Origin of the sequence: Streptomyces sp. NPDC094143 (assembly GCF_040303825.1) — a bacterium.
Classification (GTDB): Bacteria; Actinomycetota; Actinomycetes; order Streptomycetales; family Streptomycetaceae; genus Streptomyces.
This window is the reverse complement of sequence record NZ_JBEOTZ010000012.1, coordinates 115,400-171,589: the sequence shown is the minus strand read 5'-3', so window position 1 is coordinate 171,589 and position 56,190 is coordinate 115,400. Positions and strand designations below refer to the sequence as shown.

The following is a 56,190-nucleotide window of genomic DNA, read 5'->3' as shown; positions in this document are numbered from 1 at the left end:
GGAGAAGGGCGGCCAGAAGGACGGCGCCAAGGCGGGCGGCGACAACGGCAAGCAGGACGGTGACAAGCGGGGCGGGAACGCCGGGGTGAAGGGCACCGACTCGCAGACCGGCATCGAGATCGTCACCAACTCCCTCACCTTCGACCCGGGTCCGGCCGGCGACCGGGACCGGGCGGTCGCCGAGCAGTGGCTGGACAGCAGCAACGAGCAGCTCGCCACGCCCTTCCAGTACATGTTCTCCGACCACGCGCCGACCTCCCGCCCGGGCGCCGACGACCCCTTCGGGCAGCTGATGTTCGACCAGGGCAGGTCGAGCCGGATGACGTACACGGGCGACGTGAACGCGGCCGAGTACGGCTTCGAGTTGAATCTCGGGCTGAGTCTGGGCATGACGATCAGCACGGAGAAGAAGTCGGAGACCCTGACCGGCGCCGAGTTCCTGGGCGCGCCCCGCGGGGACGGTCGCTCCTATCTTCCCTACAGCTACTGTGCGAACTGACGAAACGGGAGCCCGAACCGATGAACACCCGCCGTGCCTGCCTGGCCGCCGCCCTGCTGACGACCGCCGTGGCCCTGACCGGTTGCGGGAGCTCCGGCTCCGGCGCGGGCTCCGTGCCCGAGGGCTGGGGGACGCTGAAGACCAAGGGCGTGGACGTGTCGTACCCGAAGGGGTACGAGGAGCAGAGCGCCGCCGAGCGCGGCCGGCACAACGCCGCGGCCGCGGTGCGCACCGAGGGCGGCCGGAAGGTCTCCGTCATCACCGTGCAGCTCGGCTTCACCGAGGCGAACTCGGCGGAGCAGGCCGCGATCGCGGCCGAGGCCGGCATCCAGCTGGGCGCGAAGGTCGAGGGCCAGAGGGACGTGGAGCTGGCCGGCACCGACGAGGCGAAGCGGATCGACTTCTCCTTCCAGGCCACCGGCGAGGACGGCGGCCCGGCCAAGGGCACCCCGGTGAAAGGGGTGATCCTGACCGGCCTCGACTCGTCGGACACGACGTTCGCCATCCGCATCGACGCCCAGCGGGACACCCTGCCGGACGGGGACCTGGACCGGATCATCGACTCGGTCGAGGTGCACTAGCCGTGGAGGTGCCGGGCGCCGGATTCGTCGTGCTCGCCCTGCTGGTGGCGTTGTTCGGGGCGCTGGTGTGGCGGTACGCGAGACGGCTGGTGACTGTCGCGCGGGTGCTGCGGCGCGGGGTACGGACCGGGGGCGAGTGCGTCCGGGTGGAGACCGAGCCCTACGGCCGTTCCGACGCCCGGCGGCACTTCTTCGCCTTCCGTACGGCCGACGGCACGCGGGTCGAGTTCGAGGACCTGGCCGGCTCGTCGACGGCGAAGGGCACGCCGGTCACCGTCACCTACGACCCGCGCGACCCGAAGGGCACGGCGACGGTGGCGGGCCGGGGCAGCTGGTCCCCGGTGCTCCAGTCGCTGGCCCTGGTGGCGGGCTGCGGCATGGCCGCGCTGGGCTTCGCCGTTGTGCTGTACTTCGAGATCTCCGGGGAGAAGTGATGACGCTCGTCCGCTCCTGGGCCGTCGGCATCGTGGTGCTCGTCGTCTGCGAGTACGTCCAGATGACGCTGGTGTACGGGCCGCTGGTCGGCCCGGAGGGCGTCGGCTCGTTCGGTGCCGCGCTCGCGCTGGTGCACCTGCCGAACCTGGTGTGCGTGGTGCTCGCGACCTGGGCGGCGGCGCGGGCGCACCCCGAGCCGTGGCGGGAGATGCCGGTGCGTCACCTGGCGGCGGCCTGCGCGGTTCCGGCGGCGGCGCAGGTGCTGCTGCTGACGCTGCGGCCGGACGTGCTGGACCTGGCGGGCCCGGCGTTCTGGATGTCGACGGGCGTGCTGCTGGCGGGGTGCGCCGCGGGGCTGCTGCTGGACCGGTTGGTCTGGACCTCTTGACAGCGGCTTTGGTCTGGACCACCTTCTTGTCATGTCCAGACACAGACGATCCCTGCGGCTGTGGTCGGGCGCCCTCACGGCTGCCCTGGCCCTCTCTGTCACGACCGTCGGCCAGGCGTCCGCCGCCGACGTCAACAACGTCCGCAACGCCGGTTTCGAGTCGGGCCTGAGCGACTGGACCTGCTCGACGGGCAGCGGCACAGCGGTCTCCTCCCCGGTGCGCAGCGGCTCGTCCGCCCTGCAGGCGACCCCCGCCGGTCAGGACAACGCCCGATGTACCCAGACCGTGCGGGTGAAGCCCAACTCCACGTACAGCCTGGGCGCCTGGGTGCGCGGCGGCTACGCCTACCTCGGCGTGACGGGCACGGGCACGACGGACGTGTCCACCTGGACCCCGGACTCGTCGTCCTGGAAGCAGCTGTCGACGAGCTTCACCACGGGCGCGTCGACGACCTCGGTGACGGTGTACACGCACGGCTGGTACGGGCAGGCCGCGTACTACGCCGACGACGTGTCGGTGTTCGGCCCCGACGGGGGCGGTGGCACCGACCCGGGCCCCACGATCCCGGCCGCGCCGAGCGGCCTGCGCGTCTCCGGCACGACGTCCTCTTCGGTGTCGCTCGCCTGGAACACCGTCTCCGGCGCCACGGGTTACACCGTCTACCGCGACGGCACCAAGGTCACGGCGGTCTCCGGCACCTCGGCCACGGTGACCGGCCTCGCGGCCTCGACGTCGTACTCCTTCCAGGTCACGGCGACCAACGCGGCCGGTGAGTCGCCCAAGTCGGCGACGGTCACCGGGACCACGAACAACACCACCGGCCCCGGCCCCGCCCTGCCCAAGCACGCGGTGACCGGCTACTGGCAGAACTTCAACAACGGCGCGGCGGTCCAGCGGATCTCGGACGTGCCCGCCCACTACGACATCATCGCGGTGTCCTTCGCCGACGCCACGAGCACACCCGGCGCGGTGTCGTTCACCCTGGACTCGGCCGGTCTGAACGGCTACACCGTCGACCAGTTCAAGGCCGATGTGAAGGCCAAGCAGGCGGCCGGCAAGAAGGTCATCATCTCGGTCGGCGGCGAGCGCGGCACGGTCAGCGTGAACGACGCCGCCTCGGCGACGAACTTCGCCGACAGCGTCTGGTCCGTGATGCAGGAGTACGGATTCGACGGCGTCGACATCGACCTGGAGAACGGCCTCAACGCCACGTACATGACGCAGGCGCTGCGCGCCCTGTCCGCGAAGGCGGGCCCGTCGCTGATCATCACGATGGCGCCGCAGACCATCGACATGCAGTCGACGTCGAACTCCTACTTCCAGACGGCGCTGAACATCAAGGACATCCTCACCGTCGTCAACATGCAGTACTACAACAGCGGTTCCATGCTCGGCTGCGACGGCAAGGTCTACAGCCAGGGCACGGTCGACTTCCTGACGGCCCTGGCCTGCATCCAGCTGGAGAACGGCCTCGCCCCGTCCCAGGTCGGGCTCGGCGTGCCCGCCTCCACCCGGGCGGCGGGCGGCGGCTACGTTTCGCCGACCGTGGTCAACAACGCCCTGGACTGCCTGACCCGGGCCACCAACTGCGGCAGCTTCAAGCCGCCGCGGACCTACCCGGCCCTGCGGGGTGCGATGACCTGGTCGACCAACTGGGACGCCACCTCCGGCAACGCGTGGTCCAACGTCGTCGGACCGCACGTCGACGCACTGCCGTAACCGGCGTCCCGTCCGCTCGGCCTCCTAGAAGAACTCCCCCCACGGCTGGTCCCAGATCTGCTTGACGCACAGGACCAGGAACAGCAGCCCCGCGACGGCGAGCATCGCGTTGCTCACCGGGCCGTTGCGCCACTCGCGGGGCGTGCGGGGGGAGTTCAGGAGCCAGATCAGGGTGCCGGCGAGGAAGGGCAGGAAGGCCGCGCCGAGCACGCCGTAGATGATGATCAGACGGAAGGGCTGGCCCTCGAAGAGCAGGATCATGGGCGGGAAGGTCAGCCAGAGCAGGTAGGCGCGGAACGGCCAGGAGCGTTCGCGCTCGCCCGAGGCGACCTCCTCGCCCTTGGCCTGGCCGCGGCCCGACAGCCGGGCCACGAAGTCGGCGAACATCAGGCTCACGCCGTGCCACACCCCGATCAGCGAGGTGAAGGACGTGGCGAAGAAGCCGATCAGGAAGAACTTCGCCGTCGCCGCGCCGTACTCCTCCTCCAGGATGTCGCCCAGCTGGATCAGGCCCTTGTCGCCGCTGGCGATGGCGACGTTCGCCGAGTGCAGCAGCTCGGCGCCGACGAACAGCATGGCGATCACGAAGATGCCGGTGGTGGCGTAGGCGACCCGGTTGTCCAGGCGCATGACCTTCATCCAGCCGGTGTCGGTCCAGCCCTTGGCGTTGACCCAGTAGCCGTACGCCGCCAGCGTGATCGTGCCGCCCACGCCGCCGATCAGGCCCAGCGTGTTGAGGATCGAGTCCTTCTCGTCCGGCAGCACCGGCAGGAGCCCGGCGAAGGCGTCCGCGAGGTTCGGCGTCACCCTGATCGCCAGGTACACCGTCACCACGAACATGACGCCCACCAGGATCGTCATGACCTTCTCGAAGACCGCGTACTTGTTGAACCAGACGAAGACCAGCCCGACCAGTCCGCAGGCGATGCCCCACCACTTCAGGTCCATCACGTCGGGGAAGAGGGCCTGCAGCGGCAGCGCGCTCGACGACATCGCCGCGGCGCCGTAGACGAAGCCCCACACCACGACGTAGACCGCGAAGAACCAGGTCGTCCAGCGGCCGAGGCTCGCCCAGCCGTCGAACAGGGTGCGCCCGGTGGACAGGTGCCAGCGCCCCGCCGCCTCGGCCAGGGAGATCTTCACCAGACAGCCGATGATCGCGGCCCACAGCAGCGTGTACCCGAAGTTGCTGCCGGCGATGAGCGTGGCGACCAGGTCCCCGGCCCCCACCCCGGTCGCCGCGACGACGATGCCCGGCCCGATGTACTTCCAACTGGATTTGCGCATGGGAGGTTGCCGGTGAGCCTGGTCCGTGGTGTTTCCCGTGGTGTCCGCCATGCAGATCAAGAAACCGCAAGCAGCCCGGACGGACAAGAGGGCGCGGGAGTAACCATCCCAGGGGCGCGGGGAACTGCGCGCCCGGCCTGCGCACACCCGCAGACGGGAACGGCCCCCCGGCGGCTCCGGCGAACCCCGGGGACGGCCGAACCCAGCGGTAGCGTCACGGCTGTCGCCGACCGCAGCCGTCCGCCCCGCACGTGCCGAGCTCGAACCACACGGTCTTGCCCGACCCTTCCCGGTGGCAGCCCCAGCGCTGGGCGAGCGCGTCCACCAGGAACATCCCGCGGCCGTTCTCCCCGGTGCCCGCCGCCAGCACCCGGGGCACCCGCCGCTCCCCGTCGGCGACCTCGCAGCGCAGCACGCCGTGCGCGGCGAAGAGCGTGAGCCGGAAACCGCTGCGGGCGTGCAGCAGCGCGTTGGTGGCCAGTTCACCGACCAGCAGTTCGGCCACGTCCGCCACCTCGCCGCGCTCGGCGATCCCCCAGCCCTCCAGCTGCCTGCGCACCTGCGCGCGGGCCTCACGGACGGCGGAGGGGCGGGGCCCGTACTCGACACTCAGGTGGCCGGCTCCCAGGGGTGGTTGCGGGAACGGGCCGTAGGGGGCGTCGGGGTCCGGGAGGTGGCACCCGGAGAGTTGCAGCATGCCTCCAGGGTGATCCCCGGGGAGCCTTCGGCGCAGGGGGAGGACTACCCGTTCCCCTACCTGCTTGTGCAGGTGGGGCGTTACGCGTATTGCAGGCGGACCGTCGCGCCATCGCTGTCGTCGCGGAGGTCGACGTAGGCGCACACCTGCCGCGCGTACCACAGGCCGGGGCCGGGTTCCGGGCCGTCGGGCGGCGGCGGGACGAAGCCGGCGAGCGGGTCGGCCACGGGGCGGGCCGAACGCAGCTCGCAGACGCAGGCGGGCGCCTCGCCCCACAGCAGGGCGGTGCCGTCGAGGGGGGCCAGGGCCGCCGCGGCCCCGGCGACGGCGGTGGCGAACAGCTCGGCGTCCGCGGCGGGCAGTCCCCGGTGCTCCGCCCAGCTCCGCACGGCCACCGCGTGCGGCTCGGCGAGGGGCTCGGCGCCCTTTGGGGGCAGCGGCAGCGGTACCGCGTCGAGTTCGGCCACGAGCCGGAACGGGTCCTCGTACACCTCCGTGCCGGGGTGGGCGCGGCGGGCCGCGGCGACGACGGCGGGCCCGGCGGTGCGGGTGTCGTAGGCGCACAGGGCGGTGGTGGCCAGGGGGCCGAAGAGGGGATTGGCGAGGGCCTCGTAGCGGATCCACTCGGTGGTCTCGCGTGTGGAGCGTCCGGCGCGGCCGCCCCACACGGGTTCCATCAGCAGGTGGATCCGGCCGCCCGGACCGGCGTGGGCGGTGAGGTGGGCGGCGGCCCGGGCGACGGCGTTGGCGGCGGAGCCGGTGTACCACTCGGTGTGCGGCACGCAGGTGATCTGCTCGGCGTCGCCGCCGAGGGCGTCGCGCAGCAGGTCCAGGTGGTGCGGGGCGGCGATCGCCACGGGTGGGGGTTCGCCGGGGGCGGCGAGGCCTTCGCCGAGGAAGGGCAGGGCGGCGGCCACGAAGGCGTCGTCGGAGTCGAAGACGGCCATGCGGTGGTCGAACGGGGTGGCTTGTCCGGTGGTCACGTGATCCCCTCGGGTGGGTGTGGGACGGGGTGCGGGCGGTCAGCGCTGTGCCGTCACCCAGGCGGCGATCTGGCTGCGGTTGCTGAAGCCGAGTTTGCTGAGGATGCGTTCCACATGGCCTTCGGCGGTGCGTCGGGCGATGACCAGGCGGTCGGCGATCTGCTGGTTGGCCAGCCCCTCGGCGACGAGCCGGGCGACCTCGGTCTCGCGGCGGGTGAGACGGACCGCGGTGTCCTCGTGCGGCGGCGGGGCGGCGGACTCGGCGGTGGCGGGCTCCTGGAGCGCGTGGCCGACCAGCTCCGCGAGGGCCAGGGCGCCGCCGCGCCGGTGGGCCCGTTCGAACGCCTCGCGGCCCAGGGCCCGGCCGGCCCGCTCCTCGCAGTCCCGGCGTGCGGAGGTGAGGGTGCGGGCGCCCCAGCGGCCCGCGTCGATGTCGGCCCAGACGCGGTCGGCGCCGCCCAGCAGCACGGCCGCGTGCTCGTGTGTGCCGCGCTCGACGGCGATCAGGGCGAGCAGGTCGAGGGTGAGGGCGATGCCGATGACGTCGTGGACGGCGAATTTGAGCCGCAGTGCCTCGCGGGCGTGCCGCTCCGCCCGGGTCGGGTCGCCGCGCACGGTGTGCGCGAGGGCGAGCATGCGCAGCACGTACGACCGCACCCACTGCTCGCCGTGCCGCTCGCACAGCCCGAGGGCCCGCTCGCACACCTCGACCGCCCGCTCGGCCTCGCCCAGGAAGCTCAGCGCGCAGGCGAGTTCGACCTGGTCGAGGCCGACGAGGCTGAGGTGCTGGCCGGGCACGGGCCCGCGGGCGACGGTGGTCTCGAAGTGCCTCAGCGCGCCGGGCAGGTCGTCGCCGAACAGCCGGAGGACGCCGATGACGTACTCGGCGTGGGCGGCCTCGGCGCTGTCGCCCAGGGCGCGGGCGAGGGCGAGGGCGTCCGTGGCGTACCGGCTGCCCCGGGGGAGGTCCTGGGTGGCGGCGACCAGCAGCCCGGCGACCCAGAGACCGCGGGCCCGCTCCCTGGTCGGCTCCGGGTTGGCGGCCAGGGCCCGGTCGAGCCAGTACAGGCCCTCGCGGGGGGCACCGCAGGCGTGCCAGTGGAACCAGAGGGTGCCGGCCAGGTGCAGTCCGGCGCGTGCCTCGCCGGGGGTGGTGAGGCTGAAGTCGAGGGCGGGGCGCAGGTTGTCGCGGTCGGCGCTCAGGCGGGCCACGATCTCCCGCTGTCCGGGCCCGAACCAGTCGCGTTCGCACGCCTCGGCCCGTCCGAGCATCCAGTCCCGCAGGCGCCGCCGGGCGGCGGTCTCCTCCCCGGCGGTCCGCCGCAGTTGCTCCAGCCCGTACTGGCGCAGGGTGTCGAGCAGCCGGTAGCGCACGCCGTGGGGGCCGGGCTCCCGGCACAGCACGGACTTGTCCACGAGTCCGGCGACGGCTTCCAGTACGTCGTCGGTGCGCAGGACGACGGGCGGGGGCGCGGGCAGGGTCACGGTCGCGGTGAGCGCTTCGGCGGGCCGGGGACCGGATCCGTCCGTGAGTTGGGCGGGTCCGGTGCCCCGGGCCCGCTGCCGCAGGGCGCCGGCGGCGAGGTGTCCGCCGCCGGCCGGCCACGCGGGGGCGTCCCGCGGGGTGTCGTCGGCGCACACCGCCTCCGCCGTCTCCAGGTCGAAGCTGCCCGCCAGCACCGACAGCCGGGCCCAGACCAGCTGTTCGGGGCCGGTGCACAGGCCGTGGCTCCAGGCGACCGCCGCGCGCAGGGTCTGGTGGCGGGGCAGGGCCGCGGGGCTGCCGGTGGTGAGGAACCGGTAGCGGTCGTCGAGCCGGTCCAGGAGCTGGTCGGCGTCGAGGACGCGCATGCGGACGGCGGCCAGTTCGATGGCGAGGGGGAGGCCGTCCAGGCGCCGGCACAGGCGGGCGACGGACGCCACGTTGGCGGGGGTGAGGCGGAAGCCGGGGGCCACGGCGGCCGCGCGGTCGGCGAAGAGGGTCAGGGCCGGATAGCCCTCGGCGGCGGACAGGTCCCCGTCCGGGTCGGGCACCGGCAGGGGGCGCACCTCCAGCAGGTGCTCCTCGGTGAGGCCGAGCCGGTGCCGGCTGGTGGCGAGGACCCGGACGCCCTCGGTGCCGTGCAGCAGGGCGGCGGCGAGCCGGGCGCACGCTGCGGCGAGGTGCTCGCAGTTGTCGACGACGAGCAGCAGCCGCCGGTCGCGGACCTGCTCGACGAGGGCGTCGAGCGGCGGCTGGGCGGAGTGGGCGTGCAGGCCCAGCGCGTCGGCGGCGGCCAGCGGGACGAGCGCCGGATCGTGCAGCCCGGACAGGTGGACGAAGCGCACGCCGTCCGGGAAGGCCCGCCGGACCCGGGCCGCGATGCGCGCGGCGAGCCGGGTCTTGCCGACGCCGCCCGGCCCGGTCAGCGTCACCAGCCGTGCGCGGGCCAGCAGCTCGCGTCCTTCGGTCAGTTCGCCACGCCGGTCGACGAAGCTGGTCGTCTCGACCGGCAGCCGGTGGTCCCGTCGTGGCGCTGATCCGCCCATGATCAGCCAGTCCTCTGGGGTGTGGTGCGAGATCCGGACAGCCCGGCTCCCCTTGCGCAAGCCCTCACCCTCTCCCGGCTCCGTGAATATGTGCACGTGCGGGCCACACCTCCGGGTGGACTTCGGCCGCTCCCTCTCGATCGCCGCGCCGCACGCGTACACTGCGCGGCCGCTTTCAGTCTTGACCTGCTCATGCCATTGGCAGAACGATGTGCGCCACCCGCACCACGTACGTCGCACGGAACAACCCCACCTCCCACAAGGAGATTTCATGCGACTTCGCATACGAGGCTCCGGTGCCGGCAGACGCACCGCCGCCCTCGCCGCCGTCCTGGCACTCGCCCTCGCCGCCCCCCTGTCGGCGACGGCACCGGACGCCACCGCCGACGGCGCCGCCAAGGCCGCACCTGCGGCCGGCGACATCCGGCAGTACGAGATCCACCTGCATTCGACGGCCGCGGACCGCACGGCACTTCAGCGCGCGGGCGTGACCGTCGACGAGGTGCACGGCCACGGGGTCGTCGTCTCCGGCCGCGCGGACCAGATCAAGCGGCTGCGCGCCCGGGGCTACGAGGTCACCCCGCTCGGCGCGGTGCCCGACCGGTCCGCCGGCGAGGACGACGTCCGCCTCTTCGACTTCCCGTCGGGCGACTCGAAGTACCACAACTACGCCGAGATGACGAGCGAGATCAACACGATCGTCTCGGCCAACCCGTCGATCGCGAGCCAGCGCGTGATCGGCAAGTCCTACCAGGGCCGGAACATCGTCGCCATCAAGATCAGCGACAACGTGGCGACGGACGAGTCCGAACCCGAGGTGCTGTTCACCCACCACCAGCACGCGCGTGAGCACCTCACCGTCGAGATGGCGCTCTACCTGCTGCGCGAGCTGACCTCCGACTACGGCTCCGACGCACGGGTCACCTCCATGGTGAACAACCGCGAGATCTGGATCGTGCCGGACATCAACCCGGACGGCGGCGAGTACGACATCGCCACCGGCTCCTACCGGTCCTGGCGCAAGAACCGGCAGCCCAACTCAGGTTCCTCGTACGTCGGTACGGACCTGAACCGCAACTGGAACTACCGCTGGGGCTGCTGCGGCGGCTCCTCGGGGTCGACGTCCTCCGAGACCTACCGGGGCCCGGCGGCGGAGTCGGCGCCGGAGGTGAAGGTCGTCGCCGACTTCGTGCGCAGCCGGGTCGTCGGCGGCAAGCAGCAGATCCGGGCCGGGGTCGACTTCCACACGTACAGCGAGCTGGTGCTGTGGCCGTTCGGCTACACGTACTCCGACACCACGACCGGGATGACCGCGGACGACAACGCGGCGTTCAAGACGGTCGGGCAGAAGATGGCCGCGAGCAACGGGTACACGGCGCAGCAGTCGAGCGACCTGTACATCACGGACGGGTCGATCGACGACTACCTCTGGGGCGTGCACAAGATCTTCGGCTACACGTTCGAGATGTATCCCCGGTCCGGCGGGGGCGGGTTCTACCCGCCCGACGAGGTGATCGAGCGGGAGACCTCCCGTAACCGGGACGCGGTACTGCAGTTGCTGGAGAACGCGGACTGCATGTACCGGTCGATCGGCAAGGAAGCGCAGTACTGCGGCTAGTCCGCGTCTTCCGCCGCGCCGTCCTGGACGCCGTCGTCGAAGTAGGCGTCCAGGACCGCGTCCAACTGCTCGTCCCACTCGGCGAACCGGCTCCTGGCCGGCGCCTCGATCTCGATCGGGTACCAGCGCCGGTCGGGGGTGTGGACGGTGACGGTGTACCGCTTGCCGAAGCGGGCCGTCTCCGTCTCCACCGCGCCGATCTCGTCCCAGCGGAACTCGCACTCCTGGTCGTCCAGGCAGAGCCGGACGCCCCTGCGGTCGGCGACGATCCGCGCCCGGCGGTCGGACGCCTCGAAGACGGGACCGTCGGCCACGGCGTCCTCCTCCGGCTCCACCGGCTCGGCGGGGGACGCCGTGTCCGTCTCCTCCGCCTCGGAGGCGGCCTTCTCGGCCTCGGCGGCCTCGGGCTCCTCCGCCGGCTCTCCGTCCTTCGTCCGTGGGGACGCGGGTGACGTGAGCCCGGGGATGAAGGCCGGGTCGAACCCGGCGCCTTCCAGGGGCTGGCTGCTCGAACCTATGCGCTGCTCCACAGCGCAGCAGTATGGTCGACAAACCTGTGCCGCACACAGCCGGGCCCGACTTCGTTATCAGACTCCTACACGAACAGGCTCAGCACGGCCGCGACCACGAACCCGGCCACCGACAGCACGCTCTCCAGCACCGTCCACGTCTTGAGCGTGTCCCGCTCGCTGATGCCGAAGTACTTGGCGACCATCCAGAAGCCCCCGTCGTTGACGTGCGAGGCGAAGATGGAGCCCGCCGAGATGGCCATGATGACCAGGGCGACGAAGGCCTGGGAGTGGTCGCCCTCGGAGAGCAGGGGCGCCACGATGCCGGCCGTGGTGACGATCGCGACCGTCGCCGAGCCCTGGGCGACCCGCAGGACCACGGAGATCAGGTAGGAGAGGACGATCACCGGCAGACCGACGTCGTTGAACGTGTCCGACAGGGCCTGGGCGACGCCGCTGGCCTTGAGGACGGCGCCGAAGATGCCGCCCGCGCCGACCACCAGCAGGATGTTGCCGACCGGCTTGAGGGACGCGGTCGACACCGTCTCCAGGGACTTGCGGGACCAGCCGCGGCGGATGCCCAGCAGGTAGTACGCGAGGAACAGGGCGATCGTCAGCGCCACGAACGGGTTGCCGAAGAACTCGATCACCGAGCGGAGCGTGGAGGGGTCCAGGGCGATCGAGGAGAAGGTCGCGGCGAGGATGAGGACCAGCGGCGTGCCGATGATGCCGAGGACCGTGCCGAGGGACACCGGCCGCTCGCTGGGCGCGACTCCGGCGGCCCGCTGTTCGTCGACGACGGCCTGCTTGGCCTCCTCCGCCGCCTCGACCATGTCCTGCGGCACGGCGACGAAGATGCGGCGGCCGATCCACGCCGAGTACGCCCACGCGGCCACCACGGCGGGCAGACCGCAGACGACGCCCATGAGGATGACCCAGCCGAGGTCGACGTGGAGGAGACCGGCGGCGGCCACCGGGCCGGGGTGCGGCGGCAGGAAGGCGTGGGTGACGGACAGGCCCGCGAGCAGCGGCAGGCAGTAGAGCAGGATCGACTTGCCCGAGCGCTTGGCGGCGGCGTAGACGATGGGCGCCAGGACGAAGATGCCGACGTCGAAGAAGACCGGGATGCCGAAGATCAGGCCGGTCAGGCCCATGGCGAGGGGGGCGCGCTTCTCGCCGAACAGGCCGAGCAGACGCCTCGCCAGCACCTCGGCGCCGCCGCTGACTTCGAGGATCGCGCCGAGCATGGTGCCCAGGCCGATGATGATGGCGACATGGCCGAGGATGCCGCCCATGCCGGACTCGATGGTGGAGACGGCGTCCGACCTCTGGACCGTGCCGAAGAGTTCGGTGACCGACAGGCCGGCCGCGAGGCCGACGGCTATGGAGACCGCCAGCAGGGCGACGAACGGCTGGAGTCTGACCTTGATGATGAGGAGGAGCAGCAGCGCGATGCCGAGCGCGGCGGTGAGCAGGAGTCCGGCGGTGCCGTCGACGAGGAGGAGCAGTCCGCCCGTGTGGGGCGGTGTCTCGGCGGGGGCGGACGCGGCGAGCGGATGGGACATTCGGGGGTCCTCTGCGTAAGTGCATGCAGCTTCTGGGTAGGGGGGAGCGCGACGCGGCGCATCGGGGCGCCGCGCCTCACGGACGTGCGGGAGTGGGAGGCGGGGGTGGGTCAGCCGAGGACGGCCAGCGCGTCGATCTCGATGAGGAGGCCCGCGGGGAGACCGACGTAGACGGTCGTACGCGCGGCGGGCGGCTGGGTCAGGCACTGCTCCTCGAAGTACGCGTTGTAGATCTCGTTCATCTCGGCGAAGTGGTCCACGTCGGTGAGGTAGACGCGGATCATCATCACGTCGTCCCAGCCGGCGCCGCTCTCTTCGAGGATGGCCTTGACGTTGGCCAGGGTCTGCAGGGTCTGCTCGCGCAGGGTCGGCCCGGCGGGCGTGGGCGGCTTGCCCTCCTCGGCGGGCAGGAGGCCGACCTGGCCCGCGACCTGGAGGATGTTGCCCTTCCTCACCCCGTGGGAGAACTTGGCCGGCGGGGTGGTGTGGGTCTTCGGGGTGAGTGCGATCTTGTCGGTCATGCGGTGCCCTTCACTGGTGTTCTGCCGGAGTACTCCCCGCTGATGGCGTCCGCCGTACGGCGCACCAGCGGCAGGAGGGTGAGGAGTTCGTCGGCGGTGACGACGACGTTCGGCGCGGAGACCGACATCGCGGCGACGACCCGGCCGTCGGCGCCGCGGATGGGCGCCGCGACACAGTTGATGGACTCCTCGTGGCCGCCGAGGTCGGTGGCCCAGCCCTGCTCGCGCACCTTCTCCAGCTCGCGCAGGAACGCGCTCGCGCTGGGCGTCGAACGGGCCGTGTAGGCGGGGTAGTCGAGCTTCTCGGCGACCGCCCGCCGCTCGTGCTCGGGCAGGTCGGCCAGGAGCAGCTTGGCGACGGCGGCGACGGTGATGGCGACGGGCTTGCCGATGCGCGAGTACATCCGCACCGGGTAGCGGCTCTCGACCTTGTCGATGTAGAGGACCTCGTTCTCCTCGTACACGGCCAGGTGCACGGTGTGCCCGCAGCTCTCGTTGAGGCGGACCAGGTGGGGGTGGGCGATCTCGCGCACGTCGAGGTTCTCCATCGCCTCCTGGGCGAGCGCGAAGAGCCGGGCGCCGAGGCGGTAGCGCTGGTCGGACTGGCGGTAGACCAGGCCGTGCTCGTGGAGGGTGCGCAGCAGGCGCAGGGCCGTGGACTTGTGGACGCCGAGGCGGTCGGCGACCTGCCCCAGGTCGGCGGGCCCCTCGGCGAGCAGCGGCAGGATGCTGAGTGCGCGGTCGACGGTCTGGCTCATGGCGTGGGTACCTCCTCGTCGGCCCGCTGGGGGTCCTCGGTCCAGCCGGGGCCGAGTCGCAGTCTCCCCCATGCCGCGTCGTCCAGGGCGGCCAGCCGGTCGGCGTGCTCGCGGGCGGGCGGGGTGGCGAGGTCGCCGGGCGCGGTGAGGGCGGCGGCGGCCATGAGGTGCCCGTGGCGCAGCCGGTCCCGGACGGGCAGCCCGCGCAGGGTGGCGGAGAGGAACCCGGCGGCGAAGGCGTCGCCCGCGCCGACGGCGGCGACGACGTCGACCCGCGGTGCGGGGACGAAGGTGACGTCCCGTCCCTCGAAGACGGTGGCTCCGGCGGCGCCCTGCTTGACGACCAGCACGTCGGGTTCGGGCAGGGCGGCGCGGACGGCGTCGGCGCTGTGCAGCCCCCAGGCCTCGTCCTGGCCCACGAACACGAGGTCCGCGCCCCGGGCGAGGTCGCGCAGCACCCCGGGGGCGTCCGGGTCGCGCCACAGGCCGGGCCGGTGGTTCACGTCGAAGGAGACCAGAGGGCGGCCGGGGCGGCGCCGGGTCAGCTCGCGCATCAGTTCCAGGCAGCTGCCGGACAGCGCGGCCGTGATCCCGGACAGGTGCAGCACGCGGCCGGCCCGCACCGCCGCCGGGTCGGGGTCCGTCACGCTCATCGCGGACGCCGCGGAGCCGGCCCGGTAGTACGCCACCTCGTGGGCGTCGGTGGCCCGGTCCCCGGCGGTGCGGAAGTAGATGCCCGTCGGGCGGCCGGGGTCGCGGCGCACGTACGTCACATCGACCCCGTAGCCGCCGATCGCCTCGACCAGGTGGTCGCCGAAGGGGTCGTCCCCGACCCTGCTGACCCACCGCACGGAGTGCCCCGCCGCCGCCAGCACGCACGCCACGTTGGACTCGGCCCCGCCGATCCCCCGCTCGAACGACGGCACGTCCGCGAGGCGGCCCGGCCGGGAGGGCAGGAACGTGACCATGGACTCGCCGAGCGCGACGACGTCCACGACGTCGGGGGCGTTGCAGGGTCCGGTGGGGGTCACGATGCTCGTAGCTCCTCGGTGGCTTCGGTGGGTGGCGGTTTTCATTGACCGGCGGTGGCCGAGATGTTAGACAGCGTTGAGCGATATACGCAATGAAGGTTGCAAATACTGCAACACCGCTGATCAGGAGGCTCTATGACAGCCGACACCGCAGCCGAGCCCCTCGCCCGGCTCGCCACAGAGCGCGTCGACCACCGCTTCAAGGGCCTCCCGCCGGACGCCGACGGACTGACGGTCGGAGAACTGGCCGCCCAGCGCCGCAACCTCTTCACCGGCGGCTTCGCCACCCCCGTGCTCGCGCTGTCCGCCGAGCGTCTGGAGCACAACCTGAAGCTCATGGAGACCTACGCGGCCCGGCACGGCTTGGCCTTCGCGCCGCACGGCAAGACCTCCATGGCCCCGCAGCTGTTCCGGCGGCAGATCGAGCACGGCGCGTGGGGCATCACGCTGGCGGTGCCGCACCAGGTGCGGGTGGCGCGCGCCTTCGGCACCCGGCGCGTCTTCCTCGCGAACGAACTGGTCGACGCGGCGGCCCTGCGCTGGATCTCCGCCGAACTGGACGCCGACCCGGACTTCCGGTTCGTCTGCTACGTCGACTCCGTGCGCGGCGTCGAGCTGATGGACACGGCCCTGAGCGGCGCCGGCCGCCCCCTGGACGTGGTGGTCGAACTCGCCGCCGGGGAGGGCGCCCGGACCGGTGCCCGCACGGAGGCGGAGTGCGCGGCGGTAGCGGACGCCGTGGCCGCCACGCGGACGCTGCGGCTGGTCGGCGTCGCGGGCTACGAGGGCGAGGTGCCGCAGGCCGACACCGAGCGGGTGACGGCGTGGTTGCGGCGGCTGGTCGCGCTCGCCGCGGACTTCGACCAGGCGGGCCGCTTCACCGGCCCGGACGAGATCGTCGTCAGCGCGGGCGGCAGCGCCTGGTTCGACACGGTCGCCGACGTCTTCGCGCAGATCCCCGAACTGTCCCGGCCCGCACTGAAGTTGCTGCGCTCGGGCGCCTACGTCTCGCACGACGACGGCCACTACCGCAAGCTGACCCCGTTCAACCGGGTGCCCGAGGAGGGCGCCCTGGAGCCGGCGTTCCGCCTCTGGGCCCAGGTGGTGTCGCGCCCCTCCGCCGAGCAGGCCTTCCTCAACGCGGGCAAGCGGGACGCCGCCTACGACCTCGACCTGCCCTTCGCGCAGGTGGTCCGCCGGGACGGCGCCGAGCGCCCGGCCACCGGCGTGGCGGTGACGGCCCTGTCCGACCAGCACGCCTGGCTGAGCACCACGCCGGAGGCGGACCTGCAGGTCGGCGACTGGGTCGGCCTGGGGCTGTCCCACCCGTGCACCTCGTTCGACAAGTGGCAGCTGATCCCGGTCGCCGAGGCGGACGGCACGGTCGTCGACTACGTCCGCACGTTCTTCTAGGAGGCAGCGCGATGGAAGAGCTCGTCATCCGGGACGCCGACGTCGTCGACGGCTCCGGCGCGGACTCCTACCGGGCCGATGTCGTCGTCGACGGCGGCCGGATCACCTCGATCGTCAAGGAGGCCACGGCGGCCGGGTGCCAGCGGCCGAAGGCCCGCCGGGAGCTGGACGCCGAAGGGCTGGTGCTCTCCCCCGGTTTCGTCGACATGCACGCCCACAGCGACCTGGCGCTGCTGCGGGACCCCGACCACAGCGCCAAGGCCGCGCAGGGCGTGACGCTCGAGGTGATCGGCCAGGACGGCCTGTCGTACGCGCCGGTCGACGACCGCACGCTCGGCGAGGTGCGCCGCGCGATCTCCGGGTGGAACGGCCCCGGGGACGACATCGACTTCGACTGGCGCACGGTCGGCGAGTACCTGGACCGGCTGGACCGGGGGATCGCCGTCAACGCGGCCTACCTGATCCCGCAGGGCACGGTCCGGGCGCTCGCCGTCGGCTGGGAGGACCGCCCGGCCACCGCGCGGGAGCTGGACCGGATGCGGCAGTTGGTCGCCGAGGGCATGGAGCAGGGGGCCGTCGGCATGTCGTCGGGGCTGACGTACACGCCCGGCATGTACGCGCAGGACGCCGAACTGATGGAGCTGTGCCGGGTGGTGGCGTCCTACGGCGGCTACTACTGCCCGCACCACCGCTCCTACGGCGCCGGCGCCCTGGAGGCGTACCGGGAGATGATCGAGCTGACCCGCGAGGCGGGCTGCTCCCTCCATCTCGCGCACGCCACGATGAACTTCGGCGTGAACAAGGGCCGGGCGCCCGAGCTGCTGGCCCTGCTGGACGAGGCGCTGGCGGCCGGGGCGGACATCAGCCTCGACACCTACCCGTACACCCCGGGCTGCACCACCCTCGCGGCCGTCCTGCCGAGCTGGGCGAGCGAGGGCGGCCCGGAGCGGACCCTCGGCCGGCTGGCGGACGACGGCACGGCGGAGCGCATCCGGCACCACCTGGAGGTCACCGGCTCGGACGGCTGCCACGGCGTGCCCGTCGAGTGGGAGACCATCGAGATCTCCGGCGTGAACGACCCGGCCCTGGCCGGGTTCGTCGGCCGGACGATCGCGGAGTCGGCGGCGCTGCGGGGCGAGGAGCCGTGGGTGACCGCGCGCGGCCTGCTGCTGGCCGACCGGCTGGCCCCGACGATCCTGCAGCACGTGGGCCACGAGGAGAACGTCCGGGAGATCATGCGCCACCGGGTGCACACCGGCGGCTCGGACGGCATCCTCCAGGGCGCCAAGCCGCACCCGCGCGCCTACGGCACGTTCCCGCACTACCTCGGCCACTACGTACGGGAGTTGGGCGTGCTGTCGCTGGAGGAGTGCGTCGCGCACCTCACGTCCCGCCCGGCCGCGCGGCTGCGCCTGCCCGACCGGGGCCTGGTCCGCGAGGGCTACGTGGCCGACCTGGTGCTGTTCGACCCGGCGACGGTGGCGGCGGGCTCCACCTTCGCCGAGCCCCGCAGGCTCCCCACGGGCATCCCGTACGTCCTGGTCGACGGCCGGTTCGTGATCGAGGACGGGCGGCGCACGGACGTCCTGGCGGGCCGGGCGGTCCGCGGGACTCCTCCCGCGTGACCGCCCGGCCGGCGCCCTGCCCTACGGCTTGGGCAGGGTGCAGCCGCTCGCGTACAGGTCGAGCTTGTTGTCGATCCCGAAGCAGGCGGGGATCTGGTAGGTCTGCTGGGCGTAGTTGATGCCCTTGCGGACGGTCACGGTGCCGTTCGCGTCGACCTCGCACGGGTTGTTCACGGTGCAGCGCTCACCGGACTCGTTGCCGGTGTTGTTGACGGCGACGACCTTGTTGGTGGCCTGGTCGACGACCGGCGAGCCGGAGGTGCCGCCGATGGTGTTGCAGGCGGAGGTGTAGCGGACCGAGTCCTTCCAGGTCCAGTCGCCCTCCTTCAGGGTGGGCACGAACCCGTCGATGGAGCAGCTGTAGATCCGCTTCCAGTAGCCCGAGGGGATGGAGATGGCGGTGCCGGCGACCGGGTGGCTGTCGCTCAGCGTCAGCGCGTTGATGTTGTACGAACTCTTGATCTGCGCGTACGTGGTGGTGAGCTGGTACAGCGCGACGTCCGTGTCGGTCATCGTGCCGTAGGCGAGCTTGGCGGCGCGCAGGGTGGCCACGCGCGAGCCGGAGGCGTTCAGCAGGCTGAAGGTGCGGCTGGACGCCCTGTCGACGAGGACCTCGCCGGGCCCGGGGAAACCCGACTCCAGACAGTGGCCGTTGGTCATCACGAGCGCCGGGTCGTCGCTCGCGGAGTCGGGCATGCGGACGACCGAGCCGGAGCAGTTGCTGAGCGCGACCGTGCCGGCGAAGTTCACCGCCTTGACCGACGGGCCGAGTCCGGCCAGTGTCTGCTCCACGGACGCGACCACGCCCGAGACGGCGGACGTGGCCGAGCCCGTGTCCGCGGCCTTGCCGACGCCCGTGGGGGCGGCGTCGGCGGCGGTCGCGGGAGCCGCGCCGGCCCCGGCTATCGCCAGGGCGAGGAACGCGGCGGCGAGAGGTTTTCTCATGGGGGGTCCCCTCTTGCGACGGAGGCGGCCGGAGAATCTCCGGCCGCCCGCACGATTGTCATGTGCATTGTGATCGCCACGAGGGGTCTCGCACAAGAACCCGTTCCACAACCGGAACCTCGACCTCCGGCATGACCTGCTCAACAGGCCGGGACGGCCGGTCATTTGGGGTGATCCGCACCCCTCCGGACCCCCCGGCCGGCGGACCGCACCGCCGCACGCGGGCGGGCGCGCTGCCCGGACACCGGGACCGGACGCCCGCCGGAACGGCCCGAGGGCCGAGGTGAACGACCCCGGCCCACCCCCTACTTGGGCCCCTTCGTGCCGCCCGGCCCCCGGCCGGGCTTGCCGTCCACGCGCCCCGGGGGCGTCGTGGTGGCCGGGGCGGACGTCGCGGGGGTGGCTGCCGTGGGGCTTTCCGCGGGCGGCTCGGGCGTGTCCGTGCCGTCGGCCGACGGAGTGGTGCTCGCCGGAGCCGTCGGGTCGGCGGAGGCGCCGTCGGAATCCCCACCGCCGCCCACGGGCCCGCCGTCCACCGACCCGCCGCCCACCGGCGCGCCCGGGGTGGACGCGCGGACACCGCCCGAAGGCTGCGCCGCCGGGCTCTCGGTCTCGCCCGCCGTCGGAGCCGGACGTCCGCCCTTGCCGCCCCTCGTCCCATCGTCGGCCACGCCGGAGGACGCACCCGAGAAGGAGAACGCGGCGATCAGCGCGACCACGGACGCGGTACCCGCGACCCCGGCCGCGACCACCACCCGGCGCTTCCCCCACGGCCGGGCCTTGCGCCGGGAGCGGCGCCCCGGGCCGGAACCGGCCCGCGCCGGCACCGCCGGAAGCTCGCGCGTGTCACCCCCGCCGCCGGTGTCCGCGGTGGCGCAGGCGTCCTGCCATCCGTGGGCCGCGGCCGGGTCGGCGTACGCGTCGTACTCCGGGGGCGGAGCGCCCTGCGGCACGTAGACGTTCGGCACCCCCTGGGGCCCGCCGCCCGTCGCTCCGTCGGCGTACTCGAATGGCTTGAACATGGCGGCGCATTCTAGGGACCAGAGGTGCTGGTGGGACAGCCGACGGCGATATGCGCCCAAACCGCCGCGTCTCACGTGGCGGAAAACACGACCCGTCACGCGTTACCGGGCCGTAAGCTCCCAGACATGCAGGTGATCCAGTCGACCAAGCTCGCCAACGTCTGTTACGAGATCCGGGGCCCGGTGCTCGAGGAGGCGATGCGGCTGGAAGCGGCCGGTCACCGGATCCTCAAGCTGAACACCGGCAACCCGGCGGCGTTCGGCTTCGAGTGCCCGCCCGAGATCCTGGAGGACATCCTCCGCAACGTCTCCTCGGCGCACGGCTACGGGGACGCCAAGGGACTGCTGGCCGCCCGCCGCGCGGTCGTCATGCACAACCAGACCCTCGGCATCGAGACGGACGTCGAGCACGTCTTCATCGGCAACGGCGTCTCCGAGCTGATCGTGATGGCGATGCAGGGCCTGCTCGACGACGGCGACGAGGTCCTGGTCCCGGCCCCCGACTACCCGCTGTGGACGGCCGCCGTCTCCCTCTCCGGCGGCACGGCCGTCCACTACCGCTGCGACGAGCAGTCCGACTGGATGCCGGACCTGGCCGACGTCGAGCGCAAGGTCACCGACCGCACCAAGGCGATCGTGATCATCAACCCGAACAACCCCACGGGCGCCGTCTACGACGAGGCGATGATCAAGGGCCTGACCGACATCGCCCGCCGCCACAACCTGCTGGTCTGCTCCGACGAGATCTACGACAAGATCCTTTACGACGACGCCGTGCACACCCCGACCGCCAAGGTCGCCCCCGACCTGCTCACCCTCACCTTCAACGGCATGTCGAAGGCGTACCGGGTGGCCGGCTACCGGGTGGGCTGGATGTCCATCTCGGGCCCGCGCGCCCACGCCGACTCCTACATCGAGGGCCTGACGATCCTGGCGAACATGCGCCTGTGCGCGAACATGCCGGGACAGCACGGGGTCGTCGCCGCGCTCAGCGGTCGTCAGACGATCAACGACCTGGTCCTGCCGGGCGGGCGGCTGCGCGAACAGCGGGACGTGGCGTACGAGCTGCTGACCCAGATCCCGGGCGTGACGTGCGTGAAGCCGAAGGGGGCGCTGTACCTCTTCCCGCGCCTCGACCCCAAGGTCTTCAAGATCAAGGACGACCGGCGGATGGTCCTGGACCTGCTCCGGCGGGAGAAGATCATGGTGGTCCAGGGCACCGGCTTCAACTGGCCGGAGCCGGACCACTTCCGGGTGGTGACCCTTCCGACGGTCGGGGACCTGCGGGACGCGGTGGGCCGGATCGGGCACTTCCTGGACGGCTACGGCCAGCATTGACCAGCAGGCCCGTTCACGTTGTGTGTGCGAACGGTCCGATCTTGTGAACAACTCAACTTTAGACGAAATCTAAGCTAGGATGGTTTCCTGTTAGCACTCAGGAGGCCCTCCATGTACGAACCGATCCGCACCAAGTCGGTCCACAGCACGCCGGACGGCCCCAACCCGGACTTCCCCCACCGTTCCCGCGAAGAAGAGCTGGACATCCAGCTCGCGGGCCATCTCGCCGCCCTGCTCGCCGTCACGGACGAGCTGCGCGCGCTGGAGGGCTCGGCCGACCTGGACACGGCGGCGGAGCGGCTGGCGGAGCAGGTGGGCCGGCTGAGGGGCGGATCCGCCCCGGCCCGGGTGACCGGCACGCGGCGCGAGCGGAGCGCCGCCGCCCTGCACCGGCGGGCACACGCCCTGGCCGGCCGGGCGCTGGTCGTCGCGGCCTCCCGCGCCGACACGGCGGCCGCGATCCTGGCCGCCGAGCGGATGGACGCGCACACGGCGGCCCTGGAGCCGCGCGAACTCGCGTCCCGCTGAGCCCACTCCCGGGCTCCCCTTGACGGCCCCGGTCCGCGTGCACCCGCAGCGACGCGCGGACCGGGCGCCATGAACCCCTCCGTGAGGGCCACCGGGTACCCACGCCCGGTGGCCCTCACGCCTGTAGCGAGGCACCCCATCAGCCGCCTCCAGCCGTCGGCCCGCCGGGGCCGCGTACAGCTGGGACCACGCGCGCGGGGATGACAGGACCGGTCGGGATCAGCCGGAGCGCTGCGCACCGAGGGCGGTGACGACGTGGCGGAACACCACACGTCCGCGGCCGTTCGCCTCCTCGTCACCCGTCACCTCAGCCGTCGCCTCTGCCCGCACCAGGACACCCGTCTCCGGGTCGACGGTGAAACCGCACGTCAGGCTGTCGTCCGAAGCCCAAGCACTGAACGGAAAGGTGCGCAGCGGACGGACACCCGCCCGGACGGAGGTCGCCGAGACGGCCGTGACGTGCGCCAGGTGGGACACGATCCTGGCCGGCGCGAGCAGTTCGGCCAGCCGGGCCGCCGACGGGCTCGTCGCGTCCGGCGCGTAGTCCCCGGTCACCGTCAGCTCCCGCCCGCCGGCCGAAACCGTCCAGGACCGGGCCGAGGGCCCGCCCGTGAAGGCCAGATCCTCGTGCGGGTCGACCTCGACGGCGATGTCGGCCGTCAGCCGGACGGGCTCGACCAGCGTCCGGGCCATCCGCGCCACCACCCACCCCGCTTCGGCCGACGACCGCGCGTCGTGGACGTTCAGCTCAGGGACACGGGCCGTGGCCAGCGAGCCACGGTCGTCGTGCAGGGTGGCGGACGACAGGAAACCGGTGCCCGGATCGAGCCGCACGACCAGGCCCCGGGCACCGGGCGGCAACCAGGCGTCGGCGGGGTCGGCGAACAACGGGTGCGGAACCAGGGAGAGTTCGACGTACCCCTCACCACGCTCGGCCCGCGTCACCGCCCCGATCCCCCGGATCAACCGGGCAGGGTCGAACAGGACGGCCCACGGCTCGTCGGAGTCCTCCTCCCGGAGCAGGGCGGGCGAGACCCCGTCCAGCCGGAAGGTCCGTGTTTCCCCGGGCCGCCGGGAGGCAGGCCCGCCGGTCGTCCCGGCACCGAACCGCCCTCCGAGCTCCGGCTCGAACTCCCGCTCCTCGCAGGCGATCTCGACCACCGCGTCCACCCGCGCGTCCTCGGCGACCGTCGCGGCGAGCCGGGACAACGCCCAGGCGGTCAGCGGGTCGTGCTCCGCGGGCGGGTCGCCCAGCCAGTGGGTAGTTGCCATGATGCCCAGGTCTCCTCGGCGCCGGGACGATCCGGTGCCCACTGCACGTACAGTACGCGGTACGGGTGGTCGGCAGGCGGCGCGCCCACGGTCTCGATCGTGTACGAGCGGTCCTCGTTCTCCGTGATCCGGCAGCCCGGTTCGGTGATGCCCGCCCCGCAGGCCAGGATCTTCTGCCGCCGCGTGTCCTCGTCCGGGATACCGGCCTCGTCGATGCGGCTGTGCAGCATGAACGAGACGTACGACGGGGCCGAAGCGGCCGTGACCGTGACCTTGAGGGCCGAGGCCGAGGCCCTTTCAGCACCGTCGGCGGGACGCTCCCAGGCGAGGCGTCGCGGTGGTGTCTTGCGGCGGCCGTCCCCCCACTGACCTGCCACCAACGGCAGGCCGGTGCCGTCCTGCTGCCGGGCGGCCGGAGCCGGTGGGGCGGCGGGTGCGGCGGGAGCGGACGGCGCCCCCGTCACCGGATCCGCCGTCCGCCCCGCACCGTGCCTCGTCGAGGACCCGGTCGACGCCCCCGCGCACGACACGAGGAGCAGGACGGCGGCACTCCCCGCCACCGTCCCGCCCAGCACCCGGCGTGTCAGCCGGTGCACTTGATCTCTTTGTCGTTCTGGTTGTAGACGTGCGCCGAGCCCCTGCCCTGCGGGCCGGAGACGTAGAAGCGGGCCTGGCCCTTGTAGCGGTACCAGGTGTCCTTCTTGCACCCCTTGGGCGCCACCACGCGCAGGCTCTTGGTGTTCTTCTTGCCGCCCTTGCCGGTGGTCAGGTGCTCCCAGCCGTACCAGCGGGAGCGGGACAGGGAGCCCTCGGTGTTGAGGTTCGGGGCGACCTGGCCGCACTTGGTGTCGAAGTGCACGTTGATGGTGCCCTTGGTGGTGTGCGAGTTGTGCGGGTAGTCCACGGACGCCTTGCACAGGTAGGGCAGTCGCTTGGCGGCGGCCCGGAAGCCCGCGGCCCCCGAGGCCTCCGCGGGGTCGTCCGCCCCCAGCTCGGCCTCGCCGAGCACGGCGTCTCCCGTGGGGAGCTGCTGGTCCGGCTCGGTGATCTCGACGACCTCGGTCGTGTCCGTCCCCACGGCGTCCGCCGGGATCCCGTCGGCGGCGACGGCCGGCCCGCCCGCGGTGAAGGCGACGGACGCGGTGAGCGTGGCGACGGCTATGGACGTGGTGATGCGCAGGCCTGGGCGCATGGTCATGGCCACAAGTTCCCCCTGTGTGGTCAGAAGCATGGTGATGCCGAAGACGAGCGCCGTGTTTCAGGTCGGCGGCGCCCGTCGGCAGTCACTCTGACCTTCCAAGATCAGCTAGCCAAGTCCTTAACGGCGCCAAAGAAACGATCTCGCCAAGCCGGGAGGCATGGGGCGAACCGCGCCCCCGGACGCACCCTGCCCCAAACACGCCGAGCCACACGGCAGTTACCGCGAGACACAGGAGCGCGAGAGACAGCTCGGACACACGTACGAACGTGGCTCGTAACCGACCATGGATCACATCTCCGGGGAAGCTCGCCGGGTTTCGGTCAACGCGCTCGCCGCAAGTGAGGATAGAACCGAGCATTCCGCCCCCGTCGCGCGGCAGTTGCGGCGGTATGAGACCGACAGGACGAGAGAAGCGGCGGGGCTCATTCCAGCCCGCATGCAACGGACGTTCGGGGGCACACCGCGCCGATTTGTGCGCTTTTTGTGACAGCTTGTGTGGCCCAGGTGACCGTATGAGTCACCTGCTCTGACTGTCTGTCTGACTTCCGTGGGGGAAGCTGATGCATTCACGTGCGCAGAGCACGTCCCTGTGGCGTGCCCGAAGAACACACAGAACCGCTCTCCTGTCCGCGCTCACGGCCGCCGCCGTGGTGCTCTCGGCGGCACCGGGCCTGGCCGCGCCGCCCAAACCGGAGTTACCCGAGCCGGAGAGCCCCTGGACGAGACCGACGAAGGTGGAGGCTCCGGCGACTCCGGCCGGATCCGTCAAGGCACCGGAGTCCCAGGCGGAGGCCGAGCCGTCGGCGGAGGTCGCCGCGTGGCGGGCGGCGCAGCGGGCCCGTACCGCGGGCGGCAAGGCCGGTGCCGAGCGGACGGGGGCCGCGGCCGAGGCCACCCCGTTCGTTCCGGAGGGCCAGGGCGAGGTGCCCTGGCACCGGATCACCGACACGCGCCTCAGCGACGCGCTCGTGGCACGGGTGAACCTCTCCAACGGCAACCTGATGCTCGCCGCGACGGACTTCGACATCGCCGGCGTGGGCCAGAAGCTCCAGCTGACGCGGACGTACAACTCCCTTGAGGCACCCTGGGGGAAGGTGTCGCAGCGCTGGTGGCAGGCGTACGAGCGCTACCTCCAGTTCGGCGACGGGGAAGTCATCGTCTACGACTCCACCGGCGACGCCCTCCGCTTCAAGCAGACGTCCACCGGCGGCTACACCACGCCGACGGGCTACTCCAAGGACCTGAAGAAGAACGCGGACGGCACCTACACCCTGACCGACCGCAAGTCGGGTACGAAGGACACCTACGACGAGCACGGCACGCTGACCAAGGTCACGGACAGGAACGACGGCACGATCACCGTCGCCCAGCACGACGAGGGCGGCGAGCACAAGGGCTTCAAGCTGACCGAGACCCGCTCGGGCCGCTGGATCGACCTGGTCAAGACCTTCCCGAACCAGTGGCAGGCCAAGGACCACACCGGCCGCACGGCCGTGTTCGACCTGGACCCGGCGGGCAACCTGGCCAAGGTCACCGACACCGACGGCAAGGCCACGGCCTACGCGTACGACTCCTCACGCCGCCTGACCAAGGTGACCACCCCCGAGGGCACCGTCACGCTGTTCACCTACGACGCACACAACCGCATCAGGTCGATGCAGCGGGCCACCGAGGTGACGAGCACCGGCCACACCGGGCCGACCTGGCGCTACGACTACACGGCCGCCACCCCCTCCGACGCGGGCACCACCACGGTCACCGACCCCGACGGCGACGCCACCACGTACCTGCACAACGCGGACGGCGAGGTCACCAAGGTCACCGACTTCCTGGACCACTCCCGCCACGCCAAGTACACGGGCCACCTGCTGCAGAACGCCACCGACGCGATGGGCACGGGCGCGGACGGCACCGGCGGCAACACCACCACCTACGGCTGGGACGGCCGCAACAACGCCCTCTCCCAGAAGCTCCCGCTCGGCGCCACGGCGTCGGTGACGGCGTACCAGACCGTCGCCGGCACCGACCTGCCCAACGACTTCACCACGGCGGACGGCCGCAAGGACACCTTCAAGTACGACACCAACGGCAACACGATGTCGGTCACCACCTCCGGCACGGCCGGCGGCACCCGCGAGTACACCTACAACAAGGACACCCCGACCTGCGGCGGCTTCGAGGGCCAGCGCTGCACCGCCAAGGACGCGAACGGCAAGGTCACCTCCTTCGAGTACGACACCATGGGCAACCTCAAGAAGGTCACCCCGCCCGCCCCGCTCGGCGAGACGACCTACACCTACGACGCGCTCGGCCGGGTGGAGACCGTCACCGACGGACGCGGCATCAAGACCGTCTACGTCTACGACAACCGCGACCGCGTGACGAAGGTGTCCTCCACCAACGCCACGGTCACCTACTCCTACGACGGCGACGGCAACGTCAAGTCCCGTACGGACGCCTCCGGCACCACGGGCTGGACCTACGACAAGCTCAACCGCGAAAGCGTCCGCACCCTGCAGAACGGCGCCCAGACGGCGCTGGCCTACACCCCGGGCGGCGAGGTCGACCACTACACCGACCCCACCGGCAAGACCGACTACACCTGGGACAAGGCCGGCCGTCTGGACTACCTGACCGCCCCGGACGGCAAGAAGACCGACTTCGACTACGACGACAACGACAAGCGCACCAAGACCGTCTACCCCGGCGGCACGACGCAGTCGGTGACCATCGACGACAACGGCCGCCCCGAGGCCGTCAAGACCACCTCGGGCACGACCACCCTGATCGACCTGACCTACGACTACAAGAACACCGCGGGCAAGGACACCACCAAGATCCGCACCCGCACCGACAACCTCACCAAGTACAAGACCGCCTACGACTACGACTCCCAGGACCGCCTGCGCTACGCCCTGGAAGCCGACTCCGCCGGAGCCCGCAAGGCGTCGTGGCTGTACTGCTGGGACAAGGCCGGCAACCTCACCAGCCAGGACGGCAGCAAGAACGCCTGCCCCGGCGGCACCACCTACACCTACGACGACGCCAGCGAACTGACCGGCAAGAACGGCTCCACCACCGGCTGGTCCTACGACAAGCTCGGCAACGAGACGGCGGCCGCGAGCACCACCGCCCGCACGAACGAGACCTGGACGGACTACAGCCAGCTCTCCGCCATCACCACGGCCGGTAGGAGCTACGACCTGGTCCACGCGGGCACGGACAACTCCGAGCGCACGAAGCTGGGTTCGACCTGGTTCCACCACACCGCACTGGGCCTGGCCTCCACGACGACGAACGGCGTGGACACCGGATTCATCCGCGAACCGGCGGGCACCTTGAACTCCATGACGACTGGGGGGAAGTCCTACTACTACCTCACCGACGCCACGGGCAACGTCCTCGGCCTCACCGACGACACGGGCAAGCGCACGCACACCTACGCCTACGGCCCCACAGGCCTGCCTCGCGGCACCACCACAGAGGCAGCCCCCCAGCCCCACCGCTACGCGGGCACGTATCTAGACCCCACGGGCCTGTACAAGATGGGCCACCGCTACTACGACCCGTCCCTCGGCCGCTTCACCCAACCGGACCCGTCGGGGCAGGAGACGAACCCGTACCTCTACGCCGGTGGCGACTTCATCAACTTCACCGATCCGGCCGGGCTTGGATTCTTGGACGCTGTCAAAAGGGTCGGCAAGAAGTCCATGGCGACCGCCGTCGGTGGAGGCGTAACCGGCTGCATCGCGGCCTTGGCCACCGGTTGTGTCGCGGGCGCAACAGTCGGAGGTTTCGCCGGTGCTGTAGGCGGAGCTGTGCAAGGGACCTACGAGGAGCTGCAATGACGCGCAGCCGTGAGGAGTGAAGCAGTGCTGGACAGCAAGGCCCAGACCAGGCTGGTAGTCGGCCTCATTCTCCTGATCCTTACAGGACCCTTCGTACTGTCTCGGGTGGACTGGGGCGCGGCAGGGATGCTCTGGCTCGTCGTATGGGGAGGCCTTGTCGGGCTGCTTGCCTACCCCGTCGCGGCGCTGTGGCATCGCCGCGCCGCCAGCCGACGAGGGCCGACCAGCTGACACCAGCAAGAGTGAGCGGCGGCAGCAGGATCGGGCGGATGCTCCGGTACGCGTTGCCACGGCTGGTAGCGGCCGGTAACGGCTTTGCCCGTTCCGCTCCCCCCGGAATCTGAAAGAGGCCTGGTGGGTCGGGAGTTGATCCGGACCCACCAGGCGCCCGTTAACTCGAAGGGGCGTTGGGATACCAGACTCTTAAAGATCGGGCCGTTCATGGAGGGAACGGGTGCTGCCCTCGCGGAAGCGCCAGGTAGTTGCGAGGATGACGCTCGTAACGAGGGCTCAAGCGCCGGTAGCCGGGCAGCCAGGACACCGTCCGCTCGATGACCCAGCGGCGGCGGCCCAGTCGTTCGCTGGATTCGATGCCTGTGCGGGCGATCCGTACTCCTACGCGTGTGCCACGTACCCATTCCCGCGGCTGGTTCTTATTCATATCGTTTCTGGCAACGCTGGTCATCTCGCATGTCGCGGGATCTCTACGGTTTCCTATCCTTCCCCTTTTGGGGAGTGACCGGCAGTTCGTAGTTTTGCGGCGATCACAAGGAGTCGTAAGTGGAATACTCGCCAGAATTGGCAGCCGGCAGTAAATACTCACCTATCGAAAACGGGCAGGATGTGCTCATATTCCTCATCACCTTCGCCGTCATCATCATTGCGTTGTACGTTCTCGTGAAGGTTCGACGATCGGGGAAGGACTAGGCATGATCGGTAAGGTAGCCAACACCGTGGATACACGCCATTGACCAAGAAATCAATCCTCACCATTCTCGTTTGGACCGGGATCATACTGGGAGTCACCAGAATCGTCCTGACCATCATCGATTGACTTTGAGTTCGCCAAGAGCTGTCCCGCAATGCTCGGTCGGGTACACGCGAGGCGGAGGGGCTGCTGCCAGCGGAGGCGAAGGACGAGGGCGAGCGGACCCGATCTTCGCCGCTGTCAGCGGCATGGTGTCAGTCGCCGCTCTTGTTCAAGGCTTTCTGACTAACGGATCCGGGAAAGTAACACTCCTTACGCTGGGCGCTCTGGGGATCGTCGGCATCGGAATGCTCACGTATGCCATGCAGGGCCGAACGGGATGGAGACGGAATGGTTAGGATCCTTGTCACCGCCTTGATCATCGGAGGAGTTCTCGGTGTCATCACCGTACTGATCAAGAGCCGTCGTAAATCGTTAGAGGGGTACTTCTCACTGGCCGACGCTTACTTGTTCTGCGCTTCGGGAAAGTGGCCGGCCTTCCTGCCGGTGTCATCTGGGAAAGCCCTCGCGGGGCATGCACGGCAAGCTTCGCTCGAGGGAAGGTTCACATCACAGCTCCTGATGGCGGGTTTGCGAAGGGAAAATATGCTGGTGTCGCCGCTACGCATGGATGACGCCCGCGCCTTCGTTGGTCGCGTGAACGGTCAGATGTGAATCACAACAGTGAGACCGTCTGAACCACGTGGAGCGTGCCTCGTGCGGAACTGGTCCCCTGGTCGCCCCCTGAGATGGCTCATGGTGGGTTACGCAGCAGTGATGACCACCCTCCTTCTCCTGGCCTTCGCCTTGGGCGAGGAAAAAACGGCCATGCTCTGCCTGGTGGGGGCGGCTCCTGGCATAGCGGCCTGCGTCTACGTTGCTCGTGGGCGCCGGAGGAGTCGCTCCTGACCGCCGGATTCGTCGGCGAACCGGCGGGCACGTTGAACTCCGAGACGACTGGGGGAAAGGCCCGTTACTCCGCTATGCCGGAAGGGGACGTTGCACCATGAGCGACAGAATCAGGATGAGCATCTTCCTGTCCGTGGTCGCGGTCGTCACCGTGCTCGCCCTGCTGCAAGGCCTCGCGACGGAGGGAACACAGAGGGTCCTCCTCCTCACCCTGGCAGCTCTGGGCGTGGCGTCGCTCCTCATGTGGACGATCGGGGTCCGCCGCAAGGCCAGGAGAAACAGCTGATGCCCATCAGCCAGGCCAAGAAGCTGACGTTGTTCGTGGTGATCGGCGCCGCATTCGGACTGTTCTGCATCGTCCTGGGCGCCAGCGAACAGAACCCTGTACTCATGGGTGCCGGAGCACTTGTCCTTCTCGGCGGGCTGGCGTTGACCCTTATGGCCATGGCCCGCCGGAGAACGAGGAGGTGAGCGCACTGTCCCGCACTGCCGCATTCGCCGTTGCTGCCCTGTGCGCTGCCGCGTGCGTCCTGTGCCTGCTGACGCCAGGATCGGACAGCGGCCCTTTCCCCCTCGTTGCGGTCCTCTCCGGTTCGATGGCCGTCATCTGCCTGGTGCAGGGCCTCCGCACACGCCGGTGACGGGCGACTTGAGGGACGTGACGAAGGACGTCCAGGCCGGGGCCGTGATGGTGAGGACCGGGCCGTGGGGAGCCTTGGAGTCCCGGACGGGGACGACGGCGGTGTGGGCGTCGCACACCTCGACGCAGTTGCCGCCGGTCCCGTTGCTGTAGGTGCTCTTGCGCCAGTGGGCGGCGCCGGGGAAGGCCTCGGCTACCTCGACGCAGTTGCCGCCGTCGCCGTTGCTGTAGGTGCTCTTGCGCCAGACCGCTGCGCTCAAGTCACGTGCGCTGTTTACCATTTCGGTCATCCTCAGCCGCTTGCTCGATCAGGGCCAGGGACGCCTCAGGGGGCAGTGCGGCGGCCCTGAGCCGATCGTATGCCTTGCGGTATTGCTTCGCGAGGGCCGGATCGTCGATGGTGTCCCCGCTGTACTGAGCCTCCGTGTAGACCAGGGGCGGGGCATCCGGGAAGGTCATGACCATGGCCGAGCCCAGCATCAGCGGATGCGCCCCGCAGTTCCACGGAAGGATCTGGGGAACGATCCGGCGGCGCCGCGCGAGTTCCACAACGCGCTCCCATTGTTCGGCGCTCCGCTCCGGCGGCAGGATCGGCTGACGCAGCAGCGACTCGGGCAGGATGACCCAGTACTCCGGGGTCTTGTGGTCGTCCTCGAACAGCCGGGCCCGCGCCAGCCTGGCAGTCACCTTCTCCTCCACCTCCTCGTCCGGAGCCAGAGGGTGGGCAGAGCGAGTGACCGCCCGCGCATACGCCTCCGTCTGCAACAACCCCGGCACCAGCGTCGGGCACCACTCCTCGATGGTCTCAGCGTGCTGCTCCGCCTGCAGCACCCGCTCGAAGTAGCTCGCGTGTCCCCGCCGCTTCGCCCGTCGCACGTCCTCGCACCGCCGGCGGAAAAAGCCGTCCGTGCCGAGCACCCGGTCCACGTGCTCGGCGAGTTCCGCCGGCATCCGGCGCGTGCCCCGCTCGATCTCGCTGAGATGGCTCGGGCCGTAGAAGCTGCCCTCGACGAGTTGCTGGAGGGTCAGGCCCGCCTCCTCCCGCTTCCAGCGCAACTCACTGCCGTAGAAGGTCGGGACGCCCGTCGAACCGTCGATGTCCTTGCGCTGACCCATCGTTCACCGTCCTTGGTGTGCCGTTACCGCGCGCTACCCCACCCGGCACCGGGTCCGCGCGGATCAGGCGCGGGATGCCGAGGGGCTGTCACGGTACGGCGGTCGGCGGCAGAGTGTGAGGAGTTCGTCACTCAGCGCACTGGAAGGTGGGAACCCCCATGCACAGCCCTGCCGAAGCGGAAGCCGATGCCTGCGTCGAGGACCTGCGTGTCGCGCTCGCCGCGCACGGCATCACCCTGCCGTCCCTCGGAGTCGACCTTCCGTCCTTCGCCTCCCGCTGCCCCACCCGGCCGCTGATCGCGCTCGGCCACTGCAATGTCCTCACCGCCAAGGCCCTGGCCGCCGCCCTGCGCAAGGGTGCGGCGTGATGCGGCCGGTGGTGACGCTCGAACTGCTCGCGACCCCCGCCGAGGTGTCCGCCGTGCGGCGGGCCCTGCGACCGCTCGGCATCGACGTGCAGCTCTGCGCGAGCGAGCTGGTCACGAACGTCATCCGGCATGTCGGGGAGGGTGCGCCCGTGACGGTACGGGTGTGGGAGGAGGAGGGCGGACGCGTCCGGGTCGGGGTGACCGATCCCGATCCCCGGGCCCTGCCCGTCCTGGTCGCGGCGGCCGGGGCCGAGGCGGAATCCGGCCGCGGGCTGGCGCTGCTCGACGCGCTGGCCCTGCGGTGGGGCGTGGAGCAGGAGGCCGGCCGCAAGACGGTGTGGTGCGAGCTGCTCGTCCCCGTTCCGGAAACACCCGAGCGCCCCGGACGACGCAGGGCGTCGGCCGGGGCGCTCGGTCCTTCATCGGCACGTTCGTGAGCCCGCGGAGCGGGCCGCGCCGAAGCGGGCGGGAGTGGGCCTGTCGCCGCCGGGTTCCGTCGGGGCGGACGGAGGGCGGTGACGGGCCCGGTGACCCCGCACGCCGTTGTGCGGGCCCCGCCAGCCGGTCCCGCGGCCGGCCGTGACGATGTTGCTGGTCAGGGCACTGTCGGTTCCAGCCGGCCGCGGAGTTCAGGAGGTGGGGTTCAGCCCAGGCGCTCCACCAGGGCGCGGTACTCGTCCCACAGCTCCTTCGGCGTGTGGTCGCCGAAGGTGTTGAGGTGCTCGGGGACCAGGGCGGCCTCCTCGCGCCAGACCTCCTTGTCGACCGTGAGCAGGAACTCCAGGTCGGACTCGGCCAGGTCCAGGCCGTTCGTGTCGAGGGCCTCCTTGGTCGGCAGGACGCCGATGGGGGTCTCGACGCCCTCGGCCTTGCCCTCCAGGCGCTCCACGATCCACTTCAGGACGCGGGAGTTCTCGCCGAAGCCGGGCCAGACGAACTTGCCCTCGTCGTCCTTGCGGAACCAGTTGACGTAGTAGATCTTCGGCAGCTTGGACTGGTCCTTGTCCTTGGCCACGTCGATCCAGTGGGCCATGTAGTCGCCCATGTTGTAGCCGCAGAACGGCAGCATCGCGAAGGGGTCGCGGCGCAGCTCGCCGACCTTGCCCTCGGCGGCGGCGGTCTTCTCGGAGGCGACGTTGGCGCCGAGGAAGACGCCGTGGTTCCAGTCGAAGGACTCCGTCACCAGGGGGACGGCGGTGGCGCGGCGGCCGCCGAAGAGGATCGCCGAGATCGGCACGCCCTTGGGGTCCTCCCACTCCGGCGCGATGATCGGGCACTGCGAGGCCGGGACGGTGAAGCGGGCGTTGGGGTGGGCGGCGGGCGTGTCGGACTCGGGAGTCCAGGAGTTGCCCTTCCAGTCCGTGAGGTGGGCCGGGGGCTCCTCGGTCATGCCCTCCCACCAGACGTCGTTGTCGTCGGTGAGGGCGACGTTGGTGAAGACGGCGTTGCCCCACAGCGTCTTCATCGCGTTGGCGTTGGTGTGCTCGCCGGTGCCGGGGGCGACGCCGAAGAAGCCGGCCTCGGGGTTGATGGCGTACAGGCGGCCGTCCTCGCCGAAGCGCATCCAGGCGATGTCGTCGCCGATGGTCTCGACCGTCCAGCCGGGGATGGTCGGCTCCAGCATGGCGAGGTTGGTCTTGCCGCAGGCGCTCGGGAAGGCCGCGGCGACGTACTTGGCCTCGCCGCGCGGCGGGGTCAGCTTCAGCACGAGCATGTGCTCGGCGAGCCAGCCCTCGTCCCGGGCCATGACGGAGGCGATGCGCAGGGCGTAGCACTTCTTGCCGAGCAGGGCGTTGCCGCCGTAGCCGGAGCCGTAGGACCAGATCTCGCGGTCCTCGGGGAAGTGGGAGATGTACTTGGTCTGGTTGCAGGGCCAGGGGACGTCCTCCTGGCCGGGCTCCAGCGGGGCGCCCAGGGTGTGCACGGCCTTGACGAAGAAGCCGTCGGAGCCGAGCTCGTCGAGGACGGCCTGGCCCATGCGGGTCATGGTGCGCATGGAGACGGCGACGTAGGCGGAGTCGGTGATCTCGACGCCGAGCGCGGACAGCGGCGAGCCGAGCGGGCCCATGCAGAAGGGCACGACGTACATGGTCCGGCCGCGCATCGAGCCGCGGAACAGGCCGCCCTGGCCCCCGGAGCCCTGGAAGATCTCCCGCATCTCGGCGGGGGCCTTCCAGTGGTTGGTCGGGCCCGCGTCCTCCTCCTTCTCGGAGCAGATGAACGTCCGGTCCTCGACGCGCGCGACGTCGGTGGGGTCGGAGGCGGCGTAGTAGGAGTGGGGGCGCTTGATCGGGTCGAGTTTCCGGAAGGTGCCCTTCTGGACGAGCTCCTCGCACAGTCGCTCGTACTCGGCCTCGGACCCGTCACACCAGACCACGTTGTCCGGCTGCGTCAGTTCAGCGATCTCGTCGACCCACGAGATCAGCCCCTGATGACTGGTGGGGACGGTGGGAGCCGCGATGTCGCGCGCCACGATTGCTCCTAAATGAGGGATTTTTTGATGTGGAGGCCCCGTGGGGGCTGCGACCCGGATGCTTCACGGTGTGACTTGGGCGCTCATCCGGTGCCGACCGCACTCATTTGATCATCCGACGGAAGCGCCCATCTGTCCAGAGGGGCGCACAGGTGAGCAACGTGAGGATCGCCACGGTTTCTCGCGGGCGCTTTGCGTGCACGTTGCGTTCACCTGACCCTCCGTTTGCGTCACCATGGTTCGGCCTGAGTGAGAGGATGGCCACTCTTCGTCGCCCGAGCAGGGCGACTGATACGTCACTTACGGTTGCGTAGCTACCATCGAGTCATGACTGCGTTCGTCCCCGACGCGCCCTCGGACTCGCCGGCCGGCGGCGGCGGTCCGCAGGCGCTTTCCCTGCCGCACCCCGTGAAGCCCAAGCTCCGCGGGTGGCTGCACCTGGGCATGTTCCCGGCCGCCCTCGTCGCGGGTCTGGTGCTGACCGCCCTCGCGGACACGACCAGAGGACGCATCGCCTGTGGCGTCTTCGCGCTGACGGCCTGCCTGCTGTTCGGCGTGAGCGCGCTCTACCACCGGGGCGACTGGAGCCCCCGCATGGACGGCGTGCTGCGCCGCCTGGACCACGCCAACATCTTCCTGATCATCGCGGGCACCTACACGCCGCTGGCCATGCTGCTCCTGCCCGGCGCCAAGGGCGAGTGGCTGCTGTGGGGCATCTGGGCCGCCGCTGCGGCCGGCATCCTCTTCCGCGTCTTCTGGGTCGGCGCCCCGCGCTGGCTGTACACGCCGTGCTACATCGCGATGGGCTGGGCGGCCGTCTTCTACCTGCCGGACTTCATGCGGGCCGGCGGCGTGGCCGTCCTCGTCCTGATCGTCATCGGCGGCGTGCTCTACAGCGTGGGCGGTGTCATCTACGGACTCAAGCGGCCGAACCCCTCACCGCGCTGGTTCGGCTTCCACGAGGTGTTCCACTCCTTCACCCTGGCGGCCTTCATCGCGCACTACGTGGGCATCTCCCTGGTGGCGTACCAGCACGGATAGGGGCCGGCGAAGTGACAGCGGCTCGCGTCTGAGAGTTACTGTCACTTCATGGTCACTGTCACCACCCCCGCCGAACACCCCCGGCCGGGACTCCGGGAACGCAAGAAGATCAAGACCCGCCGGGCGATCCGCACCGCGACCTACGCCCTGATCGCGGAGCAGGGCTACGACGCCACCACGGTCGAGCGGATCGCCGAGCGCGCCGAGGTGTCGCCGTCGACGGTCTTCAGGTACTTCCCGACCAAGGAGGACATCGTCGTCACCGACGACTGGGGCCCGGTGGTGACGGAGGAACTGCGGTCGCGGCCGCCGGGCGAGTCGTGGTCCGACACCCTCCGGCACGTGGTGCACACGGCCCTCGACCTGAGCCTGGCCGAGGAGCCCGAGGTGACGCGGCTGCGGACCCGGCTCGGGGTGGAGATCCCGGCCGTGCGCGCCCGGATGATGGAGAGCATGGCCACGACCGGCCGGCTGCTGCGCGAGGCCCTCGCCGAGCGCTCCGGCCTCGACCCCGACGGCCTGGAGCTGCGGGTTTTCGCCATGTCCGTCATGGGCGGCCTGATGGAGGCCTCCCACTACTGGGCCGAGACCGGCCACCGCGACGACGTCCGGGTCCTCGTCGACCGCGCCCTGGACGTCCTGGAGCATGGTCTGCCCGCCGGGAAACCCTGAGGCAGGGACCGCTCACCGTGGCATCCTGACCGGGTGAACGGTCCCGAGATCCACGTCGAGTTCGCCCCCGAGCTGCACGTCTTCGTCCCCCGGGCCCGGCGGGACGGCGCCGTGCGGGCCGCCACCGACGGCGTCTCCAGCCTCGGCCACGTCATCGAGTCGCTGGGCGTGCCGCTGACCGAGGTGGGCGCGCTGGTCGTGGACGGCCGGGAGGTACCGGGCTCGCACGTCCCGGTGGCCGGGGAGGCGGTGACCGTACGGACCGTCGCCCGCCCGCAGCGGGTGCCCGGGGCCCCGCTCCGCTTCCTCCTCGACGTCCACCTCGGCACGCTGGCCCGCCGGCTGCGCCTGCTGGGCGTGGACACGGCCTACGAGTCGACCGACATCGGCGACCCGGCCCTCGCGGCGCGGTCGGCGGCCGAGCAGCGGGTCATGCTGAGCCGCGACCGGGGGCTGCTGCGGCGCCGGGAGCTGTGGGCGGGCGCGTTCGTCTACAGCACCCGCCCCGAGGAGCAGCTGCGGGACGTGCTGGACCGGTTCCGGCCCGAGCTGCGGCCCTGGACGCGCTGCACCGCCTGCAACGGGCCGCTGCGCGAGGCGACCAAGGACGAGGTGGCCGATCAGCTGAAGCACGGCACGCATGCCACGTACGACGTGTTCGCGCAGTGCGGGGCATGCGGGCGGGCGTACTGGAGGGGCGCGCATCACGAGCAGCTGGAGGCCATCGTGCGGGAGGCCGTCGCGCTGTGCTCCGAGCGCCGTTGAGGGTGTGCGCGGTGGGGAACCGCGGGACCGTCGTGGCCGGTCGCGTAGTTCCCCGCGCCCCTGAAGGGGCACCTTCCTAGCGCCTGGTCGCGTCTCCCTTGCCGCAGGCGATCCCGTCCCTGTTCCTGTCCAGGCCCAGGGGGTCGTCCTTGCCGTTGACCTTGAGGCGGCCGTAGTCGTTGGTCTTGAGCCACTCGCAGCGGGCCGCCGTCGTCATCTTCGCCTCCGCCGGGAAGCGCGTCGGCACGCAGACGTTGATCGAGCCGTAGTGGCGGTCGCAGCCGGAGATCGTCGGGCTGACCTTCTGCGCCGTGCGCTTCTTGCCGGGCCCGGCGACCTTGCCCGCGGGCGCGTCCGCGAAGTCGTGGACATGGGCCGAGGCGTCCGTCGCCCTCAGGGCCTGCGGGCCCTGGAGGTGCACCCACTTCGCCACGGACGGCACGCCGTTGGCGTCGACCGCGAAGAGCATGTACCAGCCGGGCGGCGCCAGGTTGGGGTTGCTCGTCACGTTCAGGTCGACGTTGTCGCCGTCGACCGACAGCGGCAGGTCCACGAACCGCTGGTTCGGGTCGGAGGAGTGCGTGACGGCGGCCGGGCGGATCAGCTCGGCCTTGGCGATGGGCCGGTCGACGGTGATCCGCTGGGTGTCGCCGTAGGTCCACTCGGTGTCGATCACGGAGGTGATCGTCGGACGCTCGCCCTTGAACAGGTAGGGCGGGCTGTAGACCGACACGTCGTGGTTCCAGGAGCCGTTGCCCGGGTTGTCGCCGGTGGTCATCACACGGCCGTCGGGCAGCAGGAACGCCGAGGAGTGGTAGCCGCGCGCCTCGGGGTCGACGGCCACCGGGTCGAAGGTCTCCGACTCCGGGTCGAAGATCGACGTCTCGTAGACCGGGTTGGCGCGGTTGTGCAGGGCGCCGCCCGTCTCCAGCACCTTGCCGTCGGGCAGGAGCACGGCGGAGACGTACATCTTGCCCTGGTTCCCGGTCTGCGGGACGGGCCCGTTGCCGAGGTCGACCGTGCCCTGCGGGATCGGCGGCCCGGCCACGTACGACGGGTTGGGCTGCTTGAGGTCGATGATGTCGGTCAGGCGGTTCGCCTCCGGATTGGAGTCGATGTTGCCGCCGCCGAGGGTGAGGACCTTCTGGTCCTGCGCCGGGGGCAGCAGCACGCTGGCCGACTGGTCGCGCTCGTCCTTGTTCCGCAGCCCGGGCACCTGGGTGATCGTGTTGGCGCCGTAGTCGTAGATCGCCGAGCCGGTGCCGGGAATGTTGTTGCCGAAGACGTGGCTGCCCGAGTAGAAGAGGCGACCGTCCTGCATGAGGATCATCGACGGGTACAGGCCCCAGTACGACCAGGTCTGGTTGACCTTCCACAGCGGCTGCCACTGCTGCTCGGCCTCGGAGAACAGCTCGGCGGCGACCGAGCCGGTGGAGTCCTCGCGCAGACCGCCGAAGGAGATGACGTCACCGTTGCCGAGGATCGTCGCCGACGGGTACCAGTGGCCGTCGTTCATGTCGTTGGTCTTGGTGTAGGTCTCGGTCTCCGGGTCGAAGATGTACGAGTCCTTGTAGCCCTGGTAGCCGACCCGGCCGTCCGCCGTCGGGTAGCCCTTGTTGCCGGACATGACCAGCACGCGGCCGTCCTGGAGCTGGACGTGCCCGGCGCAGAACATGTCCTTCGGCGTGGGGATGACCTTGTAGGAGCCGTTCGCCGGGTCGTAGACGGCGGAGGTGAAGGTGCCGGCCTCGAACATCGACTCGTCGTTGCCGGAGCCCGCGATCAGCAGCACCTTGCCGCCCGGCAGGACCACCGAGTGCATCGAGCGCACCGGGTTCTGCGTGGGCAGCACGTCCCACCTGCCGTTCGCGCACTGCTCCGCCGTGCCGGTGCACTCCGGCGGCAGGTCCGGGTCGGGGACCTGGTCCATCGTGTAGTCGTCGGTGGTGGCGGAGCCGGTGCCGTAGACCGAGACGCCCCAGGAGATGCGGTCGGTACCGGCGGGGACCTCGGGGGTGCGGACCGTCGCCTCGGTCCAACTGCTTGCCAGATCCAGGGTCTTGAGGTCGGTCCAGTACTGCCAGCCGGCCGTGGTGTCGTGCCGGAACAGGGTGATCGCCGCGTCGGGCGTGGTCGTCTTGTACCAGAGGCCGAGGTCGTACTGCTTGCCCGGCGTCACCACCGGCGCGCACGCGGCGGACTCGGTGATCAGCGCCTTGCGGTCGCCCTCGACGCGGCGGGTCAGCTCCACCTTCATCGCCTTGGCGCCGGAGTGCGCGTCGGCGGTGGTGGTGAAGGTGAAGTCGTTGTCGCCCCAGCCGGACTTCTCCCAGCAGTAGGGCATGTCGCCGGCTCCGGCGGTCTCGAAGCCGGGGTTCTTGATGAGGTTGGCGGCGGAGGCGGGCTGGGGCGCGGTCAGCAGCAAGCCCGAGGCGAGGCCCGCCACGGACAGCAGCGCGGTCGTTCTGCGACGAAGGTTCACACGGCTCTCCTTGCGGTGCGGCCACCGGGCGCGGACTCCTCACGGGCCCGGCGCGGCAGGTAGACCAGCGCTTCGGTCGCCACGAAGCGCAGGAGGAACGTCGTCACCAGCGCGAGCGCGGTGGCGGACAGCACGCCCTGGTGCAGCTGGTGCACGAACAGGGCGATCAGCGGGATGCGCAGCACCAGATCGGCGTTGGCGAGCAGCGCGAACCGCCCCGCCCGGTCCCACCAGCGCCGGTGCCGGCGCCGCTCGCGGAACAGCAGGTGCTCGATGAGCACGAAGTTCCAGGCGACGCCGAGCTGGTTGGCGAGGATCTCCGCCGGCACGTAGTGCATGCCGGTGGCGGTCAGCGCCCACAGGCCGAGCAGGTTCGGCAGGAAGCCGGTCAGCCCGATCAGGCCGAAGCCGACCATCCGCGCGACCGGCGAGGCGGCCCGCAGCCCGGCCAGGTGGCGCAGGAAGCGCAGGCCCTCCTGCGCGGTGGACTTGGACTCCCCCGCGAACCGGTCCTGGAAGACGAACGGCACCTCGGTGACCGTGCGCGGGCGGCTGCGGACGGCCAGTTCGAGGAGGATCTTGTAGCCGAGCGGCTGAAGGACCTCGGCGGTGACCGCGCTGCGGCGGATCGCGAAGAAACCGCTCATCGGGTCGCTGATGCCGTGCAGCCGGCGCGGGAAGAGCGCCTTGGTCAGCCAGGTCGCCCCGCGCGAGACGGCCACCCGGTAGCTGCCCGCGAGCCCGGCCCGGCTGCCGCCCTTGATGTACCGGGAGGCGACGACCAGCCCGGCGCCCGCGCGTTCGCCGGTGGCTACCAGGTCGGGCACGAGGGACGGCGGGTGCTGGCAGTCGCCGTCCATGACGACGATCCAGTCGGAGGTGGCCGCCTTCAGCCCTTCGACGACCGCGCCCCCGAGGCCGCCCACCGGCTCCTCGCGGTGCAGCACGGTCACCGGGAACGGGCAGTCCTGCGCCGCCTCCTCGATGACGCGGGGCGTGTCGTCGGTGGAGTCGTCCACGAAGACGACCTCGCAGGGCAGCCGGGCCGGCACGGCATCGGTGATCCGGCGCAGCAACTGCCGTACGTTCGCCGACTCGTTGAACGTCGGGACGACGATGGTGACGGCGCCCGGTTCGGGGATCTCGGCGGTGTCGACCACCTCGCCGGGGACGGTGTACTCCTGGCTCATCGCGCGCCTCCGGCGGTGGTCTGGATCTGGCGGATCTCGATGCGGTCCTCGCCGGTGCCGAAGGTGGCGACCGGTTCCGAGTGCTCCATGGCGGCCTTGACGTTGGGCAGGTCGGCCGCGTCCCGCCGCACGGTCGGCGAGGCGACGACGTAGTCCAGGTCCTTCCAGCCGCGCGGCATCGTCTTCGTCACCGCCGGGTCCAGGTCGGCCTTGTAGAACCAGATGACGCCGAGTCCGGGCCGGTAACCCTGGTGCACCAGATCGAGCCAGAGGGCGTCGTCGACCAGCACGCGGGTGCGCTCCGGGTTCTCGACCTCGGTGGCCAGCCACCTGGAGGCGGCCTCGTAGGGGGCGTTGGCGTCGGTGGTGACGGCCGTACGGGCGCCGTCGTACCAGTGCGGGACGACGTAGGCGCCGGCGGCCAGGGCGAGGACCCCGGCGAGCGCGTACCGGCCCACGCCGACGTACCGGTTCTCCGCCTCGGAGCGCCAGCGGCGCAGCACCGCGTGGGCGACGGAGGCGGTTCCTCCGGCGAGGACCAGCGCGAGGAACGGCAGGGCCTGGATGACGTACATCGCGGGCAGGTAGCCGTTCGGGCGCAGCGCCAGCGCGGCGAGGATCGCGACGGCCAGGGCCGGTCCGGCCAGGGCCCGGGCGGTGACCGACCAGCGCCAGGTGACCAGCAGCAGCAGGGCGCCCGCGAGGCCGCCGAGGGGCAGGATCTTGTCGTAGTAGAGCCACGACTGGAGCACGCCCCAGGAGCCGGAGCCCTGGTCCAGGATGAAGCCCGAACCGGGCCGGGTCATCTGGTACGTGACGCCGTCCCAGAGGGAGACGTGCCCGGCGCCCGGCAGCAGCTCGCCCTTGAGCAGGGCGAACAGCGGATAGGAGAAGCCGATCAGGGCGCAGGCCGTCACCGCTCCGGTGAGGGCGAACTTGCGGGTGTCCCGGTGGCTGTGGCGCCACATGGTGAGGAACAGGGCGGGCAGGACGACGAGCATCGTCTCCTTGGTGAGGACGGCCGTGGCGGCCGCTATCCCCGCGCCGAAGTGGTGCCAGAGGTGGCGGCTCGGGGAGGCGGCCAGCGTGAAGGCCAGCAGCGTCCACATCACCGCGAGGTTGTCGAGGAAGATCTCCCGCTGGAGGACGACCGACAGCGGCGACAGGCCGAAGCAGACCATGCCGAGGGCCGCGGCCCAGCGGGGCAGGGCGAGCCGCCGGCCCAGCACGTAGACCAGGACCGCGCTGATGCCGCTGATCACCAGCATCGCGGCGCGCATGGTGCCCACCGTCATCGACTCGGGGCTGATCAGCGCGGGGATCCAGGTCAGCACGGCGATCTGGATCCAGCCGAGCGGCGGGTGGTCGTACCAGTAGGTGTAGTGGGCCAGGCCGTTGCCCTGCTGGACCGACCAGGCCTGGGCGAGGTAGGTGCCCTCGTCGTCGCTGAGGGCCGGGTAGTCGGCGATGTTCCAGCCCTGCACGACGAGGATCGCCAGGAGCAGGACACCGCACAGGAGCAGGTCGGGACGCGAGGATTGCAGCCGGCGCGGCGGCTGCGGACGCCGGTGCGTGCCGGTGCCGGGCACGGGTGTGCGCTGCGCGGGGACCTTCGAAGTGGTCACCGCGGGAAGGGTGGAGGTCACGCGGGAACGTCCTCTCGGGTCACGTCCTGCCGGGACACGGCGCTCTCGTCGAGGTGCGCGCCGACGTGGGTCGTCAGCTCCCAGTCGTTGCGGCCGCGTTGCTCGCGCCAGACGGCGCGCACGGCCGCCCCGGCGAGCAGCACCTGGTAGAAGGGGCCGCCCACGATCAGCTTCAGGTAGTGCACGAACCGCACGCGCAGCCCGTACTGCTTGCCGAAGTCGTGCAGTCCGACGACCTCGAAGACGAAGGTGACCAGGGCGGTGACGGCCGGCAGGAAGGTGATGAAGGCGATGCCGACGGGCACGTCGAGGAACAGCGCGATCGCCACGTTGAGCGGGATGATCAGGCCGGTGAAGGCCTGCATGAACGGCGTCATCAGGGTGTAGCGGGCGAGCAGCCGCTGCCCGAGGGTGGGCAGTTGCTTCCAGTCCTTCTTCCGGTAGACCTGGAGGAAGCCCTGGTTCCAGCGGGTGCGCTGCTTCAGCAGGGACATCAGCGAGCCCGGGGTCTCCTCCCGGGTCACCATGTCGGAGTCGTAGGCGACGACGACCTTCTTGCCGACGCTGGACAGGCGCACGCCCAGGTCGCAGTCCTCGGCGAGGCAGTTCGGGTCCCAGCCACCGGCCTCCCTCAGGACGCCGGTGCGGACGAAGACCGTGTTGCCGCCAAGCGGAATGAAACCTTTCTGCGCGTGCAGGTGGAGCCGCGAGCGGAACCAGAAGAAGTACTCCAGGCAGTTGCGCAGGCTGTACCAGCTGGAGTGGAAGTTGATCAGCTGCACCCCGCCCTGGACGACGTCGGCGCCGGTGGTGCGGAAGGCGTGGTCGACGTGCGCGAGCAGCTCGGGGTGGACCTGGTCCTCCGCGTCGAACACGCCGACCACGTCACCGCGGCAGTGCGGCAGGGCCGTGTTCATGGCCTTCGGCTTGTTCTTCTTCGCGTGCGTGTCGACGACGACGCGGACCCGGGGATCACGTGCCGCGGCGTGCTCCGCCACGGCGGTGGTCTCCGGGTCGTCGTGCCCGACGATCACGATGATCTCGTAGTCGGTGTGGCTCGACTCCAGCAGGCGCTGGATCGTGTGGTCCAGCACCGCCTGTTCGTGCCGGGCGGGCAGCAGCAGCGAGAAGGAGACGTGCTCGTCCCCGTCCGGACTGCTGAACCGCGTCGAGGCGAGCACTTCCGGCGTACGCCAGGCGTGCATCTGCCACCACAGCGTGAACGCCGCCATCCAGAACAGCGCCAGTGAAACGGCAGCGATGAAGACAGACGTCAGCAAACAGATCCCCCCAGATCCTCAAGCCCCCGTGTCGTGACGGTGTGCCGGTGCGGCCCCTCCCGTCACGTCACTGTGCAGAGATTAAGGGGGAACTGTGAAGCCTGGGGGCTGTTCAGATAAAGAGCTTGTTTCCGTTGATTCCCGACTTCAGTCCCTCAGCACCGCACGCAACCGCTCGACATCCGTGGTCGGCGCGTCACATGTGAAGTTACGGCAGACGTAGGCCGCCGGTTCACCGCCGACCAGCGGACGGCCGCCGAGCAGCGGGAACTCGTCGCTGTCCGGGGCGCCGACGGCGACGACGGCACCCGGCGCGGTGCCCAGCAGGGCCGTGCGGTGCAGGGTCCGGGTGCCCTCGTGGTCGAGCGAGGGCCCGACGATCGCGACCTCACGCGGGCCGTCCAGCACGGCCTCCGCGACGGCCAGCCCCCAGCCGATGAAGCGGGGCACACGCGGCCCGAGCGCCTTGACGACACCCAGGGCCTTTTCGGCGGCGGTGCGGTGCGGCTCGGAGCCGGTGTGCGCGGCGTAGCCCAGCAGGGCGCCGGCCGCCGCGGTCCAGCCGGACGGGGCGGCGTTGTCGGTCGGGTCCTGCGGGCGGCGGATCAGCCGCTCGGCGTCGGCCGCGGTGTCGAACATCGCGCCCGACTCGGCATCGGTGAAGCGGGCCAGGACGTGGTCGAGCAGCAATCCGGCGAACTCCAGCCAGACGCCCTCGCCGGTGACCGACGCGAGCGCGAGGAAGCCCTCGGCCACGTCGGCGTAGTCCTCCAGGACACCGGCGTTGGCGCCCGCGTGGCCGTCCTTGCTGGTGCGGGTCAGACGGGCCTGCTCGTCCAGGTGCAGCCGGACGAGGAGATCGGCGGCGGCCCGGGCCGCCTCCACGAGGTCGGGCCGGTCGAAGTAGGCACCCGTCTCGGCCAGCGCAGCGATCGCCAGGCCGTTCCAGGCGGCGACGACCTTGTCGTCCCGGCCGGGCGCGGGCCGCTGCGACCGGGCCGTAAGCAGGCGCTCCCGGACCGCGGTGATCTTCGCCGCGTCGAACAGACCGTCCTGGACGGGCAGTTGGAGGACGGACTGGCCGTGCTCGAAGGTGCCCTCCGCGGTGACGCCGAAGTACTGCGCGGCCAGTTCGGCGTCCTGCTCCCCGAGCACCTCCCGCAGTTGCGCGGGCGTCCACACGTAGTAGGCGCCCTCGACGTGCTTCCCGGTGCCGTCGTCGCTGTCGGCGTCCAGCGCGGAGGCGAACCCGCCCTCGGCGGTGCGCAGTTCACGCACCATGAAGTCGGCGGTCTCCAGAGCCACCCGGCGGGCGAGTTCCGAGCCGGTGGCGCGCCACAGGTGGGCGTAGACCCGGCACAGCAGGGCGTTGTCGTACAGCATCTTCTCGAAGTGCGGCACGACCCAGTCGCGGTCGACGGAGTAGCGGGCGAAGCCGCCGCCGAGCTGGTCGTAGATGCCGCCGCGGGCCATGCGCTCGCAGGTGTCGGCCGCCATCTGCAGGGCGCCCTCGGCGCCGGTGCGGGCGTGGTGGCGCAGCAGGAACTCCAGCACCATCGACGGCGGGAACTTCGGTGCCCCGCCGAACCCGCCGCGCTGCGGGTCGTACTCGCGGGTGAGGGCGAGCAGGGCCTGCGCGATCTCCTGCTCGCCGGGGGTCCGCGCGTCGCCGTAGGAGATCTCCCGGCCCGCCAGGTCGCGGACGATCTTCCCGGCGACCTCGGTGACCTCGTCCCGCCGCTCCTCCCAGGCCTGCCGCACCCCCTGGAGCACCTGACGGAAGGAGGGCATGCCCTGACGGGGGGCCGGCGGGAAGTACGTGCCGAAGTAGAACGGCTCGGCGTCCGGTGTGAGGAACACGGTCATGGGCCAGCCGCCGTGCCCGGTCGCCGCCTGCACCGCCTCCATGTACACGGCGTCGACGTCCGGCCGTTCCTCGCGGTCGACCTTCACGCTGACGTAGTGCGCGTTGAGGTACTCGGCGGTCTCCTGGTCCTCGAAGGACTCGTGTGCCATCACGTGGCACCAGTGACAGCTGCTGTAGCCGATGCTGAGCAGCACGGGCACGTTCCGCTTGCGGGCCTCCTCGAAGGCCCCGGCCGACCAGGGCCACCAGTCGACGGGGTTGTCGGCGTGCTGAAGGAGGTAGGGGGACGTCTCGTGCGCCAGTCGGTTCGGCATGGTTCCCATCCTGCCGCAGTACCCCTCCTCGCACGCGTCAGGCGTCCCACGGGCGCCGCGCCCGCCGTCACGGCCGCCGGGCGCACCCCACGCCGGCCTCGTCTCTTCACACGATCGGGCCGGGCACGCCCCCTCGCCCCGGTGCGCCGTCCACAGCACACTTGACCAAGGAAACGACCGAGACGGCGGTCGGGGAACGGCCGGGCACGGCCCGGGACCGCCGTCGCCGCCGGAGGGGGACGTGACATGCGGGACGGTCATCGGGCGGAGGCCGAACGGCTGTTGGTGCGCGCCGTGGAGGAGGAGGTGCGCCGCTCGGGCGGGCGCAGCGACGGGAAGGCGCTGCTCGCGCGGGCGCGCGGGGCGCTGGACGCGATGGCGCAGAGCGCGGCCGAGGAGTACGAGGCCTACACGCGCGCCCTGGACGAGGCGGCGGCCGGGCAGCTGACCTTCGGGCAGCGCTACGCCCGCGAGGGCGCCGGGACGCCGCTGCTGGTGGCGGGGGTCGCCGCGGTCGCGGCCGTCGTCGCCGACCTGGCCCTGGGCACCGGCACCGGCACGGCCCTGGGCGCGGGTGTGACGGTGGGGGTGGCGGGCGCCGCCGCGACGGTCGTGAAGGTGGTCGGCTCACACCTGCCGGCCGCACACCGTCGCGCCGGGGCCGCGAGCCAGCCGGGCGGCCCAGAACAGCTGCGGCTGCAGTGGCTGACGGCACTGGAGGTGCGGGGCATCCGCCCGTTCCTGGACCAGCAGCGCGTTCTGGCCGCCTCCGCGGGCCCGAAGAAGACCGGGCCGCGGCTGCGGGGGGCCGACAAGAGCGCGGCGGCGCGCGGCCGCAGCGTGCTGGAGCAGTCCTTCGCGCAGCTCCCGGAACCGGCCCGGCCGTTCGCGGGGCGACGCGGCGAGCTGGCGCGGATCCGGCAGTGGGTCCGGGCCGCCCGCGCGAGCACGGAGACCCAGCCCACCGTGGTCGTCCTGCACGGCGCCCCCGGCAGCGGTCGTACGGCCCTCGCGGTGCACGCCGCGCACGATCTGCGGGACCACTTCCGCGGCGCCTGCGTCGTCGACCTGCGCGCCGACAGCCCGGGCGAGTCCCCGCTGTCCGCCCGCGACGCCCTGCTGCACCTGCTCAACCGGCTCGGCGCGCCCCGCGAGCAACTGCTGTTCCGCGAGCGCTCCTCTCCCGACCAGCAGGTCAAGCGGCTGAGCGAGCTGTACCACCAGCATCTGACCGGCCTGCCGGTCACGGTCGTCCTGGACGACGCCTCGGACGCCGAGCAGATCCGCGCGCTGATACCGGAGCGGTCCGACAGCCTGGTCCTGGTGACCGCCCGGGGCCCGCTGGAGCTCGGCGGTCTGCCCGCGCGGGTGCACCAGCTGGCGGTGGAGCCGCTGGACGCGGCCGGGGCGGAGGAACTGCTGGGCGCCACGGCGCAGGACCGCACCGGGCCGTACGACGCCGAGTCCGCCGACCGGGTCCGCGAGCTGTGCGGCGGTCTGCCGCTCGCGCTGCGCATCGCCGGCTCCTGCCTCGGAACGCGCTCCCCGCGTGCCCTGGCCACGGACCTGAGCGCCTACGGCCCCGTCCAGCCGGTGGAGCGCGCCCTGTGGCTGCGCTACACCGACCAGCCCGGCACCGTACGGCGGCTGCTGCGCCGGCTGGCCCTGGCCGGCCGGGCCTCGCTCGGCGCCGCAGCGGCCGCCGCGCTGCTGGCCACGGACGAGGCGGAGGCCAAGCGCCATCTGCAGACCCTGACCCGCGCCGGCCTCATCGACCACGTCCGCGGCGACCGCTACCGCCTGCACGACCTGGTCCGCTCCTTCGCCCAGGCCCGCCTCCTCGACGAGGAGGACCCGGCCGAGCGCACGGCGGCGCAGGAGCGGCTGATCGTGAACTACGCCGAGCTGGCCGACTCGGTGCTGCGCATGGTCGACGGCAACATGTCGACCCGCACCAACCGCTTCAGCCCCTACGGCTTCACCTCCCTCGACGAGGCGCTGCGCTGGCTGGACGACGAGTCGAGCTTCATCACCGCGGCCCTGCGGCACGCCGAGGGCGTGAACCAGGCGGCGGTGCTGAACCTGCTGGGCGCCCTGTGCGACTACTGCCTGCTGCGCGGCGACCTCTACCGCCTGGGCGAGATCAGCGAACTCGCCCAGGCCGTGGACGAGAGCCTGCTGGTCCGCTCGGTGCAGTGGCGCACCGGCATCGCGGCCCGGCAGCTGGGCGAGCTGGACAAGGCCCGCACGACCCTCGCCTCGGTCGTCGACCTCTACCGGGAGGCCCATCACGACGCCGGGGCCGCCCGCGCCCTGTGCTCCCTCGGCATCACCCTGCACCACCAGGGCAACCTGACGGAGGCCTCGGCGAAGCTCCGCGAGGCCCTGCAGATGCAGTCCACCCCCGAGCTGGCGACGGACCGGGCGTGGACGATGCACGCCCTCGCGGCGGTGGAGCGGGACCGGGCCCGGCTGGGTGAGGCGCTGGAGCTGCTGACCGAGTCCCTGGTCCTGCACCGCGCGGGCGAGTCCGTGCACGGCCAGGCCTGGGCGCACTTCCAGCTCGGCCAGCTCGCGCTGCGCATGGGCGACGTGCCGCGCGCCGAGTCCGAGCTGCGCGCGGCCCTCGACCTGTACGGCCGCACCCGCGACGCCCGCGGCGAGGCCTGGGCGCTGACCCAGCTGGCCCGGGCCCTGCTGGTGGCCGGGGACGCCTCCCCGGCCGTGGAGGAGCTGCGCGGCGCGGCCGCCCGGCACCGTGACAACGAGGACGCGCGCGGCGAGGCCTGGACCCTCTACTACCTGGGGCAGGCCCTGGAGGAGACGGGCGACCTGGACCAGGCGGTGCGCGAACTGGAACGGGCCCGCACGATGTTCTCCCGCATACGGGACGTCTACGGTCTGGCCTGCGCCCGCCACCACTCGGCCCGCGTCACCCGCGACCAGCGCGCGGCCCGGACGGGCTCCCTGCGCAACTCCGGCTTCGCCCGCCAGCTCCTGGTCGACGCCCGCGCCGACTTCCAGCGCATCGGTGTCGCCCACGGCGAGGCGTGGACCTGTCTGGAGCTGGCGGTTGTGGACGCGGGCAACGGCCGCACCCAGCAGGCGCTGGCCCTGTGCGACGAGGCCGTCGGTCTGTTCACGTCCTACGGTGACCGCCGGGGCGAGGACTGGGCCCGCTTCCTGCGCTGCACCCTCCTGCCCTACGCGGCCCCCGGCGGCGTGGAGATCGGCACGGCGGTGGCCCAGGAGGAACTGGCCGAGCTGTCCCGCGCCGCCCACCCCCTGCGCGACGAGAAACTCGACGACTACGCCGGCGCGTGGGCGCTGCTGCTGGAGCGGGGCGTGAGCCTGGAGGCGGGCTGGCAGGCCTGGGGACTGGGGATGACACCCGGCCGGCACGCGCGGGAGGTGATGGGGGTGGCGGTGGAGACCAGGGCGTAGGCCCGGGTCCGGGGACGCGAGGACACCCGTCGGCGGTGTGACGACCACCGACGGGTGGGTGCCGCCCCTCGGGGCGGAGGCGTCAGTCCTGCTTCTTCGCCTGACCGGAGGGGGCGGAGGAGGCCTCGGCGTCCTCGGTCCCGGTTCGCTCGGCCGTTTCCGGCTGCTCGGCCCTCGGGTCCGGGACCTGGGTGAAGTCGACCCTGTTCATGTGCTTGTTCATCGACTTCATCAGGGCCCACACCGCCGCCGCCATCACCGCGAAGACGATGAAGCCGAGGACGCCGGGGGTGACCTTGTCCTCGTCGACCTCCTTGGCGAAGGAGACGAGGTGCGTCATTGCCAGGCTTGCGCTTGCGCTCATGTCAGGCATTGTCGCGGATGCCCGCAAAGAGGTCGTCCTCGGGGAGGGAGGTATCGACGAGGGACTTCGCCAGCTCGTACTCCTCCGTCGGCCAGACCTCCTTCTGGATCTCCATCGGGACCTTGAACCAGCCGCCGTCGGGGTCGATCTGCGTGGCGTGCGCGATCAGCGCCTTGTCGCGGATCTCGAAGAAGTCGGCGCACGGGATGTGCGTGGTCAGCGTGCGCTGCTTCATCCCGAACTCCTCCCAGCGCTTGAGCCAGTCCCCGTAGGGCGACTCCAGGCCGCGGTCGAGCATCGCCTGGTGCAGGGCCTCGGTGCGCGGGCGGTTGAAGCCCTGGTTGTAGTAGAGCTTCCGGGGCTGGTAGGCGGGGCCGTACTCGGCCTCCGGGTACTTCTCGGTGTCCGCCGCCCCCTCGAACGCCACCATCGAGATCTTGTGGGTCATGATGTGGTCGGGGTGCGGGTAGCCGCCGTTCTCGTCGTAGGTGGTGATCACCTGCGGGCGGAAGCTGCGGATCTTGCGCACCAGCTCACCGGCCGCGTGATCGACGTCCTCCAGGGCGAAGCAGCCCTCCGGCAGCGGCGGCAGCGGGTCGCCCTCGGGCAGTCCCGAGTCGACGAAGCCGAGCCACTCCTGCTTGATGCCGAGGATCTCCCGGGCCTCGTCCATCTCCTTCTTGCGTACCTCGTGGATGTGCTCCTCGATGTACGCGTCGCCCTGCAGCTTGGGATTGAGGATGGAGCCGCGCTCCCCGCCCGTGCAGGTCACGACCAGCACGTCCACCCCCTCGGACACGTACTTCGCCATGGTCGCCGCGCCCTTGCTCGACTCGTCGTCGGGGTGGGCGTGAACGGCCATCAGTCGCAACTGGTCAGTCAAGACTCAATCCTCAGTAAGTCGGCGCCCTGTGTGCGTCGGCGCAATCGGCGGCTTCTATAGTGACCGAATCGGGGGGCGAATAATTCCGGGACCGGGTCCCGGGGCCCCTTTCGGGACGTTCGTCCCGGCCCTGTCTGGAGGACGATCATGACGACGGTGAGCACGCGACCGCCCGAGGGCCGCTACGGCCGCTCCTCGGACGAGCGCGCCGACCGCAGGCTCAAGGTCGTCGGTGCCGTCCTCGCGGTGGCGCTGCTGGGACTGGTCGGCTGGTTCGGCTACCACTACGTCGCGCAGAGCAAGATCAGCGCCGAGGTGATCAGCTTCGAGCCGGGCAAGGAGTCCGTGCGGGTGCATCTGGAGGTCCGCAAGGATGCCGGTGCCGACGGCTACTGCACCGTGCGCTCGCAGGCCGAGGACGGGGCCGAGGTGGGCCGGGCGGACTTCCGCTTCGACGGGGACGACACGCGCGTCGACCAGGTCGTCACGCTCCGTACGACCTCTCCGGGGACGACGGCCGAGCTGCTGGGCTGCCACGCCGACTGAGGGCCACCGCGCGTCACCTGTATTGCGTAGCGCCTGAGCTGCGTCGACGTGAATCTGGTGGCTTATGTCCTCCCCCTCGGGCGCCTGAATTGTTAGGCTCGTGGTTTCGCCCATCCGTGAAGGAACATTCTTCTGGGTAGGGCGATGCTTTGTATTCCCAGTACCTACGAGGAGCACCTGTGACCCAGACCAGCGAGAACGTCACCTGGCTGACCCAGGAGGCGTACAACAAGCTCAAGGCTGAGCTTGAGTACCTTACTGGTCCCGCGCGGGCGGAGATCTCCGCGAAGATCGCCGCCGCGCGCGAGGAGGGCGACCTGCGTGAGAACGGCGGGTACCACGCGGCCAAGGAGGAGCAGGGCAAGCAGGAACTGCGTGTGCGCCAGCTCACCCAGCTCCTCGAGAACGCCAAGGTCGGTGAGGCGCCCGCGGCCGACGGCGCCGTGGCGCCGGGCATGGTCGTCACGATCGCGTTCGACGGTGACGAGGACGACACGCTGACGTTCCTGCTCGCCTCGCGCGAGTACGCGAGCTCCGACATCGAGACGTACTCGCCGCAGTCCCCGCTGGGCACCGGCGTGATCGGCCACAAGGTCGGCGAGGACGCGCAGTACGAGCTGCCGAACGGCAAGAAGGCCTCGGTGAAGATCCTCAAGGCCGAGCCGTACGAGGGCTGAGCCGCCCCCATCCGGACCACCTGGACATGCCCCCGGTACCGCTGCGGCGCCGGGGGCTTCGTCATGCCGTCGCCGAGCACGCCCGCTCGGGACGCCGGTGCCGTCAGCCGGTCGCCCGGCGGTACTTGCGCACCGCGAGCGTCCGGAAGACCGCGATGATCAGGACCGACCAGATCAGCGAGGCCCACACGGGGTGCTGCATCGGCCAGGCGTCGGGTGTCTCGAACCCCGGCGGGAGGTTGCCGAACAGCTCGCGGCACGCCTGCACGACCGCGCTGAACGGGTTCCACTCCGCGATGTGCCGCAGGAAGGACGGCATCAGGTTCGCGTCCACGAACGCGTTCGAGATGAAGGTCAGCGGAAAGAGCCAGATCAGGCCGCCCGAGGTCGCCGCTTCGGGTGTGCGCACGGACAGGCCGATGAGCGCGCCGATCCAGGAGAACGCGTACCCGAAGAGCAGGAGCAGGCCGAATCCGGCGAGCACCTTGCCGAAGTTCTCGTGCGTACGCCAGCCGACGATCACCGCCACGATGGCCAGGACCACGAGGGTGAGCGCCGTCTGCACCAGGTCGGCGATGGTCCGGCCGGTCAGCACCGCGCCACGCGCCATCGGCAGCGAGCGGAACCGGTCGATGAGGCCCTTGTGCATGTCGTCGGCGATGCCCGCACCCGCGCCCGCGGTGGCGAACGTGACGGTCTGGGCGAAGATGCCGGCCATCAGGAACTCGCGATAGGCCTGCGTCGAGTTGGACGAGCCGACCTGGATCGAGCCGCCGAACACGTAAGTGAACAGCACCACGAACATGATCGGCTGGAACAGCCCGAAGATGATCATCTCGGGGATCCGGCCCATGCGGATCAAGTTCCTGCGGGCGATGACCGCGGAATCGCTGATGGCGCTCACTGGGCGGCCTCCTTGTCGCTGTCGCTCTCGTCGTCCTTGGCCTCGGCGACGTGTCCCGTCAGGGACAGGAAGACGTCGTCGAGGGTCGGCCGGCGCAGGCCGATGTCGTCGATCTCGATGCCGCGGGTGTCCAGCTCGCGGATGACCTCGGCCAGGAGCTTGGCGCCGCCGGTCACGGGTGCGGTGAGCTTGCGCATGTGGTCCTCGGCCTTGACCTCCCCCTTGGCGAAGCCGGTGAGGATCTCGGCGGCGGTCGGGATGTGGTCGCGCTCGTGGACGACGACCTCGACGCGCTCGCCGCCGGTGCGGGCCTTGAGCTGGTCGGAGGTGCCCTGGGCGATGACCCTGCCGTGGTCGACCACCGCGATGTCGTGCGCCAGGTGGTCGGCCTCCTCCAGGTACTGCGTGGTCAGCAGCAGCGTCGTGCCGCCGGAGACGAGCTGCTTGATGACCTCCCACAGCTGCTGGCGGTTGCGCGGGTCGAGGCCGGTCGTCGGCTCGTCCATGAACATCACGGGCGGCGAGACGACGAGGGCCGCGGCGAGGTCGAGACGGCGGCGCATGCCGCCCGAGTAGGTCTTGGTGGGGCGGTCGGCGGCGTCCGTGAGGTGGAACTGCTCCAGCAGCTCGGCCGCGCGCTCCTTCGCCGCCCTGGCCTTCATCTGGTAGAGCCGGCCGACCATCTGGAGGTTCTCCCGGCCGGTCAGGTATTCGTCGACCGCCGCGAACTGGCCGGACAGGCCGATGGAGCGGCGGACCGCGTCGGGCTGCTTCAGCACGTCGATGCCCGCGACGACGGCCCGTCCGCTGTCGGGCCGCAGCAGGGTGGTCAGGCAGCGGACGGTGGTCGTCTTGCCCGCGCCGTTCGGCCCGAGCAGGCCGAGGACCGTGCCCTCGGGCACGTCGAGGTCGACGCCGTCCAAGGCCCTGACGTCACCGAAGGTCTTGACCAGACCCTCGGCGTAGATGGCGCCTGGCATAAAGAATCTCCACGTCTTCGGGGATGGCCGGACAGATGCCCGGTGAGGCTTCTCACGGACACACCATAACGCGATGTATCGCGTCTCTCAACGAGTTTCCCGCCTGCGGCACGAGACACGGAGACGATCTCGACCGGGCCGCCGGGGAGCCGGGGCTCCCCGGTCAGTCGATGACCGTGTAGCCCGCCTCGCGCAGCGCCTGACCCACCTCGACGCAGTGCACCGGGCCCTTCGTCTCCAGGTGGAGCTCTACCTCCGCCTCCGTGAGCCCGAGCCGCGGGTCGGTTCGCACGTGGCTCACGTCGAGGACGTTAGCGTCGACCACCGACAACACGCCCAGAAGTGTGGCGAGAGCACCGGGCCGGTCCGTCAGCCGCAGCCGGACGGCCAGGTAGCGGCCCTGCGCGGCCATGCCGTGCCGCAGCACGCGCTGCATCAGCACCGGGTCGACGTTGCCGCCGGACAGCACCGCGACGACCGGGCCCTCGAAGGCGCCGGGCTCGCTCAGCAGCGCGGCGACCGGGCTCGCCCCGGCCGGCTCCACGACCAGCTTGGCCCGCTCCAGGCACAGCAGCAGCGCGGCGGACAGCTCGTCCTCGCTGACCGTGCGCACCTCGTCGACCAGTTCGCCGATGATCCCGAACGGCACGTCACCCGGCCGTCCGACCTTGATGCCGTCGGCCATCGTCGCCGGGTTCTTCACCGTGACCGGCCGCCCCGCCGCCAGCGAGGGCGGATAGGCCGCGGCGCCGGCCGCCTGGACGCCGACGATCCGCACGTCCGGCCGCAGGGCCTTCACCGCCACCGCGATCCCGGCGGCGAGACCGCCGCCGCCGATGCCGACCAGGATCGTGCGCGCCTCGGGGCACTGCTCCAGGATCTCCAGGCCCACCGTGCCCTGGCCGGCGATGATGTCGGGGTGGTCGAAGGGGTGGATGAACACCGCGCCCGTCTCGTGCGCGTACTCCTGCGCCGCGGCCAGCGTCTCGTCGACCACCTGGCCGTGCAGCCGCACCTCGGCGCCGTACTCGCCGGTGGCGCTGACCTTGGGCAGCGGGGCGCCCTTCGGCATGAACACCGTGGAGCGCACGCCGAGCAGGGACGAGGCGAGGGCGACGCCCTGCGCGTGGTTGCCGGCGCTCGCGGCGACGACACCGGCGGCGCGCTCCTCGGGCAGCAGACCGGCGATCCGCACGTACGCGCCGCGCAGCTTGAACGAGCCCGTCCGCTGGAGGTTCTCGCACTTGAGGTGGACCGGTGAGCCCACCGTGCGGGACAGGTGCCTGCTGGTCTCCATCGCGGTCACCCGCGCCACACCCGCGAGCATCTTCTGGGCGCCGCGCACGTCGTCGAGGGTGACGGGCCGAAAGGAGTCAGCCGTGCTGTAGCTCATGACTCCAGCATCGCAGTTCACGGGCGGGAACGGCCGTTGTGACCAACCTCCGAGACCCGCTTTGCGCAGCGCCGGTACGACCCGCCTTCCGGCCGCGTACCCTGTCCCCCAATCTGCCAGCCCTCCACGAAGTGAGCCCCCGGCCATGCCCACAACACCTGAAATGTCGATGGACATGACGACCGTCGGTGACACCGGTCTCCTCGACACGCTGCAGCACGAGGTGGCGTTGTTCGCCCGTCGTGCGGAACAGACCCGGCTCGGCGGGGTGGGGCAGGTGCGCAACTCGATGGACCGTGCCGCGTACCTGCTGCTCAACCGGCTCGACAAGGAAGGGCCGATGGGCGTCAAGGCGCTCGCGGCGAGCATGGGGATCGACTCGTCGACGGTCACCCGGCAGGTGGCCCCGCTCGTCGACACCGGCCTGGTCAAGCGCACCTCCCACCCCGAGGACGGGCGTGCGGTGGTGCTCCAGCTGTCCCCGCGCGGGCAGTCCCGGCTGGAGGAAGTGCGCTCGTCCCGGCGGCAGTTGATGGCCGAGCTGACCCAGGACTGGAAGCCGGAGGAGCGCGAGGCGTTCTGCTCCCTGCTGACGCGCTTCAACACCGCGCTGTCGTCACGGATGTCGGCGCAAGGGGTGCCGGGTCCGGAGGCCCAGTCCGACTCCTGATCACCCGGCACGTCCGGCCGAGGGGGGCTCCCGCGTACCTCACGCGGAGCCGAGCACCCGTACACGCCGCGCACGGGGGCGGACGCCGACACCGCCGCCCGACCGGCACCTCACCCTCACCCGGCCCTTCGGTACCCGGCCCGTGGCCCGGCACGTGTTCGTGCCGGGCCACGGGCGCGTGCGGACCAGGGGCGGGCGGGGTGTGTGCAGAGCACGGCGTGTGCGGGGGCAGGGGCCGGGCACGGGCCCGGGTCGGGCACGTGGGTGTGGCGGGTGCGTGGGTGTG

50 protein-coding genes and 1 pseudogene (1 of these 51 running past the window's edge) are annotated in these 56,190 nt (G+C 71.2%); 23 read left to right on the top strand and 28 right to left on the bottom strand.

The window, feature by feature from the left end; translation table 11 throughout:
* The 5 genes in view from ABTZ58_RS18180 to ABTZ58_RS18160 are tightly spaced (at most 31 nt apart) and all read left to right on the top strand, a layout consistent with a single transcriptional unit that may run on beyond the window.
* On the top strand, positions 1-499 hold the end of the coding sequence (locus ABTZ58_RS18180; RefSeq protein WP_309095976.1) for a hypothetical protein. The gene continues 1,061 nt to the left of window position 1, outside the view; only the last 499 of its 1,560 coding nucleotides appear in the window; its start codon lies beyond the left edge, outside the window; its stop codon occupies positions 497-499.
* 20 nt (positions 500-519) lie between these two features.
* On the top strand, positions 520-1,080 hold the full coding sequence (locus ABTZ58_RS18175; protein ID WP_351357141.1) for a hypothetical protein: 561 nt from the start codon (positions 520-522) through the stop codon (positions 1,078-1,080).
* A 2-nt stretch (positions 1,081-1,082) separates the two neighbouring features.
* On the top strand, positions 1,083-1,514 hold the full coding sequence (locus tag ABTZ58_RS18170) for a DUF3592 domain-containing protein (RefSeq protein WP_351357138.1): 432 nt from the start codon (positions 1,083-1,085) through the stop codon (positions 1,512-1,514).
* Positions 1,514-1,903 (top strand): hypothetical protein, encoded by a 390-nt coding sequence (locus ABTZ58_RS18165; protein WP_351357135.1) that lies wholly within the window; start codon positions 1,514-1,516, stop codon positions 1,901-1,903. Before ABTZ58_RS18170 ends, ABTZ58_RS18165 begins: the two co-directional genes overlap by 1 nt.
* Before the next feature lie 31 nt (positions 1,904-1,934).
* Positions 1,935-3,623: a chitinase gene (locus ABTZ58_RS18160; RefSeq protein WP_351357132.1), complete on the top strand. Its 1,689-nt coding sequence runs from the start codon at positions 1,935-1,937 to the stop codon at positions 3,621-3,623.
* A gap of 24 nt (positions 3,624-3,647) precedes the next feature.
* Here ABTZ58_RS18160 and ABTZ58_RS18155 read toward each other — a convergent pair whose 3' ends face one another.
* The 4 genes from ABTZ58_RS18155 to ABTZ58_RS18140 all read right to left on the bottom strand — a co-directional run bounded on the left by ABTZ58_RS18155 (position 3,648) and on the right by ABTZ58_RS18140 (position 9,119).
* The gene (locus ABTZ58_RS18155) at positions 3,648-4,961 is read right to left on the bottom strand and encodes an Nramp family divalent metal transporter (RefSeq protein ID WP_351357129.1); all 1,314 of its coding nucleotides are present in this window, start codon (positions 4,959-4,961) and stop codon (positions 3,648-3,650) included.
* 163 nt (positions 4,962-5,124) lie between these two features.
* Complete coding sequence (locus ABTZ58_RS18150) at positions 5,125-5,607, bottom strand: ATP-binding protein (protein ID WP_351357126.1); 483 nt, start codon at positions 5,605-5,607, stop codon at positions 5,125-5,127.
* A gap of 80 nt (positions 5,608-5,687) precedes the next feature.
* Entirely contained in the window at positions 5,688-6,590 is a 903-nt protein-coding gene (locus ABTZ58_RS18145) for an anti-sigma factor RsbA family regulatory protein (protein ID WP_351357123.1), read from the bottom strand.
* Between the two features lie 39 nt (positions 6,591-6,629).
* Positions 6,630-9,119 (bottom strand): ATP-binding protein, encoded by a 2,490-nt coding sequence (locus ABTZ58_RS18140; RefSeq protein WP_351357120.1) that lies wholly within the window; start codon positions 9,117-9,119, stop codon positions 6,630-6,632.
* Positions 9,120-9,390: 271 nt separating this feature from the next.
* Here ABTZ58_RS18140 and ABTZ58_RS18135 point away from each other — a divergent pair, with 271 nt between their 5' ends.
* Positions 9,391-10,737, top strand: coding sequence for a M14 family metallopeptidase (locus ABTZ58_RS18135; protein WP_351357117.1), 1,347 nt, complete (start codon positions 9,391-9,393; stop codon positions 10,735-10,737).
* On the opposite strand, the gene ABTZ58_RS18130 is transcribed toward ABTZ58_RS18135, so the two are convergent.
* The 5 genes from ABTZ58_RS18130 to ABTZ58_RS18110 form a co-directional block, all read right to left on the bottom strand.
* Entirely contained in the window at positions 10,734-11,267 is a 534-nt protein-coding gene (locus ABTZ58_RS18130; protein ID WP_351357114.1) for a hypothetical protein, read from the bottom strand. The two genes, ABTZ58_RS18135 and ABTZ58_RS18130, sit on opposite strands and share 4 nt — an antisense overlap.
* A 65-nt stretch (positions 11,268-11,332) precedes the next feature.
* Complete coding sequence (locus ABTZ58_RS18125) at positions 11,333-12,811, bottom strand: GntP family permease (protein WP_351357111.1); 1,479 nt, start codon at positions 12,809-12,811, stop codon at positions 11,333-11,335.
* A gap of 110 nt (positions 12,812-12,921) precedes the next feature.
* On the bottom strand, positions 12,922-13,332 hold the full coding sequence (locus ABTZ58_RS18120) for a RidA family protein (protein ID WP_351357108.1): 411 nt from the start codon (positions 13,330-13,332) through the stop codon (positions 12,922-12,924).
* Positions 13,329-14,090, bottom strand: coding sequence for an IclR family transcriptional regulator (locus tag ABTZ58_RS18115; RefSeq protein ID WP_351357105.1), 762 nt, complete (start codon positions 14,088-14,090; stop codon positions 13,329-13,331). The genes ABTZ58_RS18120 and ABTZ58_RS18115 overlap by 4 nt, the downstream gene beginning before the upstream one ends.
* On the bottom strand, positions 14,087-15,121 hold the full coding sequence (locus tag ABTZ58_RS18110) for a sugar kinase (protein WP_351357102.1): 1,035 nt from the start codon (positions 15,119-15,121) through the stop codon (positions 14,087-14,089). Before ABTZ58_RS18110 ends, ABTZ58_RS18115 begins: the two co-directional genes overlap by 4 nt.
* Positions 15,122-15,256: 135 nt before the next feature.
* Between ABTZ58_RS18110 and ABTZ58_RS18105 the strand changes: the two genes are divergently transcribed.
* Both ABTZ58_RS18105 and ABTZ58_RS18100 read left to right on the top strand, forming a co-directional pair.
* Positions 15,257-16,534, top strand: a complete 1,278-nt coding sequence (locus ABTZ58_RS18105; RefSeq protein WP_351357099.1) for an amino acid deaminase — start codon at positions 15,257-15,259, stop codon at positions 16,532-16,534.
* Between the two features lie 11 nt (positions 16,535-16,545).
* Entirely contained in the window at positions 16,546-18,159 is a 1,614-nt protein-coding gene (locus ABTZ58_RS18100) for an N-acyl-D-amino-acid deacylase family protein (protein ID WP_351357096.1), read from the top strand.
* Positions 18,160-18,180: 21 nt separating this feature from the next.
* On the opposite strand, the gene ABTZ58_RS18095 is transcribed toward ABTZ58_RS18100, so the two are convergent.
* Together ABTZ58_RS18095 and ABTZ58_RS18090 are read right to left on the bottom strand one after the other, a co-directional pair.
* Positions 18,181-19,104, bottom strand: coding sequence for a S1 family peptidase (locus tag ABTZ58_RS18095; RefSeq protein WP_351357094.1), 924 nt, complete (start codon positions 19,102-19,104; stop codon positions 18,181-18,183).
* A gap of 305 nt (positions 19,105-19,409) precedes the next feature.
* Entirely contained in the window at positions 19,410-20,126 is a 717-nt protein-coding gene (locus ABTZ58_RS18090) for a hypothetical protein (protein WP_351357091.1), read from the bottom strand.
* Between the two features lie 126 nt (positions 20,127-20,252).
* Here ABTZ58_RS18090 and ABTZ58_RS18085 point away from each other — a divergent pair, with 126 nt between their 5' ends.
* Positions 20,253-21,464, top strand: a complete 1,212-nt coding sequence (locus ABTZ58_RS18085; protein ID WP_094055039.1) for a pyridoxal phosphate-dependent aminotransferase — start codon at positions 20,253-20,255, stop codon at positions 21,462-21,464.
* Positions 21,465-21,575: 111 nt separating this feature from the next.
* Entirely contained in the window at positions 21,576-21,992 is a 417-nt protein-coding gene (locus tag ABTZ58_RS18080; protein WP_351357087.1) for an SCO4983 family protein, read from the top strand.
* Between the two features lie 219 nt (positions 21,993-22,211).
* On the opposite strand, the gene ABTZ58_RS18075 is transcribed toward ABTZ58_RS18080, so the two are convergent.
* Genes ABTZ58_RS18075 through ABTZ58_RS18065 form a run of 3 tightly spaced genes read right to left on the bottom strand, consistent with a single transcriptional unit; the run spans position 22,212 to position 24,462 of the window.
* Positions 22,212-23,264, bottom strand: a complete 1,053-nt coding sequence (locus ABTZ58_RS18075; RefSeq protein WP_351357084.1) for a hypothetical protein — start codon at positions 23,262-23,264, stop codon at positions 22,212-22,214.
* On the bottom strand, positions 23,213-23,860 hold the full coding sequence (locus ABTZ58_RS18070; protein ID WP_351357081.1) for a hypothetical protein: 648 nt from the start codon (positions 23,858-23,860) through the stop codon (positions 23,213-23,215). The genes ABTZ58_RS18075 and ABTZ58_RS18070 overlap by 52 nt, the downstream gene beginning before the upstream one ends.
* Entirely contained in the window at positions 23,848-24,462 is a 615-nt protein-coding gene (locus tag ABTZ58_RS18065) for a hypothetical protein (RefSeq protein WP_351357078.1), read from the bottom strand. The genes ABTZ58_RS18070 and ABTZ58_RS18065 overlap by 13 nt, the downstream gene beginning before the upstream one ends.
* Before the next feature lie 563 nt (positions 24,463-25,025).
* On the opposite strand from ABTZ58_RS18065, the gene ABTZ58_RS18060 reads away from it, so the two are divergent.
* Complete coding sequence (locus tag ABTZ58_RS18060; protein WP_351357075.1) at positions 25,026-28,313, top strand: RHS repeat-associated core domain-containing protein; 3,288 nt, start codon at positions 25,026-25,028, stop codon at positions 28,311-28,313.
* Positions 28,314-28,752: 439 nt separating this feature from the next.
* On the opposite strand, the pseudogene ABTZ58_RS40200 reads toward ABTZ58_RS18060, so the two are convergent.
* Positions 28,753-28,944 (bottom strand): annotated as a pseudogene (locus tag ABTZ58_RS40200) (hypothetical protein); the annotation flags it as partial.
* A 687-nt stretch (positions 28,945-29,631) separates the two neighbouring features.
* On the opposite strand from ABTZ58_RS40200, the gene ABTZ58_RS18055 reads away from it, so the two are divergent.
* The 3 genes from ABTZ58_RS18055 (at position 29,632) to ABTZ58_RS18045 (ending at position 30,660) form a co-directional block, all read left to right on the top strand.
* Positions 29,632-29,955 (top strand): hypothetical protein, encoded by a 324-nt coding sequence (locus tag ABTZ58_RS18055; protein WP_351357072.1) that lies wholly within the window; start codon positions 29,632-29,634, stop codon positions 29,953-29,955.
* Between the two features lie 331 nt (positions 29,956-30,286).
* Positions 30,287-30,475, top strand: a complete 189-nt coding sequence (locus ABTZ58_RS18050) for a hypothetical protein (protein ID WP_351357069.1) — start codon at positions 30,287-30,289, stop codon at positions 30,473-30,475.
* A complete protein-coding gene (locus ABTZ58_RS18045; RefSeq protein WP_351357066.1) occupies positions 30,475-30,660 on the top strand; it encodes a hypothetical protein in 186 nt (61 codons plus the stop codon). The genes ABTZ58_RS18050 and ABTZ58_RS18045 overlap by 1 nt, the downstream gene beginning before the upstream one ends.
* A 132-nt stretch (positions 30,661-30,792) precedes the next feature.
* Here the strand turns inward: ABTZ58_RS18045 and ABTZ58_RS18040 are convergent, their stop codons facing one another.
* Together ABTZ58_RS18040 and ABTZ58_RS18035 are read right to left on the bottom strand one after the other, a co-directional pair.
* Positions 30,793-31,110: a DUF397 domain-containing protein gene (locus ABTZ58_RS18040; RefSeq protein WP_351357063.1), complete on the bottom strand. Its 318-nt coding sequence runs from the start codon at positions 31,108-31,110 to the stop codon at positions 30,793-30,795.
* The gene (locus ABTZ58_RS18035; RefSeq protein WP_351357060.1) at positions 31,091-31,945 is read right to left on the bottom strand and encodes a helix-turn-helix domain-containing protein; all 855 of its coding nucleotides are present in this window, start codon (positions 31,943-31,945) and stop codon (positions 31,091-31,093) included. Before ABTZ58_RS18035 ends, ABTZ58_RS18040 begins: the two co-directional genes overlap by 20 nt.
* A 158-nt stretch (positions 31,946-32,103) precedes the next feature.
* Here ABTZ58_RS18035 and ABTZ58_RS18030 point away from each other — a divergent pair, with 158 nt between their 5' ends.
* A complete protein-coding gene (locus ABTZ58_RS18030) occupies positions 32,104-32,313 on the top strand; it encodes a hypothetical protein (RefSeq protein WP_351357057.1) in 210 nt (69 codons plus the stop codon).
* Entirely contained in the window at positions 32,313-32,750 is a 438-nt protein-coding gene (locus tag ABTZ58_RS18025) for an ATP-binding protein (protein ID WP_309095664.1), read from the top strand. The genes ABTZ58_RS18030 and ABTZ58_RS18025 overlap by 1 nt, the downstream gene beginning before the upstream one ends.
* 206 nt (positions 32,751-32,956) lie before the next feature.
* Here the strand turns inward: ABTZ58_RS18025 and ABTZ58_RS18020 are convergent, their stop codons facing one another.
* Positions 32,957-34,786 (bottom strand): phosphoenolpyruvate carboxykinase (GTP), encoded by a 1,830-nt coding sequence (locus ABTZ58_RS18020; RefSeq protein WP_351357054.1) that lies wholly within the window; start codon positions 34,784-34,786, stop codon positions 32,957-32,959.
* 327 nt (positions 34,787-35,113) lie between these two features.
* Between ABTZ58_RS18020 and trhA the strand changes: the two genes are divergently transcribed.
* From trhA to ABTZ58_RS18005, 3 genes are read left to right on the top strand one after another with little or no spacing between them, the layout of a single operon-like run.
* Positions 35,114-35,827: a PAQR family membrane homeostasis protein TrhA gene (gene trhA, locus ABTZ58_RS18015; RefSeq protein ID WP_351357051.1), complete on the top strand. Its 714-nt coding sequence runs from the start codon at positions 35,114-35,116 to the stop codon at positions 35,825-35,827.
* Positions 35,828-35,875: 48 nt separating this feature from the next.
* The gene (locus ABTZ58_RS18010) at positions 35,876-36,499 is read left to right on the top strand and encodes a TetR/AcrR family transcriptional regulator (RefSeq protein ID WP_351357049.1); all 624 of its coding nucleotides are present in this window, start codon (positions 35,876-35,878) and stop codon (positions 36,497-36,499) included.
* A gap of 33 nt (positions 36,500-36,532) precedes the next feature.
* Positions 36,533-37,264 carry a Mut7-C RNAse domain-containing protein gene (locus tag ABTZ58_RS18005; RefSeq protein WP_351357046.1) on the top strand — a complete coding sequence of 244 codons (732 nt, stop codon included), beginning with the start codon at positions 36,533-36,535 and terminating at the stop codon, positions 37,262-37,264.
* Between the two features lie 76 nt (positions 37,265-37,340).
* Here the strand turns inward: ABTZ58_RS18005 and ABTZ58_RS18000 are convergent, their stop codons facing one another.
* From ABTZ58_RS18000 to ABTZ58_RS17980, 5 genes are all read right to left on the bottom strand, one after another.
* The gene (locus tag ABTZ58_RS18000) at positions 37,341-39,746 is read right to left on the bottom strand and encodes a galactose oxidase family protein (RefSeq protein ID WP_351357043.1); all 2,406 of its coding nucleotides are present in this window, start codon (positions 39,744-39,746) and stop codon (positions 37,341-37,343) included.
* Complete coding sequence (locus ABTZ58_RS17995; RefSeq protein ID WP_351357040.1) at positions 39,743-40,936, bottom strand: glycosyltransferase; 1,194 nt, start codon at positions 40,934-40,936, stop codon at positions 39,743-39,745. The genes ABTZ58_RS18000 and ABTZ58_RS17995 overlap by 4 nt, the downstream gene beginning before the upstream one ends.
* The gene (locus ABTZ58_RS17990; RefSeq protein WP_351357037.1) at positions 40,933-42,582 is read right to left on the bottom strand and encodes an ArnT family glycosyltransferase; all 1,650 of its coding nucleotides are present in this window, start codon (positions 42,580-42,582) and stop codon (positions 40,933-40,935) included. The genes ABTZ58_RS17995 and ABTZ58_RS17990 overlap by 4 nt, the downstream gene beginning before the upstream one ends.
* Positions 42,579-43,862, bottom strand: coding sequence for a glycosyltransferase (locus ABTZ58_RS17985; RefSeq protein ID WP_351357034.1), 1,284 nt, complete (start codon positions 43,860-43,862; stop codon positions 42,579-42,581). Before ABTZ58_RS17985 ends, ABTZ58_RS17990 begins: the two co-directional genes overlap by 4 nt.
* A 147-nt stretch (positions 43,863-44,009) precedes the next feature.
* Entirely contained in the window at positions 44,010-46,043 is a 2,034-nt protein-coding gene (locus ABTZ58_RS17980) for a thioredoxin domain-containing protein (RefSeq protein ID WP_351357032.1), read from the bottom strand.
* Positions 46,044-46,289: 246 nt separating this feature from the next.
* Here ABTZ58_RS17980 and ABTZ58_RS17975 point away from each other — a divergent pair, with 246 nt between their 5' ends.
* Positions 46,290-49,487, top strand: coding sequence for a tetratricopeptide repeat protein (locus ABTZ58_RS17975; protein WP_351357029.1), 3,198 nt, complete (start codon positions 46,290-46,292; stop codon positions 49,485-49,487).
* Between the two features lie 82 nt (positions 49,488-49,569).
* Here the strand turns inward: ABTZ58_RS17975 and ABTZ58_RS17970 are convergent, their stop codons facing one another.
* Positions 49,570-49,860 carry a hypothetical protein gene (locus ABTZ58_RS17970; RefSeq protein ID WP_351357026.1) on the bottom strand — a complete coding sequence of 97 codons (291 nt, stop codon included), beginning with the start codon at positions 49,858-49,860 and terminating at the stop codon, positions 49,570-49,572.
* Positions 49,853-50,734 carry a mycothiol conjugate amidase Mca gene (mca, locus tag ABTZ58_RS17965; protein WP_351357023.1) on the bottom strand — a complete coding sequence of 294 codons (882 nt, stop codon included), beginning with the start codon at positions 50,732-50,734 and terminating at the stop codon, positions 49,853-49,855. The genes ABTZ58_RS17970 and mca overlap by 8 nt, the downstream gene beginning before the upstream one ends.
* A gap of 147 nt (positions 50,735-50,881) precedes the next feature.
* Here mca and ABTZ58_RS17960 point away from each other — a divergent pair, with 147 nt between their 5' ends.
* On the top strand, positions 50,882-51,280 hold the full coding sequence (locus tag ABTZ58_RS17960; RefSeq protein WP_351357020.1) for a DUF4307 domain-containing protein: 399 nt from the start codon (positions 50,882-50,884) through the stop codon (positions 51,278-51,280).
* 179 nt (positions 51,281-51,459) lie between these two features.
* Positions 51,460-51,957 carry a transcription elongation factor GreA gene (gene greA / locus ABTZ58_RS17955; RefSeq protein ID WP_309095650.1) on the top strand — a complete coding sequence of 166 codons (498 nt, stop codon included), beginning with the start codon at positions 51,460-51,462 and terminating at the stop codon, positions 51,955-51,957.
* A gap of 103 nt (positions 51,958-52,060) precedes the next feature.
* On the opposite strand, the gene ABTZ58_RS17950 is transcribed toward greA, so the two are convergent.
* The 3 genes from ABTZ58_RS17950 to ilvA all read right to left on the bottom strand — a co-directional run bounded on the left by ABTZ58_RS17950 (position 52,061) and on the right by ilvA (position 55,234).
* Positions 52,061-52,861 carry an ABC transporter permease gene (locus ABTZ58_RS17950; protein WP_351357016.1) on the bottom strand — a complete coding sequence of 267 codons (801 nt, stop codon included), beginning with the start codon at positions 52,859-52,861 and terminating at the stop codon, positions 52,061-52,063.
* On the bottom strand, positions 52,858-53,841 hold the full coding sequence (locus ABTZ58_RS17945; RefSeq protein WP_351357013.1) for an ATP-binding cassette domain-containing protein: 984 nt from the start codon (positions 53,839-53,841) through the stop codon (positions 52,858-52,860). The genes ABTZ58_RS17950 and ABTZ58_RS17945 overlap by 4 nt, the downstream gene beginning before the upstream one ends.
* 163 nt (positions 53,842-54,004) lie before the next feature.
* Positions 54,005-55,234: a threonine ammonia-lyase gene (ilvA, locus tag ABTZ58_RS17940; protein WP_351357010.1), complete on the bottom strand. Its 1,230-nt coding sequence runs from the start codon at positions 55,232-55,234 to the stop codon at positions 54,005-54,007.
* A 163-nt stretch (positions 55,235-55,397) separates the two neighbouring features.
* On the opposite strand from ilvA, the gene ABTZ58_RS17935 reads away from it, so the two are divergent.
* Complete coding sequence (locus ABTZ58_RS17935; RefSeq protein WP_311679924.1) at positions 55,398-55,904, top strand: MarR family winged helix-turn-helix transcriptional regulator; 507 nt, start codon at positions 55,398-55,400, stop codon at positions 55,902-55,904.
* The last annotated feature ends 286 nt before the right edge of the window (positions 55,905-56,190 follow it).

Coding starts and splice junctions, on each gene's coding strand:
- ABTZ58_RS18175 (WP_351357141.1), top strand. CDS start 520: ATGAACACCCGCCGTGCCTGCCTGGCCGCCGCCCTGCTGACGACCGCC.
- ABTZ58_RS18165 (WP_351357135.1), top strand. CDS start 1,514: ATGACGCTCGTCCGCTCCTGGGCCGTCGGCATCGTGGTGCTCGTCGTC.
- ABTZ58_RS18160 (WP_351357132.1), top strand. CDS start 1,935: ATGTCCAGACACAGACGATCCCTGCGGCTGTGGTCGGGCGCCCTCACG.
- ABTZ58_RS18155 (WP_351357129.1), bottom strand. CDS start 4,961: ATGGCGGACACCACGGGAAACACCACGGACCAGGCTCACCGGCAACCT.
- ABTZ58_RS18150 (WP_351357126.1), bottom strand. CDS start 5,607: ATGCTGCAACTCTCCGGGTGCCACCTCCCGGACCCCGACGCCCCCTAC.
- ABTZ58_RS18140 (WP_351357120.1), bottom strand. CDS start 9,119: ATGGGCGGATCAGCGCCACGACGGGACCACCGGCTGCCGGTCGAGACG.
- ABTZ58_RS18135 (WP_351357117.1), top strand. CDS start 9,391: ATGCGACTTCGCATACGAGGCTCCGGTGCCGGCAGACGCACCGCCGCC.
- ABTZ58_RS18125 (WP_351357111.1), bottom strand. CDS start 12,811: ATGTCCCATCCGCTCGCCGCGTCCGCCCCCGCCGAGACACCGCCCCAC.
- ABTZ58_RS18120 (WP_351357108.1), bottom strand. CDS start 13,332: ATGACCGACAAGATCGCACTCACCCCGAAGACCCACACCACCCCGCCG.
- ABTZ58_RS18115 (WP_351357105.1), bottom strand. CDS start 14,090: ATGAGCCAGACCGTCGACCGCGCACTCAGCATCCTGCCGCTGCTCGCC.
- ABTZ58_RS18105 (WP_351357099.1), top strand. CDS start 15,257: ATGACAGCCGACACCGCAGCCGAGCCCCTCGCCCGGCTCGCCACAGAG.
- ABTZ58_RS18100 (WP_351357096.1), top strand. CDS start 16,546: ATGGAAGAGCTCGTCATCCGGGACGCCGACGTCGTCGACGGCTCCGGC.
- ABTZ58_RS18095 (WP_351357094.1), bottom strand. CDS start 19,104: ATGAGAAAACCTCTCGCCGCCGCGTTCCTCGCCCTGGCGATAGCCGGG.
- ABTZ58_RS18090 (WP_351357091.1), bottom strand. CDS start 20,126: ATGTTCAAGCCATTCGAGTACGCCGACGGAGCGACGGGCGGCGGGCCC.
- ABTZ58_RS18085 (WP_094055039.1), top strand. CDS start 20,253: ATGCAGGTGATCCAGTCGACCAAGCTCGCCAACGTCTGTTACGAGATC.
- ABTZ58_RS18080 (WP_351357087.1), top strand. CDS start 21,576: ATGTACGAACCGATCCGCACCAAGTCGGTCCACAGCACGCCGGACGGC.
- ABTZ58_RS18075 (WP_351357084.1), bottom strand. CDS start 23,264: ATGGCAACTACCCACTGGCTGGGCGACCCGCCCGCGGAGCACGACCCG.
- ABTZ58_RS18065 (WP_351357078.1), bottom strand. CDS start 24,462: ATGACCATGCGCCCAGGCCTGCGCATCACCACGTCCATAGCCGTCGCC.
- ABTZ58_RS18060 (WP_351357075.1), top strand. CDS start 25,026: ATGCATTCACGTGCGCAGAGCACGTCCCTGTGGCGTGCCCGAAGAACA.
- ABTZ58_RS18055 (WP_351357072.1), top strand. CDS start 29,632: ATGGTTAGGATCCTTGTCACCGCCTTGATCATCGGAGGAGTTCTCGGT.
- ABTZ58_RS18050 (WP_351357069.1), top strand. CDS start 30,287: ATGAGCGACAGAATCAGGATGAGCATCTTCCTGTCCGTGGTCGCGGTC.
- ABTZ58_RS18045 (WP_351357066.1), top strand. CDS start 30,475: ATGCCCATCAGCCAGGCCAAGAAGCTGACGTTGTTCGTGGTGATCGGC.
- ABTZ58_RS18040 (WP_351357063.1), bottom strand. CDS start 31,110: ATGGTAAACAGCGCACGTGACTTGAGCGCAGCGGTCTGGCGCAAGAGC.
- ABTZ58_RS18035 (WP_351357060.1), bottom strand. CDS start 31,945: ATGGGTCAGCGCAAGGACATCGACGGTTCGACGGGCGTCCCGACCTTC.
- ABTZ58_RS18030 (WP_351357057.1), top strand. CDS start 32,104: ATGCACAGCCCTGCCGAAGCGGAAGCCGATGCCTGCGTCGAGGACCTG.
- ABTZ58_RS18025 (WP_309095664.1), top strand. CDS start 32,313: ATGCGGCCGGTGGTGACGCTCGAACTGCTCGCGACCCCCGCCGAGGTG.
- trhA (WP_351357051.1), top strand. CDS start 35,114: ATGACTGCGTTCGTCCCCGACGCGCCCTCGGACTCGCCGGCCGGCGGC.
- ABTZ58_RS18010 (WP_351357049.1), top strand. CDS start 35,876: ATGGTCACTGTCACCACCCCCGCCGAACACCCCCGGCCGGGACTCCGG.
- ABTZ58_RS17995 (WP_351357040.1), bottom strand. CDS start 40,936: ATGAGCCAGGAGTACACCGTCCCCGGCGAGGTGGTCGACACCGCCGAG.
- ABTZ58_RS17980 (WP_351357032.1), bottom strand. CDS start 46,043: ATGCCGAACCGACTGGCGCACGAGACGTCCCCCTACCTCCTTCAGCAC.
- ABTZ58_RS17975 (WP_351357029.1), top strand. CDS start 46,290: ATGCGGGACGGTCATCGGGCGGAGGCCGAACGGCTGTTGGTGCGCGCC.
- ABTZ58_RS17970 (WP_351357026.1), bottom strand. CDS start 49,860: ATGCCTGACATGAGCGCAAGCGCAAGCCTGGCAATGACGCACCTCGTC.
- ABTZ58_RS17960 (WP_351357020.1), top strand. CDS start 50,882: ATGACGACGGTGAGCACGCGACCGCCCGAGGGCCGCTACGGCCGCTCC.
- ABTZ58_RS17945 (WP_351357013.1), bottom strand. CDS start 53,841: ATGCCAGGCGCCATCTACGCCGAGGGTCTGGTCAAGACCTTCGGTGAC.
- ilvA (WP_351357010.1), bottom strand. CDS start 55,234: ATGAGCTACAGCACGGCTGACTCCTTTCGGCCCGTCACCCTCGACGAC.
- ABTZ58_RS17935 (WP_311679924.1), top strand. CDS start 55,398: ATGTCGATGGACATGACGACCGTCGGTGACACCGGTCTCCTCGACACG.